The organism is Streptomyces sp. NPDC000404, from assembly GCF_040300365.1.
Taxonomy (GTDB): domain Bacteria; phylum Actinomycetota; class Actinomycetes; order Streptomycetales; family Streptomycetaceae; genus Streptomyces; species Streptomyces ramulosus.
Genome location: NZ_JBEPDN010000008.1, coordinates 341,543 through 398,325, shown reverse-complemented (window position 1 = coordinate 398,325; position 56,783 = coordinate 341,543). Strand labels below are relative to the sequence as shown.

Below are 56,783 nucleotides of genomic sequence, written 5' to 3'. Positions count from 1 at the left end.
AGCGGGACCTTGGCCCAGCCGATGTCGGCGGCGCCGGGCGCGGAGAGCAGCCCGGTCTTGAAGACCTTGGCGGCAAGTCCCAGGGAGGCGGCGCCGGCGGGGGCGTTGAGGGTGGCGACGCCGACGAGGTCCCACAGGGCCTCGACGGCGCGGGCCGACTGGCCGTGGCTCCGCAGCCAGCTGCCGAAGTCGACCGCGTCGAGCGCCGGGTCGTCGAGGTCGAGGCGGCCCAGCGCGAGGGTGGCGCGGACCACCGAGGCGCGGTCGGCGGCGGTCAGGTGCGGGTAGCGGGCGAGGCTGCCCGCGAGGTGCAGCGGGACGGGCAGCGCGGTGCGCCGCAGCCGGCCCAGCCGCATCCGGTCGGCGTCGAGGACGGGGACGTCCATCCGGTCCTGGAGCGGCACCAGGCCGGTGGCGCCGAGCCGCTCCAGGAAGGCGCCGTAGGCGGTGCAGCAGCGCAGGAAGACGTGCTGGCCGTTGTCGACGCTCAGCTCGCCGCCGCCGAACTCGCGGCGGAAGGAGAAGACCAGACCGCCCAGGCGCGGGCGGCCCTCGACGAGGGTGACGCGCGCGCCGGCGTCGGCGAGCGCCAGCGCGGCCGCCGTACCGGCCAGCCCGCCGCCGACCACCACCGCGCCGCCGGTGCGCCGTGCTCCGGCTGTCATGTGTCCTCCCCTGGTGCCGTCCTCAGGGACGCCATGATCACCGGGAGGGTTGCCCCGGGCGCCGCGGGGTGCGTCGGCCGGGCCCCCGGGTGGCCGGACCGTGCGGTGGTGCGGTCGTACATCAGCGCCTCCCGGTGGCACGGCGGCCCGCCGCGCGGGCGTCCAGACCGGACAGGCCGCGCACCGCGACGAACGCCTTCTCCCGGCCCGGCAGCGACACCCGGCCGCGGAGCACGGCCTCCGGGTTGTCGGCGATACGGGTCAGCAGCCGGTGGTAGATCCCCGCCATCGCCGCGACGCAGGCGCCGCTGCGGCGGTCGAGCATCGGCAGCAGCCGGAAGCCCTCGGCGAAGAGCGCGCGGGCGCGGGTGGCCTCGAAGTGCACCAGACCGGCGAAGTCCGCGCCGGGCGGCGGCACCGGCGCGTCGAACCCGGCCGAGCAGCCGAACTTCGCCAGGTCCTCGGAGGGCAGGTAGGTGCGGCCGTTGGCGGCGTCCTCGCGGACGTCGCGCAGGATGTTGGTGAGCTGCAGGGCGAGGCCGAGGGTGTCGGCGTACTCGGGGGCGCGCGCGGCGTCCGGCGCGCCGGGCACCGTGCCGAACACGCCGAGCGAGAGCCGGCCGATGGCCCCGGCCACACAGCGGCAGTAGAGCTTCAGCTCGTCCCAGGTGCGGTAGGTCTCGCCGCGGACGTCCATCAGGACGCCGTCGATCAGCTCGTCGAGCCCGACCAGGGGCAGCGGGAAGCGCCGGGCGGCGTCGGCGAGGGCGACGGCGACCGGGTCGGTGTCGTCCTCCTCGATCTCGCCGTCCTTGACGCGGCCCAGCAGCGCCCGGGTGTGCTCCAGCCGGGCGCGCTTGGCCGCCGGCTCCAGGGCGCCGTCGCCGATGTCGTCGACGCGGCGGGAGAAGGCGTACAGCGCCGACATGGCCCGCCGCTTCGCGACCGGCAGCAGCCGGATGCCGTAGGCGAAGTTCCGGGCCTGGTGCCCGGTGACGGCCTCGCAGTAGCGGTATGCGGCGAGCACCGGCGCGGATGGCTGTGCGGTTTCCTCCACGGTCCGACTCACCCCTCTCTTCGCAATGTCGCCCCCACCGCGCGCAGCAGGCTGAGCTTGGTCGGCTTGGGCGGTCCGGGGAGTACGTCGTGGTCGGCGTCGGCGATGGCCCGCAGGGCGGCGCGCCCGCCGCCGACGAAGCCGGCCAGCAGCAGCCGCAGCCGGCCGTGCACGCTGCCCAGCAGGGGCGCTCCGGCGTCCAGCAGCCGGGCGGCGCGGTCCGCCTCGTGGGCGATCAGCGCGCGCACGGCGGGCGAGGCGTGCGGGGCGGCGAGGTCGGTCTCGGTGACGCCGAAGCGCTTGCGGTTCTCCTCGGGGAGGTAGATCCGGTCGCGGGCCAGGTCCTCGGCGACGTCCTGGAGGTGTTCGACGATCTGCAGCGCGGTGCAGATCTCGTCGGAGCGCCGGACGCGTTCGGGGCTGGTGGTGCCGGTGATGCCGAGGACGAGGCGGCCGACGGGGTTGGCGGACAGCTCGCAGTACGCGTCCAGGTCCGCGGTGGTCGCATAGCGCGAGATCCGCTGGTCCTGGCGGTTCGCCTCGATCAGGCCGAGGAAGGGCTCGGGGGTCAGCCCGCAGCGGCGGACGGTCGGGCCCAGGCGGCGCAGGAGCGGGTGGCGGGGGCCGGGGGCGCGGTCGCTGAAGACGCGGTGCAGGTCGGCTTCGAGGGCGTCGAGCAGCGCGGGGCGGTCGTCGGCCCGTGCGCGCTCCAGCCCGAGGAGGACGGCGTCGCCGCCGCCGGGGGCGAGGTCGCCGTCGCCGATGTCGTCGACCAGCCGGGCGTAGCCGTAGACGGCCATGAGGTCGCCGCGCCAGGCGCGGGGCAGGAAGAAGGGCGCGACCGGGAAGTTCTCGTGAGCGGCCTGGTCGAGGACGGCGCGCGAGGGATCGTCCAGCGGCCGGCCTGCGGGGGCCTGGGCCGTTTCTCGGCTCACCGAAGTCTGCCCGGCGCGTTTCGGAGCCGGAGCGGTCCAGTAGCCATTGCCGTCACGTCTCCCGTTCTACACCGCCAAGCCAAAACATCCCATTTCGGACACGCTACGCCCGACAGGACCGTTCGAAGCTCGCAAATGGCGAGCATTGCCCGACTTATACCACTTATTCTGATCAGTACCTGTACAGCTTACGCGGTAGATCTTCGCGACGGATGACCGGGTCCCGCGCCCCCGGGGACCGTCAGGCCCGGCGCCGCACCGGCCCCGACTCCCCTCCGACCTGCCGGAGTTGACCGGCCCATGACGACCGCCGGGCCCCCGCGAGCGGTCTCGCGGGGGCCCGGGCCGGAGGCGGACTACTTGCCCGACTCCTTTTCGTACGCCTTGATGACCTCGTCGGTCGGGCCGTCCATCAGCAGCTCGCCCTTCTCCAGCCACAGCACCCGGTCGCAGGTGTCCCTGATCGACTTGTTGTTGTGGCTGACCAGGAAGACCGTACCGGCCTCCTTGCGCAGCTCACGGATGCGGGCCTCGGAACGCTTTTGGAACTTGCGGTCGCCGGTGGCCAGCGCCTCGTCGATCATCAGCACGTCGTGGTCCTTCGCCGCGGCGATGGAGAACCGCAGCCGGGCCGCCATGCCGGACGAGTAGGTGCGCATCGGCAGCGAGATGAAGTCGCCCTTCTCGTTGATCCCCGAGAAGTCGACGATGCCCTGGTAGCGCTCGCGGACCTGGTCACGGGACATGCCCATCGCCAGCCCGCCCAGCACCACGTTCTTCTCGCCGGTCAGGTCGTTCATCAGCGCGGCGTTCACGCCCAGCAGCGAGGGCTGGCCGTCGGTGTAGACCTTGCCGCGCTCGGCCGGCAGAAGACCGGCGATGGCCCGCAGCAGCGTCGACTTGCCCGAGCCGTTGGAGCCGATCAGCCCGATGGCCTCGCCGCGGTACGCGGTGAAGGTGACGCCCTTGACCGCGTGCACCTCGCGGACGCTGCCGCCCGGCTTGCGGCGGATGATCCGGTTGAGCGCCGCGGTGGCGCTGCCCTTGCCGCTGCTGCCGCCGTAGACGCGGTAGACGATGTGCAGATCGTCGGCGATCACGGTGGGGGTGGCCGGAGCCGCCTGCGCGGTGGCGCCGGTGTCCTGCTGCTGCTCAGCCACGGCCGTAACGCTCCTCAGCCTTCCAGAAGTACACAAAGCCCAAGACGCCGACGACCAGCGCCCAGCCGAGGGCCAGCGCCCAGACATGCGGCGGCAGATCGGCGCGGTTGAAACCGTGACCCAGCAGCGAGAAGCGCATCAGGTCGATGTAGACCGACGCCGGGTTCGAGGCCAGGAGGTTGATGACCCACTCGGCGGCGTGCTTGTTCCGCAGCTGCTCGGTCAGGTTGTACATGACGCCGGACGCGTACATCCACGTCCGCATGATGAACGGCAGCAGCTGCGCCAGGTCCGGGGTCTTCGCACCGGCGCGCGCCATGATCATGGCCAGACCGGTGTTGAAGACGTACTGGAGGACGAGCGTGGGGAACACCAGCAGCCACGCCGGCGACGGGTAGTGCCCGAACCCGAGCAGGACGATGACCAGCACGATCATCGAGAACAGCAGCTGCTGGAGCTGCTGGAGCGCGAACGAGATCGGCAGCGAGGCGCGCGGGAAGTGCAGCGCGCGCACCAGACCGAGGTTGCCGGAGATCGCCCGGACACCGGCCATCGCCGAGCTCTGGGTGAAGGTGAAGACGAAGACACCGGTCACCAGGAACGGGATGTAGACGTCGTTCGTCATGCTGCCCCGGCCGCCCATGAGCAGACCGAAGATGAAGTAGTACACCAGCGCGTTGAGCAGCGGCGTCGCCACCTGCCAGACCTGGCCCAGCTTCGCCTGGCTGTACTGCGCGGTCAGCTTGGCGCTGGAGAAGGCGGCGATGAAGTGGCGCCGGTCCCACAGCTGCCGGACGTATTCGAACAGGCCGGGCCGGGCACCGCTCTGCGACAGCCCGTACTTCTGGGCCAGCTGGGCAGGGGTGAGCCCGTCGTCGGGGGATGGCGGGGCACTCATGGCGACCGCACTGTCGTGCGTGGTCTCGCTCACAGTTGACACTTTCGTCCTCAAGGTGCGCTGCCGGGGCCACGCCCCGGCTCGCGCCTGATGCTCTCAGATATTGAGCTTGTCAGATGACGGGAGGGCGACCCAGCCGGGTCAGGCGCCACACGGTACGCCACTTCATCGGCCGCCTGGGGCCGCACGGGGTCGTCCAGCCCTCCTTGAAGCCCGCCAGCCAGACGCGCAGCGCCGGCAGGGAAGGGCGCCGGGCCAAGGTCAGCAGGAACCAGACACCGAGATAGACCGGAACCAGCAGGGCGGGCAGATTGCGGCGGGCCAGCCAGACGCGGTTGCGGGCCACCATCCGGTGGTAGACCGCGTGCCGGCTCGGCGCCATCGTCGGGTGGAGCAGCAGCATGTCCGCGCGGTAGTCGACCAGCCAGCCCGCGTCCAGCGCGCGCCAGGCCAGGTCGGTCTCCTCGTGCGCGTAGAAGAAGTCGTCGGGCAGCCCGCCGACCTGAGCGAACACCTTCGTGCGGGCCGCGTTGGCGCCGCCGAGGAAGGTGGTCACGCGCGAGGAGCGCATCGGGTCGGAGGCGCGCAGCCGCGGGACGTGGCGGCGCTGGGTCTCCCCGGTGTCCGGGTCGGCGATCCGGAAGCTGATGATGCCCAGCTTCTCGTCCGCGGCGAACGCCTGGCGGCACAGCTCGGCGGTGTCCGGCCGGGCCAGCAGGCCGTCGTCGTCGAGGAAGAGCAGGATGTCGACGTCGGTGCCGCCGGGGCCGAACGCCTCGATGCCGACGTTGCGGCCCGCCGGGATGCCGACGTTCTCCGGCAGCTCGACGGTGCGCACCGCGAGCCCGGGGACGTCCAGCTCGGGCAGGGGTGAGCCGTTGCCGACCACCACCACCTCGACCGGGTCGCCCTCCTGCTTGGCAACCGAGTCCAGCAGCGCGCGCAGTTCCTCGGGGCGGTTGCCCATGGTGAGGACCACCGCGCCGACCGTCATCTTCTGAGGGGTCTTCGTCACTTGAGCCTGCTGGAAGCGAGGATGGACACGAGGTGGAGCACGGTCTGGAGCAACGCGATACCGGCGAGCACCGCGACGCCGAGCCGCGAGAAGAAGAGATCGCCCCGGATCTGGTCCACGATCGCGAGGACCAGGATCAGCAGGGACGCCTCGACGCCGAGGACGAGCCGGTGGAACTTCAGGGCCGCGGCGGCCTTGCGGGCCAGCGCCATGCCGGAGGAGCGCGGTTCGGCCGCCGCCTCCTTGACCGGCGCCATCCCCTGCTGGTGCCGGGCCACGCCGACGAGGTCCGTCTCCGCCTTGATCAGGATCGCGCCGAGGGCGGCGAGGGTGCCGAGGAAGGCCCACAGCCAGTCGATGCGGCCCGTGCCCCACAGGTCGGCGGCGCGCAGGCCGAAGCCGACCAGGACCGCGGCGTCGCACAGATAGGCGGCGACGCGGTCCAGGTAGACCCCGGACATCGAGTACTGCTTCTTCCAGCGGGCGATCTCACCGTCGACGCAGTCGAACAGCAGATACAGCTGGACCATCACCACGCCGAGCACGGCGCCCCAGATCCCCGGCACCAGCAGTGCCGGGGCGGCGAGGGCGCCGGCGACGGTCATCACGTAGGTCAGCTGGTTGGGCGTGACCTTCGTGTTCACCAGGTGCCGGTCGATGCGGAGGGAGACCTCGCGCATGTAGAGCCGGCCGGCCCAGTGCTCGCCGCTCCGCCGGTCCTTCACGCCCGGAGGGTGAACGACCGGCCGGAGTTCAGCTACGGATGGTTTTGGCATAGTCGGCGTATGCGTCCCTGATCTCGTCGGTGGACAGGTCCAGGTGTTCCAGGATGGTGTACCGGCCCGGCCGGGTCTTCGGGGCGAACTCGACGACCTGGACGAACTCCTCGTCCGTGAAGCCGATCTCGCCCGGTGTGACCGGCAGGCCGTGCCGCTGGAGCGCCTCGACCATCAGCGCGGACGTCTCCGCGTCGCCGCGCAGGTGGGTGGCGAAGGCGGCGCCGAGGCCGCACTGTTCGCCGTGGCTCGCCGCCCGCTTGGGGAAGAGGATGTCGAAGCCGTGGTTGATCTCGTGGCAGGCCCCCGAGGCCGGCCGGCTGTCGCCCGCGACGGACATCGAGATGCCGGTGAGGACGAGGCCCTCGGCCAGCACCTGGAGGAAGTTGTCGTCGCCGACGCCGCCGGGGTGGCGCAGCACGGCCTCACCGGCCTGGCGCGCCATCGCGGCGGCCAGCCCGTCTATCGCCTCGCCGTTCTCCTGGTGGGCCAGCTCCCAGTCCGCGACCGCGGAGATGTTGGAGATGGCGTCACCGATGCCGGAGCGGACGAAGCGGACGGGCGCCTCGCGGATGATGTCGAGGTCGATGACGACGGCGATCGGGTTCGGCACCCCGTAGGAGCCGCGGCCCGCGTCGTTGTCGAGCGTGGCGACCGGCGAGCAGAGGCCGTCGTGCGACAGGTTCGTCGCGACGGCGACCAGCGGCAGGCCGATCCGCGCCGCGGCGTACTTGGCGCAGTCGATGATCTTGCCGCCGCCGAGGCCCACGACGGCGTCGTAGTGCCCCTTCTTCATGGCGTCGCCGAGCTTGATCGCGTCGTCGAGCGTGCCGCCGCCGACCTCGTACCAGTCCGCGCCGGGCAGCGCGGGGGACAGCCGCTCCCGCAGCCGGGCGCCCGAACCGCCGGAGATGGCGATCGCGAGCTTCCCGGATGCGGAGATGCGCTGATCGGCCAGGAGGCCCGCCAGGTCGTCCAGGGCGCCGGCGTTGATGTCGACGACGACCGGGGACGGGATGAGGCGGGTCAGTACTGGCATGCGATCTCACGGCCCTTCGCGAGGTCGTCGTGGTTGTCGATCTCGACCCACTTGACGTCGCCGATGGGCGCCACGTCGACCTGGAAGCCGCGGTTGACCAGCTCCTGGTAGCCGTCCTCGTAGTAGAGGTCGGGGTCGCGCGTGAAGGTGGCCTTGAGGGCGTCGGCCAGCTCGTCGGCGGCGGAGCCCTCGATGAGGGTGACGCCGATGTACTCGCCGGTCGCCTCGGCCGGGTCCATCAGCTTGGTGATCTTCTGGACGCCCTTGGCCGGGTCGACGACGACCTTCATCTCCTCGTCGGCCAGCTGCTTGACGGTGTCCAGCGCGAGGATGATCTTCTGGCCGTTGCCGCGGGCGGCGAGCAGCGTCTTCTCGACGGAGACCGGGTGCACGGTGTCGCCGTTGGCGAGGATCACGTCGTGCCGGATGGCGTCACGGCCGCACCACAGGGAGTAGGCGTTGTTCCACTCCTCGGCCTTGTCGTTGTCGATGAGCGTCAGCTTGAGGCCGTACTTGGCCTCCAGCGCGTCCTTGCGGTCGTAGACGGCTTCCTTCTTGTAGCCGACGATGATCGCGACCTCGGTCAGGCCGATCTCGGCGAAGTTGCCGAGCGTCAGGTCCAGGATGGTCGTGTCCCCGTCGACCGGCACCAGCGCCTTGGGCAGGGTGTCGGTGTAGGGGCGCAGACGCCGTCCGGCGCCGGCGGCCAGCACGAGGCCGATCATGCGGGTTCTCCTTCATCGTGTACGGCGGGTGCGCCGGTCTTCGCGGCACGCACCCAGAAGCGGATGCTCTCGACGAGCACCAGCAGGCCCAGCGCGCCGGCGAGGACCGCGAGCGCGAGGGGGAAATCGGAGGGGGACAGCGCGGCGGCGAGGACGGTGACCACGAGGATCCGCCCCTCGCTGCCACCGGCGGCCCGCACCAGCCACCGCGGCGGTGCGCCGCTGCCGCCGCGGATGCGGTAGACCGCGTCGTAGTGATGGTAGGCGACCGCCGCGACCAGCCCGAACGCCGCGGGCAGCGCGCCGTGCACCCCGCTGCGGGCGGCGAGCACGAGGATCGTGACGTACTCGGCGGCGCGCAGGAACGGCGGCACCAGCCAGTCCAGGGCGCCCTTGAGCGGGCGGGCCACGGCGGCGCCGGTGAGCAGTGCGGCGCAGCAGGCGAGGCCGACGGTGAGCCAGGAGGCCGGGCGGTCGGCGAAGACCACCGCGACGATCAGGACGGCGGCGGCGAGGAAGGCCATGGCCGGGGCGAGGAACGAGCCGGTGCGGCCGCGGCCGCGCATGGGGCGGGCGATCAGCTCGGCGAGCGCGCCGGTGTCGGCGAGGTCGGCCAGTGCGCGGGCGGCGCGGTCGGTGCGCCGGGCCCGGCGGGTCAGCGAGCGCAGCACGCGTCCGGCGGTGGTGTAGCAGGCGGCCAGCGCGCAGCCGATGAGCAGCACGTAGAAGACGATGCGGGGCGTGGTGCAGGCGGTGAGCACGGCGATCAGCGCCCAGCGCTCGCCGATCGGCAGCACGATCATCCGGCGCGCCCAGACGGTCCAGCCGACGCTGTCGAGCCGGTCGGAGAGGGCGGCGGTGGGGCTGGTGTTGGCCGTCGCGTCGTGATTCGCCTCGTTGAAGGAGAAGTCGACGACATGGCGGCAGGTCTGGAGGATCATCGCGCCGAGCGCCAGCGCCCAGACGTCGTCGCCGCCGCGGGCGGCGCCGAGCGCGAGACCGGCGTAGTAGGCGTACTCCTTGGCCCGGTCGAAGGTCGCGTCGAGCCAGGCGCCCATCGTCGAGTACTGCAGGGAGTAGCGGGCGAGCTGCCCGTCGGTGCAGTCGAGGACGAAGGAGAGGAGCAGCAGCACACCGGCGGCGACGAAACCGCCGCGGGTGCCGGTGGCCGCGCAGCCCGCCGCGATCAGCGCGGTGAGCAGCGAGGCGGTGGTGACCTGGTTCGGGGTCAGGCCGCGCCGGGCGCACCAGCGGGCGAGGTAGCGGGAGTACGGGCTGATGCAGTGCGTGGTGAAGAACCCGTCGCGGGACTTGACCGCGCTGCGCAGCCGGACCGCTTCCTCGTCGACCGCGGCGACGGCCTCCCGGGCCTCCTCGCGGGTTGCCGGGGTGAGCGGGACGGCGGCGACCAGGCTGCCGGGCTCGATGCGCTGCAGGCCGACGCCGGCGCGGTCCAGGGCGTCGGTCAGGGTGCCGGTGAGGACGTCGGTGAGGTGGGCGCTCCCGGCGCCGACCGGGATGCGGGCGGCCGCGCGGTCCAGTGCGGCGCGGGCCTCGGGCTGCGCGGTGAGCGCGCCCTCGACGGCGGCGGCCGGGAAGCGGGGGTCGGTGAGCGCGAGGCGCAGGGTGTGCCGGTGGCCGACGAAACGGGGGTCCACGACGGCGATCCGCTCATGGGCGGGGACCGCGGCGATCAGCTCGGCCGCGGACGCGGGGTCCTGAGCCGTACGGATGTCGAAGCCCAGCGCGCGCAGATCGCCTTCGAGCGGCGACCCGGCGACCGGCGGACCGGTGAGGATGGCGGTCGACAGACGAACTCACTCCTTGAATGCTGACAAGGCCGCGCCGGCCGGTCCGCATTCGGCACGAACTACCCGGGCAGTGGGCGCGGCACACCTCGCCCCGTGGGGCCGGTGGCACATCGGCAGAGGCTATCGGATGCGGGTTGAGGCCGTTCACCGCGGATTCACCGCACGATCGAGTGACCGACGGCTGCGCCTGCCGCGATCATCATGGTGGATCGGGTGGCGCCGGAACAACTGGCGCCCGGGGTGACGGCTCGTTTCGGCGCCGGTTATGCGGGGGCTGGTCACGGGTGGTGCGGGTTGATCCGTGACGCGTCCGGCACACTCCGGCGGCCGGGCAGGTGCGCTGGTCGCGGGCGTGCGCCGGGTCCCGGCAGGGGTGCGCGGGGTGTGGACCTTCTCACGGGCGCGGCGGGGAGCGGCCCGGGTGCCGCGCGCCGCGGCGCGGGCACACCACGGCGCGGCGCCTGAACCGTGCCGGGGGCCGCGGTGGGGCAGACTTGGCGGCGAAGACCGACGACAAGGATGGGCATGCCGATCACACCTGCCAACGGACAGACCGCCGAGCGCGCGGCGGTGAACGCGCCGGACGGTGCCGCCGGGCCGATCATGCTGGAGCTGGTCGACGAGGACGGCACGACGATCGGCACCGCGGAGAAGCTCGCCGCCCATCAGGACCCCGGGCAGCTGCACCGCGCGTTCTCGGTCTTCCTCTTCGACGAGCAGGGGCGGCTGCTGCTCCAGCGCCGGGCGCTGGGGAAGTACCACTCCCCCGGCGTGTGGTCCAACACCTGCTGCGGACATCCGTACCCGGGCGAGCAGCCGTTCGCGGCGGCCGCGCGCCGCACGGCGGAGGAGCTGGGGCTGGCGCCGTCGCTGCTGGCCGAGGCGGGCACGGTGCGCTACAACCACCCGGACCCGGCCTCCGGGCTGGTGGAGCAGGAGTACAACCACCTCTTCGTCGGCCTGGTGCGCCAGACGCCGGCGCCGGACCCGGCGGAGATCGGCGAGATCGCGTTCGTGACGCCGCAGGAGCTGGCGAAGCGGCACGCCGAGGGGCCGTTCTCCGCGTGGTTCATGACCGTGCTGGATGCGGCGCGTCCGGCGGTGCGGGAGCTCACGGGCGCCGCGGCGGGCTGGTAGGCGGCGCGGCGGCCGGCCGGGCCGCCAGCGGGAACTCCACCCAGATGATCTTGCCGCCGCCGGGGGCCGGCGCGACGCCGCAGGCGCCCCGGGCCTCGGCGGTGACGGTCTTGACCAGCCACAGCCCCCGGCCGCCGAGATCGCCCTCGCCGGCTTCGAGCGCCTTCGGGCAGTAGGGGTGCAGGTCCGCGACGGCCAGCCGCAGCCGTCCGGGGCCGAGGTCGAGGCATACCGCGATCTCCGGGGAGAAGCGGGCGGCGTGCCGGACGGCGTTGGTGACGAGTTCGGAGACGACCAGCAGCAGACCGTCGAGGACGGCGGGGGCGAGGGGCACCCGCCGTTCGGTGAGCAGGTCCCGGACGGCGTGCCGGGTCCGGGGTACCGATGCCGTATCGAGCGGTGCGGTCAGGCGCCAGCTGCCGTGGCAGGCGGGCGGCGCGGTCAGTTCCTCGGGGGATTCGGCGGGTGGTCCGGGAGGGGTCCTCACAGGTCGAGTGTGGGGACGGGGGCCGGTCCGGTCCGGCCCACTGAACGTAAGTCAGCGCCAATCGACGCTTCCCGACCGATTCGGCGCGTATTCCTTACTCGGATGGCCGGTCCTGGCGCCTCTGCTTCTTCGTCAGGGAACTCCAAGGCGCGGCGGACGAACGTTCCGCGCCATTCGTCACGCCGCGCTCCGCCTCGTCCGGCCCGTGGCGCCCCTCCTCGACCATGCCGACGATCCGGCGGCCGCCGAAGCCCATCGCGAAGAGGCCGAGCCCGTCGAAGAGCAGCGCGAGGGAGATGAAGATGCCGAGTACGTAGCGGCTGCTGTGCGGCCAGTTGCCGAGCACCAGGATGCCCAGCAGGAGGTCGAAGGCGCCCTGCACCAGCGTCCAGCCGAACTGCGGACCGCGCACCACCACGCCGCCGACCAGCCGGAAGACGCCGCCGGTCAGGAAGAGCAGCGCGGCGAACATGGTCAGCGCCGCCGCGGCCACATCGGGCCGGACGATCACCACGACACCGGCGGCGAGGTTCAGCGCCGCCACGATGACCGCCAGCCAGACGAAGTTCGTCCCCCGCGACTGGAGGGCGTGCAGCAGCCCCACCGCGCCGCCGACCAGCAGCAGCCAGCCGAAGAGCAGCATCGAGGTGAGGGTGGCGACCCCGGCGTACACCAGGCCCACCGCGCCCGCGACGACCAGGACGACGCCGAGCGCCATCAGCCGGCCGAAGCCGCGGCCCAACTCGTCGGTGTGCCGCTGCTCCGGCGTACGGTCACGAGCGGATCTGCCGGTCATCGCCGCCTCCTCGAAAACCCGATTCACTCCCGATTCAAACCCGATTCGTCCCGGTATACCGCGTTTCGGCGGGCGGGGCAGGGCGAGGAGGGGAGGAAACGGGAGAGGGAAACGCCGAAGGCCCGGTGCCTTGGGCACCGGGCCTTCGCCTGTGAGTAGCGGGGACAGGATTTGAACCTGCGACCTCTGGGTTATGAGCCCAGCGAGCTACCGAGCTGCTCCACCCCGCGTCGGTTCGCCCCACCATACGGGCCGCCCGGCGCAGGGCCAAATCGGTGACCGGGGCCGCCGCCTCACACCGCCCGGTCGGTGACCTTCCCGGCGTCGACCTCGATCCGGCGGGTGGTGTGCACCGCGTCCAGCATCCGCCGGTCGTGCGTGACCAGCAGCAGCGTGCCGCCGTACGAGGCGAGCGCGGACTCCAGCTGCTCGATGGCGGGCAGGTCGAGGTGGTTGGTCGGCTCGTCCAGGACGAGGAGGTTGACGCCGCGGCCCTGGAGGAGGGCGAGGGCGGCGCGGGTCCGCTCCCCCGGCGACAGGGTGTCCGCCGGGCGCAGCACATGCGCCGCCTTCAGCCCGAACTTCGCCAGCAGGGTCCGGACGTCGGCGGGGGCCATCTCCGGGACGGCGGCGCGGAAGGCGTCCATCAGCGGGGCGTCGCCGAGGAAGAGGCCGCGGGCCTGGTCGACCTCGCCGACCACCACGCCGGGGCCGAGCGCCGCCGCGCCCGCGGTCAGCGGCAGCCGGCCGAGGAGCGCGGCGAGCAGCGTCGACTTGCCGGAGCCGTTGGGCCCGGTGATCGCGACGCGGTCGCCCCAGTCGATCTGGAGGTCCACCGGGCCGAAGCGGAAGGTGCCGCGCCGCGCCTCGGCGCCGCGCAGGGTGGCGACGACGGCTCCGGCGCGGGGCGCGGCGGCGATCTCCATCCGCAGCTCCCACTCCTTGCGCGGCTCCTCGACGACGTCGAGCCGCTCGATCAGGCGCTGGGTCTGCTTCGCCTTGGCCGCCTGCTTCTCGGTGGCCTCCACCCGGCCCTTGCGGGCGATCTTGTCGTTGTCGGGGGCCTTGCGGCGGGCGTTGCGGACGCCCTTCGCCATCCAGTTGCGCTGGGTGTGCGCCCGGGCCTCCAGCGACGCCTTGGTCTCGGCGTACTCCTCGTACTCCTCACGGGCGTGGCGCCGGGCCCGCTCGCGCTCCTCCAGATACGAGGCGTAGCCGCCGCCGTAGGTGTTGACCTGCTGCTGGGCGAGGTCCAGCTCGACGACGGAGGTGACGGTGCGGGTCAGGAACTCGCGGTCGTGGCTGACCAGGACCGTGCCGGCGCGCAGACCGGAGACGAACTCCTCCAGGCGGCGCAGTCCGTCGAGATCGAGGTCGTTGGTCGGCTCGTCGAGGAGGAAGACGTCGTAGCGGGAGAGGAGGAGCGAGGCGAGGGAGGCGCGGGCGGCCTGGCCGCCGGAGAGGGCGGTCATCGGGTGGTCGAGGCCGGTGGTCAGGCCCAGCTGGGCGCAGGTCTCCTCGGCGCGTTCGTCGAGATCGGCGGCGCCGAGGGCGAGCCAGCGCTCCAGCGCGGTGGCGTAGGCGTCGTCGGCGCCGGGGCGTTCGTCGACCAGCGCCTGGGTGGTGGCGTCGAGGTCGGCCTGGGCGCGGGCGACGCCGGTGCGGCGGGCGAGGAAGGCGCGGACCGACTCGCCGGGGCGGCGGTCGGGCTCCTGCGGGAGGTGGCCGACGGTGGCGGTGGGCGGGCTGAGGGCGAGCGTGCCCTGCTCCGGGGTGTCCAGAGAGGCGAGCAGGCGCAGCAGCGTCGACTTGCCCGCGCCGTTGGCGCCCACGAGCCCGATCACCTCGCCGGGGGCGACGACCAGATCGAGGCCGGAGAAGAGGACGCGCTCACCGTGGCCGGCGGTGAGGTCTTTGGCGACGAGAGTGGCTGACATCAGACCGCCGATCGTAGCGGCCCGGCGCCCGGTGGTCGCTCTAATATCCGGGCATGGAACCGGGCCTGAACACGCATGTCAGCGACGGCACAGCGACCGTCGTCCTCAGCAATCCCGCCAAGCGCAACGCGATGACGCCGCGGATGTGGCGGGAGCTGCCCCCGCTGCTGGCGCGGCTGGCCGCGGACGGCGCGGTGCGGTCACTGGTACTGACCGGCGCGGGCGACACGTTCTGCGCCGGTGCGGACATCGCCTCGCTGCGCGCGGGCGCGGGCGAGGCGCAGCAGCTGGCGATCGCGGCGGAGGAGGCGGTGGCGGCCTTCCCCCGGCCGACGCTGGCGGCGATACGGGGGCACTGCGTGGGCGGCGGCGCGCAGTTGGCGGCCGCCTGCGATCTGCGGTTCGCCGAGGAGGGCGCGGTGTTCGGGGTGACGCCGGCCAAGCTGGGCGTGGTCTATCCGGCGTCGGCCACCCGGCGGCTGGTGCGGCTGGTGGGCCTGTCGGCCGCCAAGTACCTGCTGTTCTCCGGTGAGTTGATCGACTGCGCGCGGGCGCTGCGGACCGGTCTGGTGGACGAGGTGAGCGCGGCGGGCGCGCTTCAGGCGCGGGTCGCGGAGTTCACCGCGGTGCTGGCGAGCCGGTCGTCGATGACGCAGACGGCGGCGAAGGAGCTGGCCGACGGCGTGTGGGACGTGCCGCCGGAGGAGGCCGCGGGCCGGGCCGCGCACTGGGCGGCGCGGGCGCATGCGAGCGGCGACACCGCGGAGGGCGCCGCGGCGTTCCTGGAGCGGCGGGCGCCGCGGTTCGGGCCGGCGGACTGAGCGGCGGGGGGCGGGGTCGGGCCTTGGCGGTTCCGCCCCGCCCAGGACTCCGGGTCCGCCCCGCCCGGGCGGGCACCGGCCCGTCCCCACCGCCCTTCCGGCCATACCAACGGGTCGGTAACCTGCCGGGCATGACCTCTGCGACCTCCCTGGCGCCGCGCGCCGGACGGCACTGCCACTCCGTCGTCAACCCGTTCCACTCGACGCACTACTTCTCCCCCGACCTCAACGACGAGCTGGCGAAGCTCGGGGTCGAGGACCGCAGCGCCGGGTACTTCGCCGTCCGCGCCGCCGCCATGGGTGCGGTCGGCCCCGGCACCGTCACCGCGACGTTCTACAACTTCAGCCACGCCCTGGTCGCCCGGCACGTCCCCGCCGTCTGGGACCTCGTCACGCCCGAGGCCGCCCTGGCGGCGCGGCTGCGGGCGGCCGACCGCACGCTGCGGCGGCTGCTCGGCGAGGAGGCGCTGGCGTCGCCGGAGATGGCCGAGGCCGCGAAGCTGGCGCTGCGCGCCGCCGAGGCGGGCAGCCGCAGCGCCCGGCCGCTGTTCGCCGCGCACGCCGATCTGCCGGTGCCCGACGCCCCGCACCTGGCGTACTGGCACGCCGCGACGCTGCTGCGCGAACACCGCGGCGACGCCCATCTGGCCGCGCTGCTCCACGCCGGACTGGACGGCCTGGAGGCGCTGGTCACCCACACCGCCAGCGGCCGCGGCATGAGCTATCTCGGCGTCATGCGCACCCGCGGCTGGAGCGAGGAGGAGTGGGCCGCCGCGCAGGAGCGACTGCGCGGGCGCGGACTGCTGGACGCCGACGGCGAGTTGACCGAGGCCGGGATACGGCTGCGCGAGGAGCTGGAGGACACCACCGACCGGCTGGACCGGGCGCCCTACGAGCACCTCGGCGCCGAGGGCGTGGCGCGGCTCACCGAGATCGGCGGGGCGTTCACGCAGGCGGCGATGGCGGCGGGCGCGTTCCCCGCGGAGCTGTTCGGCCGGTAGACCGCCGCCCCGCACCCCACGCCCGTCCGCCGTTCCCGTCCGGGGACGCCGGGCGGGCGTGCGCCTTCTCACAACCCGGCGTCCCCGGCCGGGCGGTGCGACAGCGCGAGCGGTGAACCTGCACAATGCAGGCTCAAGCGAGCGCTGGAAGGCGGGTCTGGTTCAACGTGACGGCATCCACCGAGGTCATGGTGTCCATCGAAGCGAGGATCGCCGGGGAGCTCGGCGTCAAGGAGCGGCAGGTGAGCGCCGCGGTCGCGCTGCTGGACGGCGGCTCGACGGTCCCGTTCATCGCGCGCTACCGCAAGGAAGCCACCGAGATGCTCGACGACGCGCAGCTGCGCGCGCTGGAGGAGCGGCTGCGGTATCTGCGGGAGCTGGAGGAGCGGCGCACCGCGGTCCTGGAGTCCGTACGGTCCCAGGGCAAGCTGGACGAGGCGCTGGAGGCGCGGATCCGGGGCGCGGAGTCCAAGGCGCGCCTGGAGGACATCTACCTTCCGTACAAGCCGAAGCGGCGGACGAAGGCGCAGATCGCCCGGGAGGGGGGGCTGGAGCCGCTCGCCGACGGGCTGCTGACGGACCCGTCCATCGCGCCGCAGACGGCCGCGGCGGCGTTCGTCTCCGCCGACAAGGGCGTCGCCGATCCCGCCGCGGCGCTGGAGGGCGCGCGGGCGATCCTCACCGAGCGGTTCGGGGAGGACGCGGACCTCATCGGTGAGCTGCGCGAGCGGATGTGGTCGCGCGGCCGGGTCGGCGCGAAGGTGCGCGAGGGCAAGGAGGAGGCGGGCGCGAAGTTCGCCGACTACTTCGACTTCGCGGAGCCGTTCACCGAGCTGCCCTCGCACCGGGTGCTGGCGATGCTCCGCGGCGAGAAGGAGGAGATCCTCGACCTCACGCTGGAGCCGGACGCGGAGCCCGTCGAGGGCCGTACCTCGTACGAGCGGTCCATCGCCGCGAAGTTCGGCATCGCCGACCGCGGGCGGCCGGCCGACGGCTGGCTGCTGGACACCGTCCGCTGGGCCTGGCGCACCCGCGTCCTGGTCCACCTCGGCATCGATCTGCGGCTGCGGCTGCGGCAGGCGGCCGAGGACGAGGCGGTCCGGGTGTTCGCCTCCAACCTGCGCGATCTGCTGCTGGCGGCGCCCGCCGGGACGCGCGCGACGATGGGCCTGGACCCCGGTTTCCGTACCGGTGTGAAGGTGGCCGTGGTGGACGCGACCGGCAAGGTCGCCGCGACGGAGACGATCTACCCGCACGTGCCGCAGCAGAAGTGGGACGCGTCGCTGGCCACGCTGGCCCGGCTGGCGAAGGAGCACGGGGTCGAGCTGATCGCGATCGGCAACGGCACCGCCTCCCGCGAGACGGACAAGCTGGCCGCCGATCTGATCGCCGCGCAGCCGGAGCTGAAGCTGACGAAGGTGATGGTCTCCGAGGCGGGCGCGTCGGTGTACTCCGCCTCGGCGTTCGCCTCGCAGGAGCTGCCGGGGATGGATGTGTCGCTGCGCGGCGCGGTCTCGATCGCCCGGCGCCTGCAGGACCCGCTGGCCGAACTCGTCAAGATCGACCCGAAGTCGATCGGCGTCGGCCAGTACCAGCACGACCTGTCCGAGGTGAAGCTGTCGCGCTCGCTGGACGCGGTGGTCGAGGACTGTGTGAACGGCGTCGGCGTGGACGTCAACACCGCCTCCGCGCCGCTGCTCTCGCGGGTCTCCGGCATCAGCTCGGGCCTGGCCGAGAACATCGTCGCGCACCGCGACACCAACGGCCCGTTCCGCTCCCGCAAGGCCCTCAAGGACGTCTCGCGGCTCGGCCCGAAGGCGTACGAGCAGTGCGCCGGCTTCCTGCGGATCCGCGGCGGCGACGACCCGCTGGACGCCTCCAGCGTGCACCCGGAGGCGTATCCGGTGGTGCGCCGGATGGCCTCCGCGGCGGGCGGCGCGGTGGGCACGCTGATCGGCAACACCGCGGTGCTGAGGTCGCTGCGCCCGGCCGACTTCGTCGACGACTCGTTCGGCCTGCCGACCGTCGGCGACATCCTCCAGGAGCTGGAGAAGCCGGGCCGCGACCCGCGTCCGGAGTTCCGGACCGCGACGTTCAAGGACGGCGTGGAGAAGATCGGCGACCTCACGCCGGGGATGGTCCTGGAGGGCGTGGTGACCAACGTCGCCGCGTTCGGCGCGTTCGTGGACGTCGGTGTGCACCAGGACGGTCTGGTGCATGTCTCGGCGATGTCGAAGACGTTCGTCAAGGACCCGCGCGAGGTGGTCAAGCCCGGCGACATCGTGCGGGTCAAGGTCCTCGACGTCGACATCCCCCGCAAGCGGATCTCGCTGACGCTGCGGCTGGACGACGAGCCCGGACGCGACGGCAAGACCGCCAAGGCCGCAGGTGAGCGGCGCGGTGGCGGTGAGCGGCGGGACGGGCAGCGGCCGGGCGGACAGCGCTCCGGCGGCCGCGGCGGCGCGCCCCGGCCGGGCGGCGGACGCGGCGGCGACCGCCGGGGCGGCCAGGGTCCCGCGCCCGCCAACGACGCGATGGCCGACGCGCTGCGCCGCGCCGGTCTGCTCGACGGCGGCCAGGGCGGCGGCAAGCGGCGCTGAGCCGGGAGCGGGGCCACGGCCCCGGCATACGGAAGCGGGGCCTCGCGGGATTTCCCGCGGGGCCCCGCGCGGCGGGGAACCGGCCGGGGCGCAGTCACCGGCCGGCACGCACATCCGCCCAGGTCAAGGCCATCTCCCCACGTTCAGAGCGCGCCCGTGTGTCCCCGCATCCGTTCCAGTTCGGCCGCCACGTCGGTGAGCGTGGCGCAGTCCGGGACGGGCGCGAGCGGGCGGTCGTGGCGGTGCGGCAGCCGGTGGCCGGGCTCGGCCAGCGCGCCGGCCATCGCGGACAGCGCCTCACCGAGCCGGGCCGCCTCCTCGGGGCTGGGCCGCCGCGCACCGTGGTCGATCCGGATCGCGGCGGCCGTCGCGGCGTCGACGATGCGTTCGGCGGCGGCGAGGATCGCGGGCCAGTCGGGGTTGCGGTCGCGGGCGGCGAGGAGTTCGGCGGCGGCGGTCTCGGCCGCCGTCCGGGCCTGGCCCAGCGCGTGGTAGGCGGTGCGGCGCAGCGCCAGCCGCTCGGCGGTGGTCCCGGCGCCGGGACCGGCCGCGAGGACGTGCCGCAGATACGCCTCCGTGGCGTGCAGCGCCGTCACCGCGCGCTGCGCGATGCGCCGCCGCGGGCTGGCCAGCCGCGGCAGATGCCCGACGACGAGGACGATGCCGCAGGCGATGGCGGTGTCCGCGATCCGCTCCCCCGTCGCCTGCGGGTCGCCGCCCACCCAGACGAAGGCCAGCACCATGAAGGTGATCGCCGAGGTCTGCAGGGCGAAGTGGCGGGTGGCGAACGGCAGCACCGCGCCGCCGATCCCCGCGGCCAGCGCCGGCCACCAGGAGCCGGGCAACGCCGCGCTGCCCAGCGCGAAGACCAGGACTCCGGCGACGGTCCCGGCGAAGCGGTTGACGGTCCGCGAGAACAGCGGCCCCAGATCGGGCTTGACCAGGAAGGTGGCGGTGGCCGGGAGCCAGTACCAGTGCACGGGGTGGAGCAGCAGCGCGACCGCCGTGCTGGCGCCGATGCAGACGGCGACGCGCAGCCCGTAGTCGCGGGCGGCGGGCCCCAGCAGATCGCGGCCGCGCCGGGTACGCCGGTCCAGGAAGCCGCGGATCCGTCCGGGCAGCGCGCGCCATCGCCCCGCCGCGGACGGGGACACCGGGGCGGGCGGCCCGTCCGGCATGGCGGGCCCGGGCGGCACGGGCGCCGCACCCGGCTCCGTCGCCCCGTACGCCGCCGACGGCTCGGACCGTGCGAAGACGACGGCCGCGGCCAGCAGCGCGCGGTCGAAGGCGTCGCGGGCGGCCGAGCTGTTCGCTGGTGCGGACAGGCGGCCGGGGGCCGCTCCGGTGCGCAGCGCGGCGGCGAACCGGCGGGGGCTCTCCGCGACCGCGGCGGGCAGCGGCCGGCCCTCCCACAGGAGCGCCACGCTCGCCTCGCAGAGCGCGGCCGCCGCGGCGAACCGCTCGGCCAGCAGCGCCTCTTCGGTACGGACCGCGCGGCGCAGCAGCCGGTCGGTGAGGCGGCGCAGCCGCAGCGCCTCGTCGGCCCGGTCAAGCGCCGAGGTCAGCCGGCGCCGGGCCGGTTCGGCGCCCTCGCCGCCGACCGCGGTGAGCGCGTCGGCCAGCGCGTCGAAGACGGCGGCGACGGCGGCCCGCTCCCCGCCGAGCGGGCCACCGGGCGGCCGCGGGGAGCGCAGCACCAGCCGCAACAGCAGCAGCCAGGCGCATCCGGCGAGGACGTACAGGCTCTTCGCCCAGGGCGAGCCGGGCAGCGGCATGCCGGCGCCGAGGACGGCGGTGGCCAGCATCTGCACCCCGGCGGTCGAGCGGACCGGTCCGGCCACGCTCGCGGCGCCGGAGACGAAGGCGACGGCGCAGAGCGCGGGCACCGTCCACCACCCGGCGTGCGCGGACTGCAACGAGGCGCCGATCAGGGTGCCGAGGCCGCAGGCGAGGGCGGGCAGCCCGATGTGCACCATGCCGGTGCGCCGGGTGCCGGGCCGGTCGTTGACCCCGGCCATCATGGAGCCGAGCCCGGTCAGGACGCCGGGCACCGGGTGGCCGGTGGCGATCCCGGCGCCGAGCAGCGGGCCCGCGCAGAGCGCGCCGCGGACGACGGCGGGCCACGGCACGGGCAGGCGCTGCCAGCGGAACGGGTGGGCGAGCCAGGCGGGGACGGCCCGCGGGGCGCGGGGCATGTGCCTCCTCAGTCGACGGATGACGAACACGATCCGAGGGGCGACATCGGCCGACGGTGCTGGTCACCAGCGTACGCGGCAGGGTCAGGAGGCGTCGGAGGCCGCCGCGCCGGGGCGCGCTCCCCGCGTCCGCGAAACCCGCGGTCACCCGGTCGCGTACGCCGTCCGTGGGCGGGCCCGCTCTCGCCCGTTCGAACGGCAGCCGATAGCGTCCAGGCATGACGAGCGAGGCGAACGACATTCTGGTGATCGGTGGCGGTGTCATCGGTCTGACCTCGGCCATCACGCTGGCCGAGGAGGGGCACCGGGTGCGGCTGGTGAGCCGGGACCCGGCCGCCGATTCCACCTCGGCGGTGGCCGGCGGGCTGTGCTGGCCCTACCGCATCCGGCCGCACGCCCCGGCGGTGCGCTGGTCGCTGCGCGGCTTCGAGGTCCTGGCGCGGTTCGCCGAGCGTCCGCAGGAGACCGGGGCGCGGATGGTGGCCGGGACGATGACGGAGCCCGCGGCCACCGGCGGGCCGGACGCCGACGGCGATCCGCTCGCCGCCTGGTACTCCGCGGTGCCCGGTCTGCGGCGGGCCCGCCCCGACGAGGTGCCCGAGGGCCACACCGGCTGGCGGGCGCTGACCCCGCTCGTCGACATGCCGACGCATCTGCACTACCTGGAGCAGCGGCTGCGCGCCGCGGGCGGTGTGGTGGAGCGCGCCACGTTCACCTCGCTCGCCGAGGCGGGGCAGGAGGCCGCGGTGGTGGTGAACTGCTCCGGCCTCGGCGCCCGTGAGCTGGTGCCGGACCCGCAGGTCCACCCGGTGCAGGGCCAGTTGGTCGTGGTGGCCGACCCGGGCATCGAGGAGTGGTACGTCTCCGCCGCCCCGGGCGCGACCGACACCACGTATGTCCTGCCGCAGCCCTACGGCGTGGTGGTCGGCGGCACCGCACACGAGCACGCGTGGTCGACGGAGCCGGACCCGGCGGTGGCCGAGGCGATCGTGGCGCGCGCCGCCCGGCGGTTCCCCGCGCTGGCCGGGGCGGAGGTCCTGGCGCACCGGGTGGGGCTGCGGCCCGCCCGGGAAGCGGTCCGTCTGGAGGGCGAGCGGCTGCCCGGCGGCGCCTGGTGCGTGCACAACTACGGCCACGGCGGCGCGGGCGTCACCGTCGCCTGGGGCTGCGCCGACGAGGTCGGGCGGCTGGTCCGGGAGGCGCCGGCGGCCTGAGGCGAGCCGCGGGCGCCGGGCCGGACCCGGCGCCCGCGCGGCGCACCGGGTCCGAAAGCCGTGCGACACCCCCGCGCACCGCGTCCCGTATGTCGTTCATGTGTCAGCTGAGGCCATGGACATGACGAGGGGCGGGGGCGTACATAGGGTCGGAACGGTTCCACCACCCCTACGAGTTGGAGGACTCGGTGCGTCACAGACTCCTCGTCCCGGGCGCGGCCGCGCTCAGTCTGCTGCTGGCGATCCCGGCATCGGCGGCGAGCTTCACCCCCGGCGCGCCCGGTGCGGGCGACTCCTACTACCCGGAGAGCGGGAACGGCGGCTACGACGTCTCCCACTACGACCTGCGCCTGAAGTACCAGCCGAAGACGGACCTCCTGGAGGGCACCGCGACGCTGCTGGCCAAGACCACCCAGGACCTGTCCCGCTTCAACCTCGACTTCGGGCTGAAGGTCAGCGAGGTCCGCGTCGACGGCGCGAAGGCGAAGTTCGCCGCCACCGGCGCCCATGAGCTGGAGATCACCCCGGCGGCGCCGCTGGAGCGCGGCAAGCAGATCAGCGTCGTGGTGCGGTACGCGGGCAAGCCCTCCGAGGTGAAGATCGGCGGGTACACCGCGTGGGCCCGTACGCCCGACGGCGGTGTGGCGGCCCAGGAGCCGGATTCGGCCGTGTGGTGGTACCCGAGCAACGACCACCCCACCGACAAGGCGACGTACGACATCTCGGTCTCGGTGCCCGACGGCACCCAGGCGATCAGCAACGGCGTGCTGGCCTCGCAGACCTCCAAGCTCGGCTGGACGCGCTTCAACTGGCGCTCCGACAAGCCGCAGGCCACGTATCTGACGACGCTCGCCATCGGCAAGTTCGACGTCACCACGGGCACCACCGAGAACGGCACCCCCGTCCTCAACGCCGTCAGCAAGGACCTCGGCGCGAACGAGGGCGCCGCCCGCGCCAGCATCGAGCGCACCGCCGAGGTCACCGGCTGGCTGGAGTCGGTCTACGGCCGCTACCCCTTCAACGCCGTCGGCGGCTACGTCCCGAACGTCCCCGCCGGGTACGCGCTGGAGACCCAGACCCGCCCGTTCTACGGGAAGAAGGCGTTCGACCGCGGCGCCAACGTCTCCGTCGTCGTCCACGAGCTGGCCCACCAGTGGTACGGCGACAGCGTCTCGCTGAAGGACTGGAAGGACATCTGGATCAACGAGGGCTTCGCGGCGTACGCGCAGTGGCTCTGGTCCGAGAAGGAGGGCGAGGGCACCGCGCAGGAGCTGGCCGACTACGTCTTCGACCAGCACCCGGCCGACGACCCGTTCTGGACCGTGAAGCCCGGCGACCCGGGCCCGGACAACCAGTTCGACGGCGCCGTCTACGACCGCGGTGCGGTGGCCCTCCAGGCGCTGCGCAACAAGCTCGGCGACAAGGTCTTCTTCGGGCTGCTCAAGTCCTGGCCGCAGGAGCACGCCTACGGCAACGCCTCCGTCGCCGACTTCGTGAAGTTCGCCGAGAAGAAGTCCGGCAAGCCGCTCGCGGACTTCTTCGACACCTGGCTGTTCCAGCCGTCCAAGCCGTCGGCGGGCGCGGCCCGGCAGGCCCTCGGCGCCCGCGGCACGGCCCCGGCGCCGCGCCCCGCCTCGTGGCCGAAGATCGCGGCCACCCACACGATCCACCAGGGCTGAGCACGGACGAGATGCACCGGACCGGGGGCGCGGCTGCCGCGCCCCCGGTTCCTTCTCCCGCGCCGGGCCGGTCCGTCACCGCCGGGGAATCCCGCGCACACCCAATGGTTACCAAGAGGTAACCGCGGCTGGTTGGATGGGCGGCTCCGGGTCAAGTCCCCATCCCCCCAGGGAGATTCCGTGTCGCACCTCTCGCCGCGCGTTCGCCGGTCCGCCGTGATCACCGCGGCGCTCACCGCCACCGCCCTCGCCGCCACGGCGCCCGGCGCCTTCGCCACGACGCCGCCCCCGCACCTGAAGGTCCTCACGTACAACGCGTTCCTGATGAGCAAGACGCTCTACCCCAACTGGGGCCAGGACCACCGCGCCCAGGCGATACCCGACGCGGACTTCTTCCGGGGCAACGACGTCGTGGTCCTGCAGGAGGCGTTCGACAACTCCTCCTCGGACGCGCTGAAGTCGCGGGCCGCCGCGCAGTATCCGTACCAGACCCCGGTGGTCGGCCGCACCAAGGACGGCTGGGACGCCACCGGCGGCGCCTACTCCGCGACGACCCCGGAGGACGGCGGGGTGACGCTGCTGAGCAAGTGGCCGGTACTCCGCAAGGAGCAGTACGTCTACAAGGACGCCTGCGGCTCGGACGCCCTCTCCAACAAGGGCTTCGTCTACGCGGTCCTGAATGTGAACGGCGCGAAGGTGCACGTCGTGGGCACTCACACCCAGTCGACGGACTCCGGCTGCAAGGCGGGCGAGGCGGCCGCCGACCGCGCCTCGCAGCTGACGGAGATGGACGCGTTCCTGGACGCCAAGAAGATCCCCGCGGACGAGGAGGTGATGGTCGCCGGGGACTTCAACATCGACTCCCGCGGCCCGGAGTACCAGGCGCTCCTCGCCAACGCGGACCTGGCCCCCGCCGACAGCCGCACGGGCCACCCGTACTCCTTCGACACCCAGGAGAACTCGATCGCCAAGGACCGCTACCCGAACGATCCGCGCGAGGACCTGGACTACGTCCTGCACCGCAACGGCCACGCGCGGCCGAGCGGCTGGGGCAACACGGTCGTCAAGGAGGAGTCGGCCCCCTGGACGGTCTCCAGCTGGGGCAAGCAGTACACGTACACCAACCTGTCCGACCACTACCCGCTGATCGGCGGCTGAGCCGGGACGCGTACGGACGGCCGGGCGCGCGACGGATCGCCCGTGGCCCCGCCAGATTCCCGCCGGCGGGGCCACACGCGGGCGAGCCGCGCTACGTCGTCGCCTCGGCGTCCCGCTCCGCGGCGAGGCGGCCGACCCGGCGGCGGACCACGAACCAGCCGCCGGTCAGCGCCAGCGCGAGGACCGGGATCAGCATCACGGTCTGCCGGCCGACGCCGTCGTCGAACCACATCAGCACGATGACGCCGAGCAGGAACGCGATGGTCACCAGGTCCGTGACGGGCGTGCCGGGGAGCCGGAAGCGGGGCCGCTGGACCACGCCCTCCTTGGCCCGGCGCACGAAGACCATGTGACAGACCATGATCGTGCACCAGGTGCTGATGATGCCGAGCGCCGCGATGTTCAGCACGATCTCGAACGCCTTGCCCGGCACGACGTAGTTGAGCACCACGCCGAGCACGCAGACGGCGGAGGTGAGCATGATGCCGCCGTACGGCACCTGGTTGCGGTTCATGAGCCCGGCGAACTTCGGCGCGGAGCCCGCCATGGACATGGAGCGCAGGATGCGGCCGGTCGAGTAGAGGCCGGAGTTGAGGCTCGACATCGCGGCGGTGAGCACGACGAGGTTCATCACGTCGCCGGCCGCCGGGACGCCGACGTTGGACAGCACGGTCACGAACGGGCTCTCCCCGCCGACGTACTTGTTCCACGGCAGCAGCAGCGTCAGCAGCAGCACCGAGCCGACGTAGAAGACGCCCACCCGCCACATGATCGAGTTGACCGCCTTGGGGACGACCTTCTCGGGCTCGGCGGTCTCGCCCGCGGTGACGCCGACCAGCTCGACGGCGGAGTACGCGAAGACGACGCCCTGCAGCACGATCACCACGGGCAGCAGCCCGGTCGGGAAGAAGCCGCCGTTGTCGGAGAGGAGGTGCAGGCCCGGGGTGTGGCCGCCCACCGGGTGCTGGGTGGCCAGCAGGAAGATGCCGATGAACATGAACACGACCAGCGCGGCGACCTTGATGATCGCGAACCAGAATTCCAGCTCACCGAAAATCTTGACCGAGATCAGATTGACAGTGAGCACCACGGCGAGTGCGATCAACGCCATCACCCACTGCGGAATGTCGGTGAACATACTCCAGTAGTGGGTGTAAAGGGCGATCGCGGTGATGTCGGCGATACCGGTCGTGGACCAGTTCACGACATACATCCAGCCGGCGACGTAGGCGCCCTTCTCGCCGAGGAATTCCCGGGCGTACGAGACGAACGAGCCGGACGACGGGCGGTGCACGACCAGCTCGCCGAGGGCGCGGACGACGAAGAAGGCGAACAGGCCACAGACCGCGTAGGCGATGGCCAGCGCAGGCCCGGCGGAGTGAAGCCGACCGCCCGCCCCCAGGAAGAGGCCGGTCCCGATGGCCCCGCCGATGGCGATCATGTTGATGTGGCGGCTCTTGAGGCCCTTGCTGTACCCGGCGTCCCCTGCGTCCTGCCGTCCGCCGCCGCCCCCACCCGGCGGCTGCGGTGATTCTTCCGTGACGGTCTCTGTGCTCACTGGTGGTTCAACTCACTTTCAGGCAGGCACTGGGAACCATGGCCGAATCCCACGGTTCGCACGCATGGCCGACGGCACACCTTCCCCGAACCCGAGCCCCTCGTCTGTGGCACGGATCACAAGAGTTATCGGCCAATCCGAAGTTCGGGCCGTTTGCCCAGTGTTGCCCGGGGTGGAACATTTTGAAATCGCCGATCCGTACGCGCCCGGATGAATTCCCGGCGATCTTCGGGGGAAATTACGGCGGACGGGCGCATCGTTCTCCTCGTCACACCGAAACGGCCGGACGCGGCGCCGCACGGAATCCGGGGAGGCGTTCGCGAGGTTTCACACCGTTGGTGAGACAGCAATACTGTTCCGCATGAAAGAGTCCGCCACGGAGACCGGAACCGGGCCCGGCACCGCACTGACCGTCGACGAACTGGCCGCCCGCGCCGGCGTCACCGTCCGTACGATCCGCTTCTACGGGACCCGGGGCCTGCTGCCGCCACCGGAGATCGGCCCCCGCCGCGTGGGCCGCTACGGCCCCGACCACCTCTCACGGCTGGCGCTGATCGAGGAGCTGCAGCACCAGGGCATGACACTGTCCGCGATCGAGCGCTACCTGGAGCAGCTGCCGCCCGATCTGAGCGCCCAGGACCTGGCCATTCACCGGGCGCTGGTGGCGAGCTGGATCCCGGACAAGGCGGAGGACGCCACCCGCGAACAGCTGGAGCGCCGGGTCGGCCGGGAGCTGACCGAGGACGATGTGGACCGGCTGGCGGCGATGAGCGTCCTGGTGCGCACCGACGACGCCGACGTCTTCCAGGTCGACCCCGGGCTGCTGCATCTGGGTGCCCGGCTGCTGGACGTGCCGATCGCGCTGGAGACGATCCTGGCGGCGCGCACCGTCGTGCTGGAGCACTCCCGGTCGGCGGCGCGGGAGCTGAGCCGGCTCTTCAAGGACGAGGTCTGGGAGCCGTACCGCGAGGGCGGCCCCGACGCCGAGGACGTCGCCCGGATCAAGTCCCTCTCCGCCCATATGCAGCCGATGGTGGTACAGGCGCTGGTCACCGCCTTCCAGCGCTCGATGAAGGAGGAGCTGCGGGAGGCGTTCGGGGAGGGGTAGGAGCGAAGGTGGGCCGGCGTGGCGGTAGGGCCGGGGCCGCCGAGGGCCGGCCGTGGCGGTCTGGGCCCGGGCGCGTGGTGGCGGGCAGGGCCCGGGCCGCCGAGGGCTAGTCGTGGTGGGCTGGGCTGGGTGCGTGGCGGCGGGCCCGAGCCGCACCGCCGAGGGCCGGCCGTGGCTGCCAGGGCTGGGTGCGTGGCAGCCACTGCCGGCCCTTGCGTGACGGCACCAGGCCAGGCCGGGCGGGGCCGGGCGGCCAGGGCCAAGCGTGGCGGCGGCCGGGGCCGGGGGCGGCCAGGAATCTTCCCCGCCGCGCCCGGTCCCGTCGCCGCCCGCCCGGCCCGGGCGATCAGGCGTCGCGGAAGGTCTCTCCCTTCGCCGCCTTCTCGATCAGCAGCGCGGGCGGCGCGAAGCGCTCGCCGTACGCCGCGGCCAGCTCCCTGGCGCGGGCCACGAAACCGGGCAGGCCGCCCTCGTAGCCGTTGATGTACTGGAGCACGCCGCCGGTCCAGCCGGGGAAGCCGATGCCGAGGAGGGAGCCGATGTTGGCGTCGGCCACCGAGGTCAGCACGCCTTCCTCCAGGCAGCGGACGGTGTCCAGCGCCTCGGCGAACAGCATCCGCTCCTGCATGTCACGGAACGGTACGGCGGCGTCCGGCCGGGTGAAGTGCTCGCGCAGGCCCGGCCACAGGCTGCTGCGGGTGCCGTCCTCTGCGTAGTCGTAGAATCCGGCGCCGCCGCTGCGCCCGGTGCGGCCGAACTCGTCGACCATCCGGTCGACGACCGCGTCGGAGGGGTGCGGCGCCCAGCTGCCGCCGGCCGCCTCCACGGCGCGCTGCGTCTCCCGGCGGATCTTGCGCGGCAGCGTCAGCGTCAGCTCGTCCATGAGGGAGAGCACCTTGGCCGGGTACCCGGCCTGGGCGGCGGCCTGCTCGACGGAGGCCGGATCGAGGCCCTCGCCGACCATCGCCACGCCCTCGTTGATGAACTGGCCGATGACCCGCGAGGTGAAGAAGCCCCGCGAGTCGTTGACCACGATCGGGGTCTTGCGGATCTTGCGGACCAGGTCGAAGGCACGGGCCAGCGCCTCGTCGCCGGTGCGCTCCCCCTTGATGATCTCCACCAGCGGCATCTTGTCGACCGGCGAGAAGAAGTGCAGGCCGATGAAGTCGGTGTCGCGCTGCACGCCCTCGGCCAGCTGCGAGATCGGCAGCGTCGAGGTGTTGGAGCAGAGCAGCGCGTCGGGCGCCACGATGTGCTCGATCTCCTGGAAGACCTTGTGCTTGAGCGCGGCGTCCTCGAAGACCGCCTCGATCACGACATCGCAGCCGGCGAGGTCCTGCGGGTCGGCGGTGGGGGTGATGCGGGCGAGGAGTTCGTCCCGCTTGCGCTCGGTGGTGCGGCCCCGGGCCAGCGCCTTGGCGAGCAGCCCCTCGGAGTACGCCTTGCCCTTGGCGGCGGCCTCCGGCGACACGTCCTTGAGCACGACCTCGATACCCGCCCGGGCGCAGCTGTAGGCGATGCCCGCGCCCATCATTCCGGCACCGAGGACGGCGACCTTCCGGGCGGTGCGCGGCTCGATGCCCTTCGGGCGGCTGGCGCCGGAGTTGACGGCCTGGAGGTCGAAGAAGAACGCCTGGATCATGTTCTTCGAGGTCTGGCCGGTGACCAGCTCGGTGAAGTACCGCGCCTCGATGGTCTGGGCGGTCTCGAAGTCGACCTGGGAACCCTCGACCGCGGCGGCGAGGATGTTGCGGGGCGCCGGGTAGGGCGCGCCGTTGAGCTGCTTCTTGAGGTTGGCGGGAAACGCCGGGAGGTTGGCGGCGAATTTGGGCTGCGCGGGGGTGCCGCCCGGGATGCGGTACCCCTTGACGTCCCAGGGCTGCTGGGATGCGGGGTGTTCGTCGATGAACGCGCGGGCCTTGGTGAGGAGTTCCTCGGGCGTGGCGGCGACGTCGTGGATCAGCCCGGCGTCCTTGGCCTGTTCGGCGTTGTACTGCGTGCCCTGGAGCAGGACCTTCAGCAGGGCGTCGGCGATGCCGAGGAGGCGGACGGTGCGGGTGACGCCGCCGCCCGCGGGCAGCAGGCCGAGGGTGACCTCCGGCAGGCCGATCTTGGTGCCGGGGGTGTCGAGGGCGATGCGGTGGTGGCAGGCGAGCGCGATCTCGTAGCCGCCGCCGAGGGCCGCGCCGTTGAGGGCGGCGACGACGGGCTTGCCGAGGGTTTCGATGCCGCGCAGATCGCGCTTGATGCGCATGCCGGCGTCGAACGCCTGCTGGGCGCCCTCGGGGGTGACGGCGATCAGTTCGCGCAGGTCACCGCCTGCGAAGAAGGTCTTCTTGGCGGAGGTGACGATGATGCCGCGGACGGTGTCCGCCTCGGCCTCCAGGCGGTCGGCGACCGCGGTGAGGGAGGTCTTGAAGGCGTCGTTCATGGTGTTGGCGGACTGGCCGGGATCGTCCAGGACCAGGGTGACCACGCCGGTCTCGTCCTGCTCCCAGCGGATGGTCGACATCGCAGAGGTCTCGCTCACTGTGGCTTCTCCGTAAGGGGTGGGACGGGCGGTCAGAGGCGCTCGATGACGGTGGCGATGCCCATGCCGCCGCCGACGCAGAGGGTGGCCAGGCCGTACCGCTTGTCCTGGCGCTCCAGTTCGTCGACGAGGGTGCCGACGATCATTGCGCCGGTGGCGCCCAGCGGGTGGCCCATGGCGATGGCGCCGCCGTTGACGTTGATCTTGTCGAGGGAGAGCCCCATGTCCTGGGCGAACCGCAGGACGACGGCGGCGAAGGCTTCGTTGATCTCGACGAGGTCGATGTCGTCGATGGTCAGACCGGCCTTGGCGAGCGCCTTGCGGGCCGCGGGCGCGGGGCCGGTCAGCATGATCGTCGGGTCGGCGCCGGAGACCGCGGCGGCGGCGATGCGCGCACGGGGCGTCAGGCCGTGGCGCTCGCCGACGGCGGCGTTGCCGATGGCGACCAGGGCGGAGCCGTCGACGATGCCGGAGGAGTTGCCCGCGTGGTGGACGTGGTCGATCTTCTCGACCCAGTGGTACTTCTGCAGCGCGACGGCGTCGAAGCCGCCGGCGTCGCCGATCGTCGCGAAGGACGGCTTGAGGCCGGCCAGCGATTCGGCGGTGGTGCCGGGGCGGATGTGTTCGTCGCGGTCGAGGACGACCAGGCCGTTGCGGTCGCGCACCGGGACGACGGAGCGGTCGAAGCGGCCTTCCTTCCACGCCTGGGCGGCGCGTTCCTGGGAGAGCGCGGCGAAGGTGTCGACGTCGTGCCGCGTGAAGCCGCCGAGGGTGGCGATGAGGTCGGCGCCGACGCCCTGCGGGATGAAGTTGGTCTCGAAGTTGGTCATCGGGTCCAGGTGCCAGGCGCCGCCGTCGGAGGCCATCGGCACCCGGGACATGGACTCGACGCCGCCGGCCAGGATCAGGTCCTCCCAGCCGGAGCGGACCTTGGCGGCGGCGAGGTTGACGGCTTCCAGGCCGGAGGCACAGAAGCGGTTCTCCTGGACTCCGGCCACGGTGTCGGGCAGCCCGGCGGCGATGGCCGCGATCTTGGCGATGTCGGCTCCCTGGTCGCCGATCGGGCTGACCACGCCGAGGACGATGTCGTCGATGGCGGCCGGATCCAGACCGGGGAAGCGACGGCGCAGTTCGTGGATGAGGCCGACGACGAGGTCGACGGGCTTGGTGCCGTGCAGGGCGCCGTTGGCCTTGCCGCGGCCGCGCGGGGTGCGGATCGCGTCGTACACATACGCTTCGGTGCTCACGTCAGGCAGCCTTTCGGATGAGGGAGAAGTCACGGCGGAGCGGGCCGGGCGGCGCCGGGTCAGCCGAGCAGGGAGCGGCCGATGATCTCTTTCATGATCTCCGTCGTCCCTCCGTAGATGGTCTGGATGCGGCCGTCGGTGTACGCCTTGGCCACCGGGAACTCGGCCATGTAGCCGTATCCGCCGTGGAGTTGCAAACAGCGGTCGGCGACGCGTTTGTGCAGCTCGGTGGCCCACCACTTGGCCATCGAGGCATGTACGGCGTCCAACTCGCCGGCGGAGTGGTCGGCTATGCAGCGGTCCAGGAAGGCGCGGGTGACGGCGCATTCGGTGGCCATCTCGGCGATCTCGAAGCGGATGTGCTGGAGCCGGGCGAGCGGCCGGCCGAACGCCTCGCGTTCCTTGACGTACCGGGTGGTGATCTCCAGCAGATGCTCGGCGCCCGCGATCCCGGCGACGGCGATGCCCATCCGCTCCTGTGCGAGGTGGGTCATCAGGTGGATGAAGGCGCCGTTCAGCTCGCCGAGGAGGTTCTCCTTGGGCACCCGGACGTCGTGGAAGAAGAGTTCCGCGGTGTCCTGGGCCTTCTGGCCGATCTTGTCGAGGTTGCGGCCGCGTTCGAAGCCGTCCATGCCGCGCTCGACGACGAGGAGGCTCAGGCCGTGGGCCCCGCCCTCGGGGGTGGTGCGGGCGACGACGATGACGAGGTCGGCGAGGATGCCGTTGGAGATGAAGGTCTTGGAGCCGTTGAGGATCCAGTGGTCGCCGTGGTCGGTGGCGGTGGTGCGGATGCCCTGGAGGTCGGAGCCGGCGCCGGGCTCGGTCATCGCGATGGCGGTGATGATCTCTCCGCTGCAGAAGCCAGGCAGCCACCGGCGCTTCTGCTCGTCGGTGGCGAGGGTGGTGAGGTAGGGGCCGATGATGTCGTTGTGCAGCCCGATGGCGAGGCCCGGGGCGCCGGCGCGGGTGAACTCCTCGGCCAGCACGGCGCTGTAGCGGAAGTCGGCGTTGCCTCCGCCGCCGTACTCCTCGGGGACGGCCAGGCCCAGCAGGCCCTGGCGGCCGGCGGCCCGCCAGGCGTCCCGGCTGACGATGCCGTCCTGCTCCCACCCGGCGTAGTACGGAGTGACCTCCTTGGCGAGGAAGGTGCGTACCGTCTCGCGGAAGGCTTCGTGGTCCGCGGTGAAGATCTGGCGCTTCATGGTGTCCTGGCCCTCCTGGGAGCCGAGTTGCGGTGGGCGGCGAAGGGGCGCGCGTCCGTCAGCGGGTCTCCGGGGCGGGGTCCGTCGCGGTCGGTTCCGGGGCGGGCGGTGGTGCGTCCGGCGGGTCGGGGAGCAGTCCGGGGACGGCCCAGTCGCGGGCGATCTCCTCGGTGTCGGCGCCCGGTGGGGCGGGCGGGCGGCGGACGGCTCCGGGGGTGCGCGAGAAACGGGGTGCGGGGGCGGGCTGGGTGAGCCCTCCGTGGTCGAGGAAGGTGCCGCGGGCGGCCAGATGCGGATGGTGCGGAGCCTCGCGCAGCGACAGCACCGGGGCGACGCAGGCGTCGGTGCCCTCGAAGACGGCGGTCCATTCGGCGCGCGTGCGGGTCCGGAAGCGGGCGGCGATGGCGGAGCGCAGCGCGTCCCAGGAGGCGAGGTCGTCGCGTGCGGGCGCCGTGCCCTCGATGCCGAGCAGGCGGATGAACTCGGCGTAGAACTGCGGCTCCAGTGCGCCGACCGCCATGTGGCCGCCGTCCGCCGTCTCGTAGGTGCCGTAGAAGGGGGCGCCGCCGTCGAGGAGGTTGCTGCCGCGCCGGTCCTGCCAGCCACCGGCGGCGAGCATGCCGTGGATCATCGAGGAGAGGTGGGCGGTGCCGTCGACGATGGCGGCGTCGACGACCTGTCCGCTGCCGCCGGGCGCGGTGGCGTGCCGGAGCGCGGCCAGGAGACCGATGACGAGGTAGAGCGAGCCGCCCGCGTAATCGCCGAGGAGGTTGGCGGGGACGGCGGGCGGGGCGTCGGGTGCGCCGATCATGCCCAGGGCGCCGGTGATCGCGAGGTAGGAGACGTCGTGTCCGGCGGTGTCGGCGAGCGGGCCCTGCTGGCCCCAGCCGGTCATCCGGCCGTAGACGAGCCGTTCGTTGCGCGCCAGGCAGGCGTCCGGGCCGACGCCCAGGCGTTCGGCGACGCCGGGGCGGTACCCCTCGACAAGGATGTCGGCGCGCTCGGCCAGCTCCAGGACGCGCTCCGCGCCCCGGGGTGTCTTGAGGTCGATGACGACCGAGCGTTTGTTGCGGTTGGTGAGGTCGTACGCCGGGTCGATGCCCAGTGCGGCGCCGCCCGGGCGGTCGACGCGTACGACGTCGGCGCCGAGGTCGGCGAGGGTCATGGCGGCGAAGGGGCAGGGGCCGATGCCCGCCAGCTCCACCACGCGTACCCCGCTGAGCGGGCCGTGGCCTGACTCCGTCATCACACTCCTCGCGCACTGTGACACTTCTGATGTAACACCCGTGATGTTAAGAACGTGTTCCACTTTCCACAAGCCCCCTGGGCATCGCTTCCGTACCCCTGGAACGACAACGGCGGCGAGGCTCAACCGCCCTCGCCGCCACGGGTCTTGCGCGCCGCACCGCGCGCCGCTATTTCCCGTCGAACCCGGCGATGGACCAGGACGGGGCTATACCGCGCCGCGGCCCCGCCGCCCGGCCGCGCATCGCCGCTCCGCGTGCTGTCGCCATACCGCCCTCCCCTTCCGTTCCGCCCGTCTCCGCCGGACGGGCCCGCCTCGTAGCGTTCCGGTCGTTGAGGCGCCCTTCCCGGCCGCATCCGTCCGGCGCCGGGACCGCGTCGGCGCGCTCGTCCGACCTCGTCACCCACGCTAACGGCGACCACTGGCAACGGCCCGCGAAGCGGCCGTTCGGCGGCTTTCAGGAGGACAATGCGGGCATGTCACTTCTTCCTCTCGCCACCCCGCTGTTCGGCCTTCATCCAGGTCAGGGGCCGCGGCAGTTCGCGGAGTTGGCGCTCGCGCTGCTGTTGTCGTCGCTGGTCGGGATGGAACGGGAGGCCCGGCAGAAGAGCGCCGGGATGCGCACCCACACGCTCGTCGGGGTCGGCAGCGCGCTCTTCATGGAGGTGTCGATACACGGTTTCGGCGCGATGCTGGGCGCGGACGGCGTGGCGCTGGACCCCTCGCGCGTCGCCGCGCAGGTCGTCTCCGGCATCGGCTTCATCGGCGGCGGGCTGATCTTCGTGAAGAAGGATGCGGTCCGGGGCCTGACGACCGCCGCCACGATCTGGCTGACCTGCGCCATCGGCATGGCGTGCGGCGGCGGGCTGCCGTTGCTGGCCTTCGGGGCGACGGCGGTGCACTTCCTGGTCGTGCGCGGATTCTCGAAGGTGTCGGAGCGGATCGGCGCCACGCCGTCACCGGAGCAGTTCGAGCTGCGGCTGACCTACCGCTCCCAACGGGGCCTGCTGGGGCGGATGCTGGAGCTGTGCACCGGTAGCGGTTTCCTCGTGTCGGACGTCCAGGTGGAGACCGGGCCTCCGGAGGGCGCCGTCTCCGCGGAGGTCCTGCTCCGGTTGGAGGGCACGGGGTCGGCGCATGCCCTGGTGGAGGCGCTCGCCGACCTCGACGGGGTGCGTGGGGTGCATCTGGGGCGGCACGCGGACGCGACCGAGTGACGGCCGCGCACCCTCAGAGCAGGTCCGCCTCCTCCAGCAGGCGGCGCACCGCGTCGCGCGCGGTGCCGTCCAGCGGGATCTGCGGCGGCGCGGTGTCGGGGCAGCCGATGACGCCCAGGAGGTGCAGCGCCGCTTTGAGCGCTCCCAGGGCGGACGACCCGCGGCCCATCGCCGCCGCGTCACCGGCGTCGGTGAGTGCGAACAGTGCGGCGAGCCGGTCCTGTTCCGTGGCGGCCGCGCGCCACTCCCCCGCGCGGGCGTGCTCGTAGAGCCGTACGTAGGCCGCCGGGTCGACGTTGCCGAGCCCCGGGACGACGCCGTGCGCCCCGGCCAGCAGGGCTCCGTCGACGGAGAGTTCGCAGCCGGTGAGCACCGAGAACGGCCGGCCGAGGGCGGGCAGCCGCACCAGGAGGCGGCGCAGTGCGCCGATGTCGCCGCTGCAGTCCTCGATCCCGTCCAGCACGCCGTCCGCCGCCAGGCCGAGCACGGTGTCCGCGGGCAGTTCGGCGGGGACCGACGCGGGGGCGTTGCAGGCGAAGAGCGGCAGGTCCACGGCGGCGCGGATGCGGCGGTAGTGGTCGGCGATCTCGGCCGGGTGGGTGCGGGTGCAGAGGGGCGGGGCGGCCACGATGGCGTCCGCGCCCAGGGCCTGGGCGGTGCGGGCGTGGTCGAGGACGCGGCTGGTCGACATGTCGATGGCGCCGGCCAGTACGGGAAGCCGTCCACCGGCCGCCGCGACGACCGTTTCGATGACGGTGCTGCGTCTGCCGTCCGACAGGCAGGCCGCCTCCCCGGTGGAGCCGAGTACGAACAGGGCGTTGACTCCGGCGTCGATGAGGCGCTCGGTGAGGGCGGCGAGCGAGTCCACGTCGACGCGACCGGACGCGGTGAGGGGTGTGCACACGGGCGGCACGACGCCCGTGAGTGGTGCAGGGAGGGGCATGCAGGTCCAGCCTTCTGCCGTACGGGGCCGGTGGTGCGGGTGCGCTGCGGGGCACACAGGGCGGTGGGGGCCCGTACCCGTGCCGCCGTCCGGACGTGGGACGTCCCATGTCATCGGTGAATGTGGACCAGGCCAGGCGGGGTGTCAAGAGCACCGGCCTCGGAGGCACTTCCCCAACGGACGGGAAACAACGGCCGGACTCCATGAGTACGGCACCTCGGAAGGCCACCCGAAAGGGGCAGCCACGCCCACGAGTTCGGGGCCGGCCGCTCTTTCCTCAGGCTCGGCCGGGAGGGTTTTCCGGGCATGCCGAACGCCTCGCGACGCCCGCCGCCCGGTCCGGTGGAGGGCCGGAATACGCCCCGGCGAGGCCGAGGCGCGGTCCGGCATGCAGCGCGGCGGTGCCTCAGCCGGCGGCCAGCACCCGGCGGCAGAGCGCGTCGGCCGCGCGGGTCGTCTCCGGGAGCCGGTACGTCGGCGCCAGCCGGAGGGTGTGCGCGCAGGCGCCGTCGAGGCCGGTGCGGTGGCCGACGGAGACGAAGACGGGTTTGACGCCCTGTTGGGTGCGGAGCGCCCGGCCCACCTCTTCCGTGGTGCCGTCGAGGTCGTCCAGGAGCGGCGCGGTCGCCCCGCGTCCGTCGCCGGGGGCGTCGTAGCGGAAGGTGAAGGGGTTCTTGGCGACACCGATCGTCGGGAGGCCGGTCAGGACCCCGAGGTGGCTGGCGAGCCCGAAGCGCCTCGGATGCGCCCGGCCGTAGCCGTCGCACACCACCAGGCCGGGTGTCTGCGCCAGCTTGGCCAGCGCGTCGACGACCGTCGGGATCTCTCTGAAGGCCAGCAGCCCCGGTACATAGGGGAAGGAGATCCGGCCGACCGCGGTGGCCTCGTCCACGATCTCCAGGGTGCGGGCGTCCAGCGCCACGGCTGCGGCCGCGACCACGTCCCGCGCATCGTCGTACGCCACATCGACGCCGACGACGGTGCCCTCGAAGTCCGGCGGCGGGCCGGGCTCGTCGAGGCGCACATGGCGTCGCAGCCGGTCCTGGACCGCGCGCGCCTCGGCCTCATCGGCCGGCCAGTTCCGCAGTTCGTCGTCGAGGGAGACGGGGCTGGTGTTGTCCATGGTGACGCCACGGTATCGAACGGGCGAGCCCGCGCCTCCGCCGCCGGCCGAAACCGGCGGGCAGGCACGGCGGCCACGGGTCAGCGCACCACCTCCGGGGCGGCGGGGGCAGGGGCGGAGGTGGGGGTCGGCCAGCGCCCTCCGTTGCTCCAGTAGCTCTGGATCTCCTCCAGATGGCGTCCCTTGGTCTCGGGTGCGGTGAAGGAGGCGAAGACCAGCGCACCCAGCGCCAGCAGGCCCAGCCCGGCGAATGTCCAGGAGGCCCCGACCCAGGCCATCAGGGACGGGAAGAACTGCGCGATGAGGAGGTTGGCGACGAGGTCGGCGGTGAGCATCACCGATGCGCCGGTCGACCGCAGCTGCGCGGGGAACGCCTCGCTCGCGTAGACCCATATCAGCGAGCCGAACCCGAAGTTGAAGGCCGCGGTGAACAGCAGGATCGCGCCGAAGCCGATCCAGGTCACGGTGCCGTGCAGATCTCCCACGGCGAAGACGGCCGTGAGCACGGCGAGCATGACGACCATCGTGCCGATGCCGGTCAGCAGGACGACGCGGCGGCCCAGCCGGTCGATGATGAGTATCGCCACGATGGTGGCGGCCAGCGAGGCGAGTTGGACGAACGCGGGCAGCAGGAAGTTCAGTCCGTCGCCGGTGAAGCCCATCCGCGTGAAGATCTGCGGGCTGTAGTAGGTGACGGCGTTGATGCCGGTGATCTGGCAGAAGAAGCCGAGGCCGATGACGAAGACCGTGGCCCGGACATAGGGCTTGTGCAGCAGGGAACGGGCGGAGCCGCCGCTCTCCGCGGCCAGCGCCGCACCGACCGCCGCCACCTCGGTGCGGGCGTCGACCTCGGGATCCGTCATCGCCATGACCTCGATCGCCCGCTCCGTCCGCCCCTTGAGGACGTACCACCGGGGCGTGTCCGGCAGCCGGAAGAGCGGGATCATGACCAGCGCCGCGGGGACCGCCGACGCGCCCAGCATCCAGCGCCAGTGACCGCCGTCCGACAGGCCCCAGTTGACGAAGTACGTGATGACGATGCCGGTGACGGTCGCGACCTGGTAGGCGGCGACGGAGGCGCCGCGGATACGCGCGGGCGTCGATTCCGCGATGTACAGCGGCGCGGCGACGATCGATATGCCGATCGCCACCCCGAGCAGGAAGCGCACCGTGTCGAGCACGACGACATTGGGAGCGAGCGCGGAGAGCGTGACGAAGAGGGCGTACGAGCCGGCGACGACCAGCATCGCGGTCTTGCGGCCGAAGGCGTCCGCGAGCTTGCCACCGAGCAGCGCGCCAACGATGCAGCCGCCCACGAGGATGCTGTTGACCAGGCCCTTTTCCGCTTCGGTGAGCTGGAAGTCCTGGCTGAGGAACACCAGCGCGCCGGAGATGCTGCCGGAGTCGTAGCCGTAGATGACGCCGACGAAGGCCCCCGTCAGCGCGAAGAGCCGCCCCGTGCGGCGGGCCTTCCCGGGCGGTGGCGGCTGGGGCGTCCCGGAGAGCGTTGCAGTGGACATGGCGGGTCCTTCGCGCAGCGTGCCGACCTACTCATGACTGATCATGCAAGTATCGAAGTCCTTTCGCGCAACTGTCAACACTCTCCAGTGAACCTCGCTCACCCGACATTCACCGCCCAAAGGGGCCAGTCGAGCGACCTGCCCGCACCACACCATTCGAACACTTCACTCGCACGAGGGATGGCCCGACCCTCGCGCCATGCGTAGAGTTGCTCACAACAGCCGAGAAGAATGCACTTTCACTCACTTTCCCGGCAGGCGCGAAGTCGAGCAGTCCCATCCACCGTTCACGAAGGGTGTGCCATGAGCGAGACGTCCTACATGGAGCAGGAGCTGCGCAGTCAGCCGGAGACCTGGGCCGAGGCCGCCGGGATCGGCGCGGCGGGCGGTCCGCTGCCGGAGCCGGGCCGGCGGGTGGCCGTCGTCGGCTGCGGAACCTCCTGGTTCATGGCGCAGTCGTACGCGGCGCTCCGCGAGAGCGCCGGAGCCGGGGTCACCGACCCCTTCGCCGCCTCGGAGGCTTTTCTCGGTGCCGCGCGCGACTACGACGCGGTGGTGGCGATCACCCGCTCCGGCACCACGACCGAGGTGCTGCGCGTCCTGGAAGCAGTCCGGGGACGCATCCCGACGGTGACGATCCTGGGAGACCCGGACACCCCGGCGAAGGAACTCTCGGACGAAACCGTCACCCTGCCCTTCGCCGACGAACGCTCCGTGGTCCAGACCCGCTTCGCCACCACCGCCCTCACCCTGCTCCGCGCCCACCTGGGCGAGGACCTGACCGAGGCGATCCAGGACACACGCGGTGCCCTCACCGCCCCGGTCGCACCGGAGTGGGTGGAGGCCGAGCAGTTCACCTTCCTGGGCACGGGATGGACCTACGGCCTGGCCAACGAAGCGGCCCTCAAGATGCGGGAGGCGTCCCAGAGCTGGACGGAGTCCTACCCGGCGATGGAGTACCGCCACGGCCCGATCGCCATAGCCGCCCCCAACCGCGTGACCTGGCTTTTCGGCGCCGCCCCGGCGGGCCTGGAGGCGGAGGTGACCCGCACCGGCGCCCGCTTCGTCCGCCACGACCGCGACCCGCTGGCAGACCTGGTGCTGGTGCAGCGGGTGGCCCTGGAACGGGCCCGCGCCCGGGGCCTCGACCCCGACAGTCCCCGCAGCCTCACCCGGTCCGTGATGCTCACCGTTCCGGCCGCCCGATAGGCAGCGACCCGACCTGCGCACAAGGGAGTCAGCGCCCCATGCCTCTCGTTTCCACCTCCTCACTCATCGACGCCGCGCGGGTGAACGGCGTCGGCGCCGCGGCCTTCAACGTCATCCATCTGGAGACCGCCGAGGCGCTGGTCACCGCCGCCGAGCGGGCCGAAGCGCCACTCATCCTGCAGATCAGCGAGAACTGCATCCGATACCACGGCGGTCTGCGCCCGATCACTCTGGCCACCCTCGCGCTCGCGGAGGATTCGACCGCCCCCATCGCCGTCCATCTGGACCACCTCACCGATCCGGAGCTGGTCCATGAGGGCGCGGCGGCCGGGGTGCGTTCCTTCATGGTGGACGCCTCGGCGCTCCCCTACGAGCAGAACGTCGCCACCACCGCCGCGCTCACCGCCTGGTGCCATGAGCGTGATGCCTTCGTCGAGGCGGAACTCGGCGAGGTCGGCGGGAAGGACGGTGTCCACGCACCCGGCGCGCGGACCGATCCGGCCGAGGCGCTGGCGTTCGTCGATGCGACAGGCGTCGACGCACTGGCGGTCGCCGTCGGTTCCTCGCATGCGATGCGGGAACGGACAACGGTGCTGGACAAGGAGTTGATCTCCCGCCTGCGGGAGACGCTGCCGGTGCCGCTGGTGCTGCACGGATCGTCCGGTGTGCCGGACGACGAACTGCAGCGCGCCATCGCCGCCGGAATGACGAAGATCAACATCTCCACGCATCTGGTGTCGGTGTTCACCCGCTCCATACGGGAGACGCTGGGAGCCGATGCCCAGCTCATCGACTCCCGTAAGTATCTGAAGCCGGCCAGGGAGGAGGTGGCCAGGGAAGCCGCCAGGTTGCTGGGGGTGGTGAACACGGCGCCCGACCTGCCCGGGCAGTACGCCGCGCAGGCGCCGGCGGCGCGGGGGTGAGCGGCGGGAAGGCCCTCACAGCGCGGCTAGGCTCGCCGCATGAAGCGCCATGAACGGATGAACGCACTGCTTGAGCTGCTCGGCGAACGGGGCCGGGTGGACGTCGAGGAGGCGGCGACCGCGCTGGAGGTCTCCGCCGCCACGATGCGGCGCGACATGGACGCACTGGCCGAGCAGCAGTTGCTGACCCGCACCCGGGGCGGGGCGGTGCTCAGCTCGGTGGCGTACGACCTGCCGATCCGCTACAAGCATGCGCATCGGTCCGAGGAGAAGGAGGCAGTGGCTCAGGCAGCGGCGCGGTTGGTCGAGCGCGGCGATGTGGTCGGTCTCAGCGGAGGCACCACCACCACCGCCATCGCCCGGGCGCTGGCCGTCCGTCCGGACTTCTCCGAAGCCGGACCGCAACCCCATCTGACGATCGTCACCAACTCCCTCAACATCGCCAACGAGCTGGCGGTACGCCCCCAGATCAAGATCGTGCTGACCGGTGGCGTGGCACACTCCCGCTCCTTCGAGCTGGTGGGCCCGTTCAGCGAGTTGGTACTCCAGCAGATCTCGGTGGACATCGCGTTCATCGGCGCCAACGGGATGGACCCGGTGATGGGGGCGACGGTTCACGACGAAGCGGAGGCCCGGATCAACCACCTGATGGCCGAGCGGGCGCGGCGAGCGGTCGTCGTCGCCGACTCGTCGAAGATCGGCGCGCGCTGCTTCGCCAGGATCGGCGGTGCGGACGTGTTCGACACCTTCATCACGGATGGCAGTGCGCCCGAACAGGCGCTGCGCGAGTTCACCGACCGCGGCCTGAAGGTGGTGACGGCGGGGACCGTCGACGCGGGGTGACCTGCGGGGGAGGCGGCGGCCTGGGGGGGCGGCGGCTGGACTGGGGCGAGGTGGCGGGGGGAGGGAGGGGCCCCGCCCCACTCGCCAGTCGGCCCCTCAGCATTCGAGCCGGCTCAGACGCCCGGCGAGGGGCCGGAAGCTGGGGTCGGATGAGGCGGTGGCGCGTGGTTGCCGGTGGGTTGGGTCGCCGGGCGGGGCGCGGCCGGAATGGGGCGCCGGGTGGCTGGAGCTGATGCCCGTCGCCGCGTATGGAGAATGGAGAATGAATGGACGAAGCCAGCTGAGCCCCGTTGGCGGGAGAAGTATCGGGGGCCTGATCCGGGGGAGAGTGTAGTGAAGCGGAAATTGCTGGTCACAGCGTTGGCCGCGGTGCTGTGCGGGGGAACGCTGAGTCTGACGGCGGCGTCCGAGGCGGCGGCTGCCGGGCAGCCCGTGCAGTGCGTGAAGGTGCGGAAGTTCTACACGAAGGGCCATCAGCGATACGTGCGGCTGACGAATCTGTGCAGTCGGCGTCCGGCGTGTTACGTCATCGTGGTCCCGCATCACGCCGATCCACGTGGACGGCTCTCCAAGGGCACGACGAAGAACGTGCGGTACGCCCCGACGAGTTCGGCACGGGCCCTGTATGTGAAGAACACGCGTTGTTGATCCGGGGAGCGGGCGCCTGGATGGGGCTCGGTCGATAGGGCTGCTCACCTGTGCGGCGCGGAACTTCGGGCCGTCCAGCCGGAGGGGAAGCGGAGCGAGAGGGAAGCGGGGTCACGGCAGGAGCCAGCCCCTGGGACCTTGAGGGTCTGGGTGGGTCGGGCCTGGGATGGTGACCGGCCACTGCGGATCCGAATGTCCGAATAGTCCGAAGAGATACCTCCAGCGCCTTGGCTCTCGGCTGGCGCTTGATCCCCGCATGCGCGAGCCGGGGCCGGTGGCGCGGGAGTCAAGCCTCCACGACTCGGTCGTGGCCCGATGCACGGTGCGTCGTTGCTGGTATGCCGCGTGCCCCGGGCCCGAGGGGCGGTAGGCATCCGCGCGCCCCGCCGCCTACGGAAGTCGTCCCACTTCAGGTCAGGGCGCCCGCCCGACACTGCCGGTGATCGCTCAGTGATCGGCGAGCGCTGAAGGCCGAGACACCGAGCACCGAGCACCGAGCACCGAGCACCGAGCGGGACGATGCCGAGCGGAAGGGCGTCGGAAGCTGGGCGGCCAAAGGCACCCGCCGGACCTCGCGCCGCTGCTGCTCCTGGTCCTTGCACTGGTCCGGCCGAAGGCCCCGCGCCCGCCCCTGGCCTCGGCCTTGGCCCCGCCCCTGCCGCCCTCGGCAGGCCCGCCCGTCGCTCGCCCGTCGACCGGTCGCCGCACTGGTTCCGCCACAAGCCCTGCGCCCGATGCGCTCGCCCGCATTCCTCAGTATCCGGCGGTAGCTCGCCCCCCTCCCCCGAGCCCCACCACTCCCCAGTACGTGACGGCCGACATATCTTTTACTAGTAAAACACCTGTTAATCTTTCTCTATGGGTAAGCACGTCAAGGCGGCCGGGAAGCGTGGGGGCGGGGCTCTGTTGGGTGGGGTGCGGCCGTTGCCGGTGCGGAGTTCCGTGCGGTTGCGGCGGCCGGTGGACATCTGGCACAAGCCGGCGTTGAGCGCGGTGGTGGCGCTGGCCATCCCGGATTTCACGCTCTTTGCGCTGGGCCGCATGGATCTGGTGCTGTACACGTCTGCCGGGGCGATGTGCGCCCTCTACGGGCACGGACTCCCGTATGCGGCGCGGGCCAGGGCCTTGCCGTGGGTGGTGATCGGCATGGTGGCGAGTCTGGCGGTGGCGCTGACGGCGGCGTCGTTGGTCTCGTCCGCCGTGGTGCTGGTGGCGTTGGCCTCGGTGCTTGCCGCGGTGCACAAGGTGGTCTGTGATGCGACGCGGATCGGGCCGCCGGGAAATTTGATCTTCACCTTCATCGCGGCATCGGCGTTCTTCGTCCCGCAGCGGATCTCGCAGGTGCCGCTGCATCTGGTGCTGGCGCTGGCCGCCGGAGCGGTGGCGTGGCTGGTGGGGATGGCGCCCGCCTTGGTACGGCCGCGAGGGCCGGAGCGGATCGCCACCGCTCGGGCGCTGGAAGCCGCGGCGACGCTGTTGCGCGCCGAGGCGGCGGCCCGCGACGCGGCGCCCGGGGAGGCCGAGGGTGCGGTGGTGCGGGCCCGGCAGGCGACGGCGACCGCGGTGAATGCCGCCTGGCACACGGTCTTCCTGGTCCCCGCGCGTACGCCCGCGAAGGCCGAGGCGCGGGCCGGGCTGGAGCGGCTGCTCATCAGGGCCGAGGCGGTACTGGGCGGCGCGGCGGACGGACACAACGGCCGGGACGAAGCGGACGGGCACATCGGCCGGGACGAAAGCTGGCCACGCCACACGGGCGGGAGCCGCCTCATGGAGACGGCGTCGGCGCTCCCCTCTGGCACCGCACCGTCGGCTCCCTCCGCCCCAGCCACCTCTCCCTACCCCTTCCCCTCCACCCACACGGACGCGGACGCGGCGCCGTCAGGCTCCACGCCGCCCTCCCCCTCACCCGAACCCTCACCCCGTCCGGCGATTCCGACGCCCTTCCCCATAGCGATACCGGCGCCTTCGGCGTCCGCGGTCATGCTTGCCGAGGCGGAGATGTTCGGCGGGTGGGCGCGTGAGGTCCGGGGTGGCGGGCCGCTTCCCGTGGTGGTGCTCACGTCGTCGCAGCGGGCGGAGCTGGTCGGCGTCGAGGTGGATCGCCGGCAGGTCGAGGAGCGTGCCGAGGACCGCGGTGAAGGGTACCGCGGTGACCAGCGCATCGTGTCGGGCACCGGCCGGGGCATCGGCGTCGACCGGTGCGTCGACCTCAACCGGACTCGGGTCGACGTCAACCGGGCTCGGGCGGGCGAGCCCGGGACGGGGCGGCTCCCCGAGGGCCTCGGCGAGGCCGCGGCCGAGGAGGCTGCCGTCGGGTCCGCCTGCCGTGTGGGCGGTACCACCCACAATATGGCTGCCGATCCGCGGGATGCCGCCGTGGCCTGCGCGTCCTCCAGGTATGGGACGCGGTGCCCGGCGCCCGGGCGGGTGCGGGGCTGGCGGGTGGTGGGGAGCGCGTTCCGGGCCGGTTCGCCGCTGTTGCCGGTCGGGCTCCGGACCGCTGTGGGGTGTGCGCTGGCCGGGTGGGCGTCGATGCTCCTCGGTGTCGGGCATCCGTACTGGGCCGTCGTCACGGCGGCGTCGGTGTTCCAGGCGAACACGACGCTGTCCTGGCAGCGGGCGTTGCAGCGTTCGGTGGGGAATCTGCTGGGGCTGGTGGTGTTCACCGCCCTGCTGCCGTTGATCCACACCGGCCATCTGGCGATGATCGCGCTCGCGCTGTTCTTCCAGTTCGGTGCGGAGGCGTGGATCACCCGGAACTACTGGCTCGGGTCGGTGTGCGTCACGCCCATGGCGTTGCTGCTGACGGAGTTCGGCAACCCGCTGCCGGCCCGGGTGCTCGTCGCCGACCGGTGGATCGACACGGTGGTGGGGGCCGCGTTGGGCCTGGTCTGCTGTGTGCTGGTCACCAATCGGCGGGCCGGTGACCGTATCGGGGCGGCGCTGGAGCGGACCGCTGCGGCGCAGGTCGCGGCCGGGCGGTTGCTCGCGGCGGACGCGGTCCCCGGCGCGGTGCACGCGCGGGAGACCGGCTGGGCGCGGGACCGGCTGGCGGGGGCGCTGGCCGAGCTGCGGGAGGCCGTCGACGTGGCGTCGGGTGAGTGGTGGCAGCGGGCGTTGCCGGAGGAACGGGTGGCCCGGGCCGAACAGCACGGTCACCGCACCCTGGCGCTGCTCGCACGGCGTCTGGCCGGGGCGGCGCCGGCCGTCCGCCCCGTGCCGGAACCGGTGGCCGCGGCAGGCACAATTGACGGCGTACGACGGTGACACGACGGTGAGCTGAGCCGGGCCGACGCCGTACGCGGGCGAGAGGAGAGCCGGGTGGCCGAGGACATCGTCGCGGGAGTGCTGCGCCAGTGGCAGCAGGTGCACCCGGGTCTTGACACCGGTCCGATGGCGTTGATCGGGCGGCTCAACCGCTGTTCGGCGCTGTTGCAGCAGGCCGCCGACGCGCCGCTGCGGCGGGCCGGGCTGTCCCGCGCGGAATTCGACGTCCTGGGCACGCTGCGGCGGATGGACCGGGAGCTGACGCCGGGCCGGGTGGCGCGGGAGACGTTCGCGTCGGGCGCCGCGGTCACCAAGCGGCTGCGGCAGTTGGAGGCGCGCGGGCTGATCAGCCGGCGCGTGGACGACCGCGACCGCCGGGTCGCCCACCTCTCCCTGACCGACGAGGGACGCGATCTGATCGACCGGATCCTGCCGGAACAGCTGGCGTACGAGGCCACGTTGCTCGACGGTGTCGGTGAGCGCCGCCGCGACGAACTCTCCGAGGGACTGGGCGAACTCCTCGTCGTCCTGGAAGGCCGCCTGGGCAGTCTGCTGGACTGAGGGTCGTCCCGGGGTCCTGTGAGCCCTGGCGATCTGCTGGACCGAGGGCGAGAGCCGGTGGCCTGCGGGGGCGCTACGGTCGGCTGTACGGAGCGGTCCGGTGGAGCCGACGGCTGAACCGCCCGACGGCCCCATGGAGCCGACGACCGAACGCACCGCCCACCGTGCCCCGCCCAGCGACTCATCCGCACAACAAGGGCAAGGGCAGAGTGACAACAGCCGCTGCCACCGCCACAACCCGGCCTCCCCCAGCCGACCGTCGCGCCGCACCCTCACCGCAGCCGAAGCCACAGGGGCAGGCCCCCCCCGCAGCGCCCCGAACGCCCTAACTCCCCGAGCAGTTCCAGACCCACTTCGAGCCCATCCAGTGCCAGCCGCAGCTGGAGGTCGGCGACGGGCTGGGCGAGGCGGTGGGAGGTGTGTACGTGGGCGTCGGAGTCGGGGTGGGCGTGGGGGTCGGCGTCGGCGTTCCCGTCGGAGTCGGGGTCGGCGTCGGGGTCGGCGTGGGGGTCGGGCTCGGCGTCGGTGAGGCCGTCGGGGTCGGCGTCGGGCCGGGTGTCGTGGGGGTGGGGGACGGAGTCGTGGGCTCAGGTGTGGGCGAGGCGGTGGTGGGCGACGCGGACGGGGACGGGGAGGGTGACGGTGCGGCCGGAGCGCCGGGGGCGGGCGGTTCCGCGGGCGGTGCCGGGGGCGGCGGCTGCGGGCTGCGCGGCGGGGCGTCGGAAGTGGCCGGGGCACCCGGGGCGGCGGGCATCTGCGGTGCGGCGGCCGTGGCCTGGGACCGGTGCTTCGGGGCGGGGGTGTCGTCGGTGAGGACGTATCCGGCCGCCATCGCCGCTCCGGCGACGGCGACGACCGCGACGCCGGCGGCCGTTGCGGCGGCCGGGCCGGAGCGGATCCGCAGCAGCCGGCGCAGCGCACCGAGGACGCTGCCGGGCGCCGGGGTGGCGCCGGACGAGGCCGCGGCGGCCGCGCCCGCGCCGGCTCCGGCGCCGAGCAGCGGGAGCAGGAACTTCGCCGAGCCGCCGGCCAGGAACACCAGCAGTGCGGGGCCGGTGAGCGCGGGAAGGCGGTGGTTGGCGCGGGTGAGCAGGGCGAGCCGGTCGCGGCAGTCGGCGCAGTCCGGGAGGTGTTGGGCGATGCCGTCGGCCTGCCGGGCGGTGGCCTCGCCGCGCAGGTAGGCGGGCATCCGTTCCCAGTGGATGCCGCAGGCGGCCGCCTCGGGGCTGCCGGGCAGTCCGCGCAGGAACGCCTGGCGCATGCCTTCCCGGGCGCGGTGGAGGAGGACGGCGGTGGCGCCCTTGCCCGCGCCGATGGCCTTGCCGACGGCCTCCAGCGGCTGGCCCTCGGCCTCGGCGAGCCAGAGGGCCTTCACCCAGCGGTGCGGGAGTTGGTCGAGGACGCGGGCGAGTTGGTCGACGTAGGCGACGCGTTGGGCCGGGTCCTCCGGTGGGGTGGCGCCGCCGACGGTGACGGTCTCGGGCCAGGTCCGGCCGTCCTCGGGGTCGCGGGGGACCTCGCGGGCGGCGTCCGATCCGGCGCCGGCGGCGAGGTGGCGGATGGTGGTCCGCAGATAGGCCGGGACGTTGTCGATGTGGTGGCCGCCGTGGATGCGGCGCCACACCCGGAAGTGCGCCTCGGCGACGACGTCCTCGGCGAGCCAGGCGTTGGCGATCAGGGAGCGGGCGTAGCCGACCAGGCGCGGATGTTCCTGGGCGTACAGCTCGGTGTAGACGTCGACGGCGGAGGCGCCGGGTTCCTCGGGGGCGCCGGCCTGTGCGGGGACCGACGCCGTGGGGGTGAGCCGGTCCGCGGGCCACGCGGAGTCCGCGGGGGCTTCAGACATGGGGGGCAACCTTCGGTGTTCGCCCCGGGGCGGAGCGGCGGTGGCCGCGCGTTCCGGGGAGGGTCGGTCCGGGAGCTGGCCCGGAGGAGTTCGTCCGCCTAGGAGCGTTGATTCTCCCATCTGTCGGGCCATGACCGGCACGTGGCATTGGTGAAAGGCGTCACGGCGCGCTCCCGTGCGCCCCGTGTGATGCGCGGGCGCACGGGACGGAAACGGTAGCTATGGGCGGCCCTGGACAGACAAGGGCAGGTGGGGGCAATCGGCTTGAAACGCGCTCAGCGTGGGCGGCAGCATGCGCCCAAGGAGCAACTTGACGCGCCATCAGGTCGGGTCGGCCCCGGACGGCCGTTCGCCAACGGTCGCCCGTCACTCCCCCGCCGTATCCCCGAAGAGCTGCCCCAGATGGAGGTCGAGCAGGCGCAGCGCCTGTTCCGGGGTGTGGACCTCCAGGAGGAGGTAGGTGGAGAGGCCGTCGGCGAGGCTGATGAGGAGCATCGCCTCGTCGTCCGTGGCGCGGGCGGGCGGGAGTTCGCCGCGGTCGGCGGCGCGGCGGAGCTGTCCGGTGAAGAAGTCGCGGAGGAGCGGGATGCCGTTCCTGGCCTCGGCGCGCAGGTCCGCGTCGTGGACGGCGCGGACGAAGTAGGCGGCGCCGACGAGGGCGCCGGTGCGGCTGCGGTCGTCGAGCGGCAGCATCCCGGTCAGGCAGGTCCGGAGCACGTCGCGGGGGGTCGGTTCCCCGTCCAGGGCCTCGATGCGGTCGCGGATGCGGCGGTCGGCGAGTGCGTTGATGTGGCGGAGGGCGAAGGTGAGCATGGCGTCCTTGGTGCGGAAGTAGTGCTGCAGCCGCCCGAGGGAGATGCCGGCTTCGGCGGCGACGTCGCGCAGTCCGGCGCCGTCCAGGCCCCGGGTGCTCGCGATCCGCCAGAGCGCCTCCGCGATCTCCCGCCGTCTGGCCTCGTGATCGACCTTCTTGGGCACGCCCGGCCTCCCGTCGTCGGGCCGGTTCCGCGCGGCCCGTTTTTACAAGTCACTCGTACGGTATAACGTACCCACGTCCAATACAGTTGACTTGCAAACGGGGGATCGTCATGCCCGGATCCAAAGCCGCACCGCCCGCCCTGCGGCCGCCACGGCACCGCGTCGATCCGCGGGCGCGCCGCTGGTGGACGGTGCGGGCGCTGCTGACGGTGAGCGGCCCGGTGCTGCTGACCGCGGTGGCGCTCGCGGTCTGCGCCCTGCTCTTCTTCCCCGGGGCGCTGCCCTGGCTGGGCCCGCTGCTGGCGGCGCTCGTCGTCCCGGCGCTCGTCCCGCTCATACTGATGCCGCGGGTGCGGTACGCGGTGCACGCCTGGGAGTTGGGCGAGCGGGCGGTGTACGCGTCCGACGGCTGGTACCGGCAGCGGCGGCGGATCGCGCCGCTGTCGCGGGTGCAGACGGTCGACACCACCCGGGGCCCGCTGGAGCGCCGGTTCGGGCTGGCGACGGTCACCGTGACCACCGCCTCGACCGCGGGTGACATCCAGATCCGCGGGCTGTCCGACGCAGGGGCGGACGAGCTGTCCCGGCGGATCGGCGCGGCGGCACAGCTGGTTCCGGGGGATGCGGCATGACGCACACGGCTCCCCCGGTCCCGGGCGGCGGCTGGCGCCGGACCCATCCACGCACGCTCCTGGTGCACGCCACCTGGCCGCTGCCGCCGCTGGCCTCCCTGGTGGCGGCGGCCGCGGTCACCGGTGGGCGGATCCCGCCCGGCACCTGGATCACGCTGGCCGCGCTCACCGTGTCGTTCGCGGTGATCACCGCGGTCGGCGCGGTGCGCTGGGCGCGTACGGAGTTCCGGGTCACCGGCGCGTCGCTGGAGGTGCGGACGGGGGTGTGGACGCGGCGGCTGCGCACCGTGCCGCTGGACCGGATCCGTACCGTCGATCTCACCGCGACACCGCTCCACCGGGTGCTGCGGCTCGCGGCGCTGCGGGCCGGGACCGCGGGCGACGGGGACGGGATGCTGACGCTGGACGCGCTGCCGGCCGCCGAGGCCGGGCGGTTGCGGGGCGCGTTGCTCGCCCGGGCGGCGTCCGGTGCGGCGGCGGACGATCCGGTGCTGGCGCGCTTCTCGCCGCGCTGGCTGCGGTATGCGCCGCTGACGTTCTGGGTGGCCGGCGGGGTGCTGATCGCGGCCGGTACGGTCCATCGGGTGCTGCACGGCATGGGCGTCGACTTCTGGGAACTGGACGTCGTCCGGCGGGCGTTCGCGGCGTTCGGCACGGTGTCGCCGTGGCTGACGGTCCCGGTGGCGCTGCTCGTGCTGCTGCTCGCCGGGGCCGCCGGCGCGGTGGCGCTGTACGCGGAGAACTGGTGGGGCCACCGCCTGGAGTGGGCCGACGGCTCGACCCTGCGGGTGCGGCGCGGCCTGTTCACCACCCGTACGGTCACGATCGACCGGGCCCGGCTGCGCGGGGTGCTGCTCCGGGAGCCGCTGCTGCTGCGGGCGGGCGGCGGGGCGTCGGTGCGGGCGGTGGCCGGCGGGCTCGGCGACCGGGACGAGAACCGTGCGCGCAGCTGGCTGCTGCCGCCCGCGCCGCGGGCGCTGGCGGTGCGGGTGGCCGGCGGGGCGCTGGGGGCGCCGTTCCCCGATCCGCCGCTCCCGGGCCGGGGCGTCCCGGAGGTGCTGGTGCGCCATCCCCGGGCGGCGCTGCGCAGGCGGCGGCTGCGGGGGCTGCTGTGGGTGACGCTGCCGGGCACGGCGCTCCTGGCCGGTTGCGGGGTGGCGTTCGCGCCGGGGTTGCTGCCGTGGGCGGGAGCGTACGCAGTGGTGTCGGCGGCGGTGGCATGGTGGGCGGCGCGGGCGGCGTACCGGGCGCTCGGGCACGGGGTGTGCGGCGGCCTTCTCGTGGTGCGGTCGGGGGTGTTCGGCCGGGACACGCTGGCGCTGGAGCGGTCGGCGGTCGCGGCGTGGACGTTCTCCAGCACTCCGTTCGGCCGCCGGGCCGGGCTGACCACGCTGACCGCCGCGTTCGCCGCGGGCGAGGGGCGCCACCGGATCCCGGACCTGGCCGCGGCGCGGGCGCCGGGCTTCGCCGCGGCCGCCGCGCCCGGCATCGTCGAGGAGTTCCTGGTGGGGGCGGAGGAAAAGGGGCCGCGCTGAGGGGCCGGGCGGGGCCGGGGCCGGTGCGGCCGACCCCGGCGGCTACCCGCTTCTCCCCCGCCGATGCGCACCATGACGCAGATCACACCCCCTGGGCGTGCACGACCGGGGCCCGTCGTTCGTCCTTAGGGGTGAGTGATCCCGTGAACCGACCGTTGTGAGGAGCCGCCGCGATGCCCGCCACCATCGACCACGCCGTCCAGGTCCGCCTCCTCGCGACGACCCCCGGGCCGCACACGGTCCCCGCCGTGCTGCGGTACCACCCGTGCGATCCGCTGGCGGTGCGGATGTCGTTCCCGCCGGAGATCTCCCTCGACGGGGCCGCGGTGGACTGGGCGTTCGCACGGGAACTGCTGGCCGAGGGCGTGCACTCGCCCGTGGGCCGGGGCGATGTGCGGGTGCGGCCGGCCGGTCCGGAGCGCACGGTCATGGAGTTCCACGCCGACGAGGGCGTGGCGATGGTGCAGCTGCGGACGGTGGACGTGCGGCGCTTCCTCGCCCGCTCGTACGCGGCGGTTCCGGCCGGTCAGGAGCCGGCTCTCCTCGATGTCGACCGTGGTCTGGCCGCGCTGTTCGGCGCGGCGTGAGCGACCGGCGCCCGCCGTCCCACGCGTCCCCGGCGGGCCGTGCTCCGCGCCCGCCGGGGACGCGGTCTCAGTGCTGCGGGAAGCCGAAGCCGTAGCCCTGCTGCCGCAGCGACGGCAGCAGGCGGTCCAGCGCCTCGACGGTGCGGGAGCGGTCGCCGCCGCCGTCGTGGAAGAGGACGGTGGGGCCGTTCGTCAGCTCGCCGCGGACGGTTGCCTCGATGGTGGCGACGGAGCCGCCCTCGAAGTCCTTGCTGTCGATGTTCCAGCCCAGCGGCCGCATTCCGTGCCGGGCCGCGAGGGTGCGGCTGTAGGGCGTGAACGCACCGCCCGGCGCCCGGTAGTAGCGCACCGGCGCGCCCCCGGCCTTCTCGATCATCCGCTGGGCGGGGAGGATCTGGTCCGACTGGTAGCGCTCCGGCCGGTGGTCCATGCCGGTGTCGTGGGCGATCGTGTGGTCGCAGAGCCGGTGGCCGGCGGCGACGACCCGGCGGACGAGGTCGGGACGGGCCGCGGCCTGCGGGCCGATCATGCAGAACACCGCCTTGACGTGGTGGCGTTCGAGCACGTCGAGGACCTTCGGGGTCCACACCGGGTCCGGGCCGTCGTCGATGGTGATGTTGAGGCTGCGTCCGGGGCGGTCCGAGGCGTGCACGATCGACGGGTCCACGGGGCGTTCGGTCGGTCGGGGGGTGGCCGGGGCCTGCGCGGCGGGGGTGTCCGCCTCCGCGCTGGTGGGGCCGCCGGGCCAGGCCAGGGCCAGCGCCCCGGCGGCGCCGAGCGCCACCGCCGTCGCGGCGACCGTCTTGAGAATGCCGCGCCCGTTCCCGAAGCGCCCCGCCGTGTTCATGCCGTCCCTCGCACCGTGTTGTGGGTCTGTCCCGTCGCGTACGGGCCGGGCGAACCCGACATCCGCCCGCACCCTCACAGATGCGAAGGAAACCGATCAGGATGCCTCTGTTACCGATCCATCATGAAAGTTCTTGATACTGAAGCCATGCCACGTGTACTTCTGATCGAGGACGACGCCGCCGTACGGGACGGGGTGTCCCTCGCCCTGCGGCGGCGCGGCCACGACGTCGCGGCGGCGGGCAGCGGCGAGGAGGGGCTCGCTCTGCTGCCCGGCTTCCGGCCGGACATCGTGCTGCTCGACCTCATGCTGCCGGGCAAGGACGGCTTCGAGGTCTGCCGCCTGATCCGCGCCGAGCGGCAACTGCCGATCATCATGCTCACCGCGCGCGGCGACGATCTCGACGTGGTCCTCGGCCTGGAGGCGGGCGCCGACGACTACATCGTCAAACCGGCCCGCGGCGAGGTGCTGGAGGCCCGCATACGCGCGGTACTGCGGCGGACCGCGCCGCCCGCCGACGGCGCCGCCGACGACGGGCCCGGCCCCGCGCCGGTCGAGTCGTACGGCGCGCTCGCCATAGACCGCGCCGGACTCGTCGTCGCCAAGGACGGCCGGGACCTCGCGCTCGCGCCCTCCGAGATGAAGCTGCTGCTGTTCCTGTCGGCCACCCCCGGCCAGGTCTTCAGCCGCCAGCAACTGCTGGAACACGTCTGGGAGCACAGCTACCACGGCGACGCCCGGCTGGTGGACGCCTGTGTGATGCGGCTGCGGACGAAGATAGAGGACACCCCGCGCAGCCCCCGCTTCGTCCAGACGGTGCGCGGCTTCGGCTACCGCTTCGGCCCTCTGTGAGCCGGCGCCGCCTGCTGCCCCCGGGACGGCTGCGGGGCCTGCGGGTCCGGCTGGTCGTGGCGTTCTTGCTGGTCGCCGCGGTCAGCGCGCTCACCACCGCCGGACTGACGTACCGCGAGGCGCGCAACGCCATCCTCCAGCGTTCCCAGGACATGGCCGTCAACGACCTGCGCTCCCAGATCAATTCGCTCGCCCCGGAGCTGGCCGTGCCGCCCACCCACACCGATCTGGAGTCCCTCCGCCTCCAGCTGGAGCGCTCCGGCACCTCCCGCGACTGGGACGTGCGGGTCCGCTACCGCGGCGTGCCCGGCGGCGACGACGCCCCGCCCGGCAGCCCGGTCCGCCTCCCCGCCGCACTGGAGAAGTCCGTCGAACAGCGCCATGTCCCGGCGTTCCAGCGGGTGGTGCGCGACGGCGACCCGTGGCTGCTGATCGGGATGCCGGTACGCCGGTCCGACGGCGAGCCGTCCGCGCTCTTCGTCTACGCCCAACTCCCGCTGAACGCCGAGGAGGCCAACGTCGAGGCGCTGGTCAGCGCGGCGCAGCGGGGGGCGCTGCCGGTGCTGGCGCTGTCGGTGCTGCCGGCGCTGCTCGCCGCGCGGGGCGTGCTGCGGCCGGTGCGGCGGCTGCGGCAGGCGGCCGGGCGGCTGGCCGAGGGGAAGCTCGACACCCGGCTGGAGGTCAAGGGCACCGACGAACTCGCCGGCCTCTCCCGGTCGTTCAACGACATGGCGGAGGAGCTGGAGGCCAGCGTGGCGGAGCTGCGGCGCCTGGAGGCCAACGCCCGCCGGTTCGCCGCGGACGTCTCGCACGAGCTGCGCACCCCGCTCGCCGCGATGACCGCGGTCACCGATGTGCTCGACGAGGACGCCGCGGCGCTCGACCCGGACACCGCCTCCGCGGTCCGGCTGATCAGCCAGGAGACCGGGAAGCTGACGCGCATGGTGGAGGACCTGATGGAGGTCTCGCGGTTCGACGCGGGCGCCGCCGCGCTCCACCTCGACGAGGTGGACGTCGCCGAGACCGTCCGCAAGACGCTCCAGGCCCGCGCCTGGCAGGACGAGGTCGGCGCGGAGCTGCCCGACGGCGTCCGCGCCCGCGTCGACCCGCGCCGGCTGGACGTCGTCGTCGCCAACCTCGTCGGCAACGCCCTGCACCACGGCGGCAGCCCCGTCCACGTCCGGCTGCACGCCCCCCGGCCCGGCGCGGACCGGCTGCTGCTGGAGGTCCGCGACAGCGGCCCCGGCATAGATCCGCAGGTCCTGCCGCACGTCTTCGACCGCTTCTACAAGGCGGACTCGGCGCGCGCCCGCTCCGAGGGCAGCGGTCTGGGCCTGGCCATCGCCCGGGAGAACGTCCGGCTGCACGGCGGCACCGTCCGCGCCGCCAACGCGCCGGGCGGCGGCGCGGTGTTCACCGTGGAACTGCCGGTCCGCCCGCCCGGCGGGACGCCTCCGGGGACGGCCGGCGACGACGGCCCGAAGCCGGACGGCACCACCGCACCGGCCCCCGGCCGCCCCGCCGACCCCGCCCCGGACACCCCCGGCAAGGAGGCCGCCGGATGAGCGCGACCCGCCCCCGTACCACCCGGGTCCTGGCCACGACCGCGCTGGCCTGCGCCGCCGTGACCGGCCCGGCCGGCTGCGGCATCGAGCCCAGCGATGTGATCGACGCCGGCGCCCCGGCCACCGGCGTGCAGGCCCCGGGCCGCCCGGAGACCGGCGTCCAGCTGTTCTTCTACGGCCCGGCCGGACTGCGCTCCGCGACCCGCCCGGCCAAGGAACCGGCCGATCCGCAGTTCGCCCTCGACCTGCTGCGCGGCGGCCCCGACCACGCCGAACGGCAGCGCGGGCTCTCCAGTGCGCTGCCCGAGCTGTCCGGCCCGCTGCGGGCGCACGCGGGTGAGGGCCGGGTCGACATCGGGCTGCCCGTCCCGCCGCGGAAGCTGGACACCGCCGCCCTGAGCCAGCTGGTCTGCACGGCGGCCAACGCCGCGGTTCCCGGCGGCCGGCCGCCGTCCTCGGTACGGGTCACCCTGACCGGCTCCGGCTCCCGCGTCGGCCCGATGATCTGCGGCGGCGACACCGCGCTGCCGGTGGTCCAGCCGTCCGCGGTGCCGACGTCGCCCTGAGTCCGCCGCGGCCCGCGCCGGGCGGGCTACCGTGGAAAGGCGCCCCGCGCCCCGGCTCGTGCGCGGTCGGCGCGGTCTTGCAGGCCGGCATTCCGCGAGAGGCATCCGATGACCGAGCGCAAACCCCCTGGCGTCGACTTCGAGTCCTGGATCGACAGGCAGATCCGCGAGGCACAGGAGCGGGGTGACTTCGCCGGGCTGCCCGGCGCCGGCAAACCGCTGCCCGGCCTGGACAAGCCGTACGACGAACTGTGGTGGGTCAAGGACAAGATGGCCCGCGAGGACCTCTCCTACCTGCCGCCGTCGCTCGCCCTGCGCAAGGAGGCCGAGGAGGCGGCGCAGGCGGCGGCCGGCGCGCCGAGCGAGGCGGCGCTGCGCCGCATCCTGACCGCCGTCAACGAGAAGATCCGCGCGGCCCTGCGCACCCCGCCCGAGGGGCCGCCGCTGGGCCTGGCCCCGTTCGACATCGAGGAACGGGCCCGGCGATGGCGCCGGGAGCACGCCCGCTGAGGCGGGCCGGCGGGCGACCGGACGCGCCCCGTGGTGCTCCGGCCGCCCCGAAGGCCGGCCCGAGGGCGGGTCCGGGAGCGGGTCCGGGAAGCCCCGCCCGGCGGACGACGGGACGTCCCGGGCCCGCCCTTGCACCCGCACGGATCAAAGAGTTCAAGGTCACAGCGAGAGCCCCTGCTCCAGCTAACGGTCGTTCGCCTAGCCTGCTGCCATGACCGCCGAGTCCCCCGAACTCCCCCTGGCCGCCGCGTTCCCGGACGCCGATCGCGCGCAGTGGCAGCACCTCGTCGCGGGTGTGCTGCGCAAGTCGGGCGCCACCCCGGCGGCGGACGCCCCCGAGGACGCGCTCGCCACCGATCTGCCCGACGGCATCCGCGTCCGTCCCCTCTACACCGCCGACGACGCACCGGCCGGCGCCGGCGCCGCCGGGCTCCCCGGCTTCCCGCCGTTCGTCCGGGGCAGCCGCCCCGAGGGCGCCACCGTCGCCGGCTGGGACGTCCGCCAGCTCCAGGCCCACACCGACCCGGCCGTCGTCAACGAGGCGGCCCTCACCGACCTGGAGAACGGCGTCACCTCGCTGTGGCTGCGCGTGGGCGAGGGCGGGGTGCCGCTCG

47 protein-coding genes and 1 tRNA gene (2 of these 48 running past the window's edge) are annotated in these 56,783 nt (G+C 73.3%); 22 read left to right on the top strand and 26 right to left on the bottom strand.

All coding sequences use genetic code 11. From position 1 onward, the window contains the following. From hpnE to ABT345_RS18325, 10 genes are all read right to left on the bottom strand, one after another. A protein-coding gene (gene hpnE / locus ABT345_RS18370) for a hydroxysqualene dehydroxylase HpnE (RefSeq protein WP_345076548.1) crosses the window boundary here: on the bottom strand, positions 1 to 665 show its 5' end (the start). Its footprint begins 754 nt before the window's first position; only the first 665 of its 1,419 coding nucleotides appear in the window; the start codon lies at positions 663 to 665; its stop codon lies off the left edge, out of view. Positions 666 to 786: 121 nt separating this feature from the next. After that, positions 787 to 1,734, bottom strand: a complete 948-nt coding sequence (gene hpnD / locus ABT345_RS18365; protein WP_345076550.1) for a presqualene diphosphate synthase HpnD — start codon at positions 1,732 to 1,734, stop codon at positions 787 to 789. Continuing rightward, a complete protein-coding gene (gene hpnC / locus ABT345_RS18360) occupies positions 1,731 to 2,657 on the bottom strand; it encodes a squalene synthase HpnC (RefSeq protein WP_345076552.1) in 927 nt (308 codons plus the stop codon). The genes hpnD and hpnC overlap by 4 nt, the downstream gene beginning before the upstream one ends. A gap of 356 nt (positions 2,658 to 3,013) precedes the next feature. Then, positions 3,014 to 3,817, bottom strand: a complete 804-nt coding sequence (locus ABT345_RS18355; protein WP_345076554.1) for an ABC transporter ATP-binding protein — start codon at positions 3,815 to 3,817, stop codon at positions 3,014 to 3,016. Further along, positions 3,810 to 4,748, bottom strand: coding sequence for an ABC transporter permease (locus ABT345_RS18350; RefSeq protein WP_345076556.1), 939 nt, complete (start codon positions 4,746 to 4,748; stop codon positions 3,810 to 3,812). Before ABT345_RS18350 ends, ABT345_RS18355 begins: the two co-directional genes overlap by 8 nt. A 79-nt stretch (positions 4,749 to 4,827) precedes the next feature. Beyond that, positions 4,828 to 5,709, bottom strand: coding sequence for a glycosyltransferase family 2 protein (locus ABT345_RS18345; protein ID WP_345077218.1), 882 nt, complete (start codon positions 5,707 to 5,709; stop codon positions 4,828 to 4,830). 17 nt (positions 5,710 to 5,726) lie between these two features. Then, positions 5,727 to 6,506 carry a CDP-alcohol phosphatidyltransferase family protein gene (locus tag ABT345_RS18340; protein ID WP_345076558.1) on the bottom strand — a complete coding sequence of 260 codons (780 nt, stop codon included), beginning with the start codon at positions 6,504 to 6,506 and terminating at the stop codon, positions 5,727 to 5,729. Continuing rightward, positions 6,484 to 7,545, bottom strand: coding sequence for an iron-containing alcohol dehydrogenase family protein (locus ABT345_RS18335; protein WP_030287802.1), 1,062 nt, complete (start codon positions 7,543 to 7,545; stop codon positions 6,484 to 6,486). Before ABT345_RS18335 ends, ABT345_RS18340 begins: the two co-directional genes overlap by 23 nt. Beyond that, entirely contained in the window at positions 7,533 to 8,270 is a 738-nt protein-coding gene (locus ABT345_RS18330; protein ID WP_345076561.1) for a phosphocholine cytidylyltransferase family protein, read from the bottom strand. The genes ABT345_RS18335 and ABT345_RS18330 overlap by 13 nt, the downstream gene beginning before the upstream one ends. Next, on the bottom strand, positions 8,267 to 10,081 hold the full coding sequence (locus tag ABT345_RS18325; protein ID WP_345077221.1) for a DUF5941 domain-containing protein: 1,815 nt from the start codon (positions 10,079 to 10,081) through the stop codon (positions 8,267 to 8,269). The genes ABT345_RS18330 and ABT345_RS18325 overlap by 4 nt, the downstream gene beginning before the upstream one ends. Before the next feature lie 525 nt (positions 10,082 to 10,606). Between ABT345_RS18325 and idi the strand changes: the two genes are divergently transcribed. Then, on the top strand, positions 10,607 to 11,218 hold the full coding sequence (idi, locus tag ABT345_RS18320) for an isopentenyl-diphosphate Delta-isomerase (RefSeq protein ID WP_345076563.1): 612 nt from the start codon (positions 10,607 to 10,609) through the stop codon (positions 11,216 to 11,218). On the opposite strand, the gene ABT345_RS18315 is transcribed toward idi, so the two are convergent. The 4 genes from ABT345_RS18315 to ABT345_RS18300 form a co-directional block, all read right to left on the bottom strand. Further along, on the bottom strand, positions 11,193 to 11,705 hold the full coding sequence (locus tag ABT345_RS18315) for an ATP-binding protein (RefSeq protein ID WP_345076565.1): 513 nt from the start codon (positions 11,703 to 11,705) through the stop codon (positions 11,193 to 11,195). The genes idi and ABT345_RS18315 overlap by 26 nt on opposite strands. A gap of 94 nt (positions 11,706 to 11,799) precedes the next feature. Further along, the gene (locus tag ABT345_RS18310) at positions 11,800 to 12,501 is read right to left on the bottom strand and encodes an HdeD family acid-resistance protein (RefSeq protein WP_345076567.1); all 702 of its coding nucleotides are present in this window, start codon (positions 12,499 to 12,501) and stop codon (positions 11,800 to 11,802) included. Between the two features lie 156 nt (positions 12,502 to 12,657). After that, a tRNA-Met gene (locus ABT345_RS18305) sits at positions 12,658 to 12,731 on the bottom strand. A 63-nt stretch (positions 12,732 to 12,794) separates the two neighbouring features. Further along, entirely contained in the window at positions 12,795 to 14,438 is a 1,644-nt protein-coding gene (locus ABT345_RS18300) for an ABC-F family ATP-binding cassette domain-containing protein (RefSeq protein WP_345076569.1), read from the bottom strand. A 53-nt stretch (positions 14,439 to 14,491) separates the two neighbouring features. Between ABT345_RS18300 and ABT345_RS18295 the strand changes: the two genes are divergently transcribed. From ABT345_RS18295 to ABT345_RS18285, 3 genes are all read left to right on the top strand, one after another. Then, positions 14,492 to 15,259 (top strand): enoyl-CoA hydratase/isomerase family protein, encoded by a 768-nt coding sequence (locus tag ABT345_RS18295; RefSeq protein ID WP_345076571.1) that lies wholly within the window; start codon positions 14,492 to 14,494, stop codon positions 15,257 to 15,259. Positions 15,260 to 15,390: 131 nt separating this feature from the next. Continuing rightward, positions 15,391 to 16,260, top strand: a complete 870-nt coding sequence (locus ABT345_RS18290) for an SCO6745 family protein (protein WP_345076573.1) — start codon at positions 15,391 to 15,393, stop codon at positions 16,258 to 16,260. 188 nt (positions 16,261 to 16,448) lie between these two features. Beyond that, positions 16,449 to 18,860: a Tex family protein gene (locus ABT345_RS18285; RefSeq protein WP_345077224.1), complete on the top strand. Its 2,412-nt coding sequence runs from the start codon at positions 16,449 to 16,451 to the stop codon at positions 18,858 to 18,860. Between the two features lie 143 nt (positions 18,861 to 19,003). Here the strand turns inward: ABT345_RS18285 and ABT345_RS18280 are convergent, their stop codons facing one another. Continuing rightward, entirely contained in the window at positions 19,004 to 21,055 is a 2,052-nt protein-coding gene (locus ABT345_RS18280; protein WP_345076575.1) for an FUSC family protein, read from the bottom strand. Between the two features lie 218 nt (positions 21,056 to 21,273). Between ABT345_RS18280 and ABT345_RS18275 the strand changes: the two genes are divergently transcribed. From ABT345_RS18275 to sph, 3 genes are all read left to right on the top strand, one after another. Beyond that, the gene (locus ABT345_RS18275) at positions 21,274 to 22,269 is read left to right on the top strand and encodes an FAD-dependent oxidoreductase (protein ID WP_345076577.1); all 996 of its coding nucleotides are present in this window, start codon (positions 21,274 to 21,276) and stop codon (positions 22,267 to 22,269) included. Positions 22,270 to 22,457: 188 nt separating this feature from the next. After that, a complete protein-coding gene (locus tag ABT345_RS18270; protein WP_345076580.1) occupies positions 22,458 to 23,948 on the top strand; it encodes a M1 family metallopeptidase in 1,491 nt (496 codons plus the stop codon). Between the two features lie 180 nt (positions 23,949 to 24,128). After that, entirely contained in the window at positions 24,129 to 25,106 is a 978-nt protein-coding gene (gene sph, locus ABT345_RS18265; RefSeq protein ID WP_345076583.1) for a sphingomyelin phosphodiesterase, read from the top strand. A gap of 91 nt (positions 25,107 to 25,197) precedes the next feature. On the opposite strand, the gene ABT345_RS18260 is transcribed toward sph, so the two are convergent. Then, positions 25,198 to 26,664 (bottom strand): amino acid permease, encoded by a 1,467-nt coding sequence (locus ABT345_RS18260; protein WP_345076585.1) that lies wholly within the window; start codon positions 26,662 to 26,664, stop codon positions 25,198 to 25,200. Between the two features lie 361 nt (positions 26,665 to 27,025). Here ABT345_RS18260 and ABT345_RS18255 point away from each other — a divergent pair, with 361 nt between their 5' ends. Beyond that, positions 27,026 to 27,772, top strand: a complete 747-nt coding sequence (locus ABT345_RS18255; RefSeq protein WP_345076588.1) for a MerR family transcriptional regulator — start codon at positions 27,026 to 27,028, stop codon at positions 27,770 to 27,772. Between the two features lie 346 nt (positions 27,773 to 28,118). Here ABT345_RS18255 and ABT345_RS18250 read toward each other — a convergent pair whose 3' ends face one another. The 4 genes from ABT345_RS18250 to ABT345_RS18235 are packed head-to-tail and all read right to left on the bottom strand — an operon-like array spanning position 28,119 to position 33,997. Then, the gene (locus ABT345_RS18250) at positions 28,119 to 30,284 is read right to left on the bottom strand and encodes a 3-hydroxyacyl-CoA dehydrogenase NAD-binding domain-containing protein (RefSeq protein ID WP_345077227.1); all 2,166 of its coding nucleotides are present in this window, start codon (positions 30,282 to 30,284) and stop codon (positions 28,119 to 28,121) included. Positions 30,285 to 30,334: 50 nt separating this feature from the next. Further along, positions 30,335 to 31,549: an acetyl-CoA C-acetyltransferase gene (locus tag ABT345_RS18245; protein ID WP_345076591.1), complete on the bottom strand. Its 1,215-nt coding sequence runs from the start codon at positions 31,547 to 31,549 to the stop codon at positions 30,335 to 30,337. Between the two features lie 59 nt (positions 31,550 to 31,608). Further along, positions 31,609 to 32,751 (bottom strand): acyl-CoA dehydrogenase family protein, encoded by a 1,143-nt coding sequence (locus tag ABT345_RS18240; RefSeq protein ID WP_345076594.1) that lies wholly within the window; start codon positions 32,749 to 32,751, stop codon positions 31,609 to 31,611. Between the two features lie 58 nt (positions 32,752 to 32,809). Then, on the bottom strand, positions 32,810 to 33,997 hold the full coding sequence (locus ABT345_RS18235; protein WP_345076597.1) for a CaiB/BaiF CoA transferase family protein: 1,188 nt from the start codon (positions 33,995 to 33,997) through the stop codon (positions 32,810 to 32,812). A 476-nt stretch (positions 33,998 to 34,473) separates the two neighbouring features. Here ABT345_RS18235 and ABT345_RS18230 point away from each other — a divergent pair, with 476 nt between their 5' ends. Next, entirely contained in the window at positions 34,474 to 35,214 is a 741-nt protein-coding gene (locus ABT345_RS18230; RefSeq protein ID WP_345076600.1) for an MgtC/SapB family protein, read from the top strand. A 13-nt stretch (positions 35,215 to 35,227) separates the two neighbouring features. Here the strand turns inward: ABT345_RS18230 and ABT345_RS18225 are convergent, their stop codons facing one another. The 3 genes from ABT345_RS18225 to ABT345_RS18215 all read right to left on the bottom strand — a co-directional run bounded on the left by ABT345_RS18225 (position 35,228) and on the right by ABT345_RS18215 (position 38,800). Further along, positions 35,228 to 36,157 (bottom strand): dihydrodipicolinate synthase family protein, encoded by a 930-nt coding sequence (locus ABT345_RS18225; protein WP_345076603.1) that lies wholly within the window; start codon positions 36,155 to 36,157, stop codon positions 35,228 to 35,230. 406 nt (positions 36,158 to 36,563) lie between these two features. After that, complete coding sequence (locus tag ABT345_RS18220) at positions 36,564 to 37,280, bottom strand: endonuclease V (protein ID WP_345076606.1); 717 nt, start codon at positions 37,278 to 37,280, stop codon at positions 36,564 to 36,566. Positions 37,281 to 37,360: 80 nt separating this feature from the next. After that, positions 37,361 to 38,800 carry a sugar porter family MFS transporter gene (locus ABT345_RS18215; protein ID WP_345076609.1) on the bottom strand — a complete coding sequence of 480 codons (1,440 nt, stop codon included), beginning with the start codon at positions 38,798 to 38,800 and terminating at the stop codon, positions 37,361 to 37,363. A gap of 303 nt (positions 38,801 to 39,103) precedes the next feature. On the opposite strand from ABT345_RS18215, the gene ABT345_RS18210 reads away from it, so the two are divergent. The 5 genes from ABT345_RS18210 to ABT345_RS18190 all read left to right on the top strand — a co-directional run bounded on the left by ABT345_RS18210 (position 39,104) and on the right by ABT345_RS18190 (position 46,251). Beyond that, positions 39,104 to 40,009 carry an SIS domain-containing protein gene (locus tag ABT345_RS18210; RefSeq protein WP_345076612.1) on the top strand — a complete coding sequence of 302 codons (906 nt, stop codon included), beginning with the start codon at positions 39,104 to 39,106 and terminating at the stop codon, positions 40,007 to 40,009. A 38-nt stretch (positions 40,010 to 40,047) separates the two neighbouring features. After that, positions 40,048 to 40,932, top strand: a complete 885-nt coding sequence (locus ABT345_RS18205; RefSeq protein WP_345076615.1) for a class II fructose-bisphosphate aldolase — start codon at positions 40,048 to 40,050, stop codon at positions 40,930 to 40,932. A 39-nt stretch (positions 40,933 to 40,971) separates the two neighbouring features. Then, positions 40,972 to 41,775 (top strand): DeoR/GlpR family DNA-binding transcription regulator, encoded by an 804-nt coding sequence (locus ABT345_RS18200; RefSeq protein ID WP_345076618.1) that lies wholly within the window; start codon positions 40,972 to 40,974, stop codon positions 41,773 to 41,775. A 1,506-nt stretch (positions 41,776 to 43,281) separates the two neighbouring features. Then, complete coding sequence (locus ABT345_RS18195; protein WP_345076621.1) at positions 43,282 to 45,690, top strand: FUSC family protein; 2,409 nt, start codon at positions 43,282 to 43,284, stop codon at positions 45,688 to 45,690. Positions 45,691 to 45,744: 54 nt separating this feature from the next. Further along, positions 45,745 to 46,251: a MarR family winged helix-turn-helix transcriptional regulator gene (locus tag ABT345_RS18190; RefSeq protein ID WP_345076624.1), complete on the top strand. Its 507-nt coding sequence runs from the start codon at positions 45,745 to 45,747 to the stop codon at positions 46,249 to 46,251. 325 nt (positions 46,252 to 46,576) lie between these two features. Here ABT345_RS18190 and ABT345_RS18185 read toward each other — a convergent pair whose 3' ends face one another. Continuing rightward, on the bottom strand, positions 46,577 to 48,097 hold the full coding sequence (locus tag ABT345_RS18185) for a sigma factor (RefSeq protein WP_345076627.1): 1,521 nt from the start codon (positions 48,095 to 48,097) through the stop codon (positions 46,577 to 46,579). 366 nt (positions 48,098 to 48,463) lie between these two features. Next, complete coding sequence (locus ABT345_RS18180) at positions 48,464 to 49,075, bottom strand: TetR/AcrR family transcriptional regulator (protein WP_345076630.1); 612 nt, start codon at positions 49,073 to 49,075, stop codon at positions 48,464 to 48,466. Positions 49,076 to 49,185: 110 nt separating this feature from the next. On the opposite strand from ABT345_RS18180, the gene ABT345_RS18175 reads away from it, so the two are divergent. From ABT345_RS18175 to ssgD, 3 genes are all read left to right on the top strand, one after another. After that, entirely contained in the window at positions 49,186 to 49,707 is a 522-nt protein-coding gene (locus tag ABT345_RS18175) for a PH domain-containing protein (protein WP_345076633.1), read from the top strand. After that, positions 49,704 to 51,242, top strand: a complete 1,539-nt coding sequence (locus ABT345_RS18170) for a PH domain-containing protein (protein ID WP_345076636.1) — start codon at positions 49,704 to 49,706, stop codon at positions 51,240 to 51,242. Before ABT345_RS18175 ends, ABT345_RS18170 begins: the two co-directional genes overlap by 4 nt. A 173-nt stretch (positions 51,243 to 51,415) precedes the next feature. Continuing rightward, entirely contained in the window at positions 51,416 to 51,829 is a 414-nt protein-coding gene (ssgD, locus tag ABT345_RS18165; protein WP_345076640.1) for a spore wall synthesis regulator SsgD, read from the top strand. Positions 51,830 to 51,896: 67 nt separating this feature from the next. On the opposite strand, the gene ABT345_RS18160 is transcribed toward ssgD, so the two are convergent. Beyond that, on the bottom strand, positions 51,897 to 52,676 hold the full coding sequence (locus ABT345_RS18160) for a polysaccharide deacetylase family protein (protein WP_345076643.1): 780 nt from the start codon (positions 52,674 to 52,676) through the stop codon (positions 51,897 to 51,899). A 147-nt stretch (positions 52,677 to 52,823) separates the two neighbouring features. Between ABT345_RS18160 and ABT345_RS18155 the strand changes: the two genes are divergently transcribed. From ABT345_RS18155 to ABT345_RS18135, 5 genes are all read left to right on the top strand, one after another. Then, positions 52,824 to 53,528, top strand: a complete 705-nt coding sequence (locus ABT345_RS18155; RefSeq protein WP_345076646.1) for a response regulator — start codon at positions 52,824 to 52,826, stop codon at positions 53,526 to 53,528. Further along, on the top strand, positions 53,525 to 55,093 hold the full coding sequence (locus ABT345_RS18150; protein ID WP_345076649.1) for an ATP-binding protein: 1,569 nt from the start codon (positions 53,525 to 53,527) through the stop codon (positions 55,091 to 55,093). The genes ABT345_RS18155 and ABT345_RS18150 overlap by 4 nt, the downstream gene beginning before the upstream one ends. Beyond that, entirely contained in the window at positions 55,090 to 55,659 is a 570-nt protein-coding gene (locus ABT345_RS18145) for a hypothetical protein (RefSeq protein WP_345076652.1), read from the top strand. Before ABT345_RS18150 ends, ABT345_RS18145 begins: the two co-directional genes overlap by 4 nt. 108 nt (positions 55,660 to 55,767) lie before the next feature. After that, positions 55,768 to 56,169 carry a DnaJ family domain-containing protein gene (locus ABT345_RS18140; RefSeq protein WP_345076655.1) on the top strand — a complete coding sequence of 134 codons (402 nt, stop codon included), beginning with the start codon at positions 55,768 to 55,770 and terminating at the stop codon, positions 56,167 to 56,169. 211 nt (positions 56,170 to 56,380) lie between these two features. Beyond that, positions 56,381 to 56,783, top strand: the beginning of a protein-coding gene (locus ABT345_RS18135; protein ID WP_345076658.1) for a methylmalonyl-CoA mutase family protein. 1,487 nt of this gene lie beyond the right edge of the window; the window shows 403 of its 1,890 coding nt (coding positions 1-403); the start codon lies at positions 56,381 to 56,383; its stop codon lies beyond the right edge, outside the window.

What these genes read in the sequence shown, in the direction of transcription:
- ABT345_RS18290 (WP_345076573.1), top strand. Translation starts at nt 15,391, where the DNA reads ATGACCTCTGCGACCTCCCTGGCGCCGCGCGCCGGACGGCACTGCCAC.
- ABT345_RS18155 (WP_345076646.1), top strand. Translation starts at nt 52,824, where the DNA reads ATGCCACGTGTACTTCTGATCGAGGACGACGCCGCCGTACGGGACGGG.
- ABT345_RS18250 (WP_345077227.1), bottom strand. Translation starts at nt 30,284, where the DNA reads ATGTCGACCATCCGCTGGGAGCAGGACGAGACCGGCGTGGTCACCCTG.
- idi (WP_345076563.1), top strand. Translation starts at nt 10,607, where the DNA reads ATGCCGATCACACCTGCCAACGGACAGACCGCCGAGCGCGCGGCGGTG.
- ABT345_RS18200 (WP_345076618.1), top strand. Translation starts at nt 40,972, where the DNA reads ATGAAGCGCCATGAACGGATGAACGCACTGCTTGAGCTGCTCGGCGAA.
- ABT345_RS18335 (WP_030287802.1), bottom strand. Translation starts at nt 7,545, where the DNA reads ATGCCAGTACTGACCCGCCTCATCCCGTCCCCGGTCGTCGTCGACATC.
- ssgD (WP_345076640.1), top strand. Translation starts at nt 51,416, where the DNA reads ATGCCCGCCACCATCGACCACGCCGTCCAGGTCCGCCTCCTCGCGACG.
- ABT345_RS18280 (WP_345076575.1), bottom strand. Translation starts at nt 21,055, where the DNA reads ATGCCCCGCGCCCCGCGGGCCGTCCCCGCCTGGCTCGCCCACCCGTTC.
- ABT345_RS18235 (WP_345076597.1), bottom strand. Translation starts at nt 33,997, where the DNA reads ATGACGGAGTCAGGCCACGGCCCGCTCAGCGGGGTACGCGTGGTGGAG.
- ABT345_RS18215 (WP_345076609.1), bottom strand. Translation starts at nt 38,800, where the DNA reads ATGTCCACTGCAACGCTCTCCGGGACGCCCCAGCCGCCACCGCCCGGG.
- ABT345_RS18205 (WP_345076615.1), top strand. Translation starts at nt 40,048, where the DNA reads ATGCCTCTCGTTTCCACCTCCTCACTCATCGACGCCGCGCGGGTGAAC.
- ABT345_RS18310 (WP_345076567.1), bottom strand. Translation starts at nt 12,501, where the DNA reads ATGACCGGCAGATCCGCTCGTGACCGTACGCCGGAGCAGCGGCACACC.
- ABT345_RS18210 (WP_345076612.1), top strand. Translation starts at nt 39,104, where the DNA reads ATGAGCGAGACGTCCTACATGGAGCAGGAGCTGCGCAGTCAGCCGGAG.
- ABT345_RS18140 (WP_345076655.1), top strand. Translation starts at nt 55,768, where the DNA reads ATGACCGAGCGCAAACCCCCTGGCGTCGACTTCGAGTCCTGGATCGAC.
- ABT345_RS18300 (WP_345076569.1), bottom strand. Translation starts at nt 14,438, where the DNA reads ATGTCAGCCACTCTCGTCGCCAAAGACCTCACCGCCGGCCACGGTGAG.
- ABT345_RS18185 (WP_345076627.1), bottom strand. Translation starts at nt 48,097, where the DNA reads ATGTCTGAAGCCCCCGCGGACTCCGCGTGGCCCGCGGACCGGCTCACC.
- ABT345_RS18230 (WP_345076600.1), top strand. Translation starts at nt 34,474, where the DNA reads ATGTCACTTCTTCCTCTCGCCACCCCGCTGTTCGGCCTTCATCCAGGT.
- ABT345_RS18240 (WP_345076594.1), bottom strand. Translation starts at nt 32,751, where the DNA reads ATGAAGCGCCAGATCTTCACCGCGGACCACGAAGCCTTCCGCGAGACG.
- ABT345_RS18170 (WP_345076636.1), top strand. Translation starts at nt 49,704, where the DNA reads ATGACGCACACGGCTCCCCCGGTCCCGGGCGGCGGCTGGCGCCGGACC.
- ABT345_RS18295 (WP_345076571.1), top strand. Translation starts at nt 14,492, where the DNA reads ATGGAACCGGGCCTGAACACGCATGTCAGCGACGGCACAGCGACCGTC.
- ABT345_RS18285 (WP_345077224.1), top strand. Translation starts at nt 16,449, where the DNA reads ATGGTGTCCATCGAAGCGAGGATCGCCGGGGAGCTCGGCGTCAAGGAG.
- ABT345_RS18145 (WP_345076652.1), top strand. Translation starts at nt 55,090, where the DNA reads ATGAGCGCGACCCGCCCCCGTACCACCCGGGTCCTGGCCACGACCGCG.
- ABT345_RS18340 (WP_345076558.1), bottom strand. Translation starts at nt 6,506, where the DNA reads ATGCCAAAACCATCCGTAGCTGAACTCCGGCCGGTCGTTCACCCTCCG.
- ABT345_RS18220 (WP_345076606.1), bottom strand. Translation starts at nt 37,280, where the DNA reads ATGGACAACACCAGCCCCGTCTCCCTCGACGACGAACTGCGGAACTGG.
- ABT345_RS18330 (WP_345076561.1), bottom strand. Translation starts at nt 8,270, where the DNA reads ATGATCGGCCTCGTGCTGGCCGCCGGCGCCGGACGGCGTCTGCGCCCC.
- ABT345_RS18255 (WP_345076588.1), top strand. Translation starts at nt 27,026, where the DNA reads ATGAAAGAGTCCGCCACGGAGACCGGAACCGGGCCCGGCACCGCACTG.
- ABT345_RS18175 (WP_345076633.1), top strand. Translation starts at nt 49,186, where the DNA reads ATGCCCGGATCCAAAGCCGCACCGCCCGCCCTGCGGCCGCCACGGCAC.
- ABT345_RS18195 (WP_345076621.1), top strand. Translation starts at nt 43,282, where the DNA reads ATGGGTAAGCACGTCAAGGCGGCCGGGAAGCGTGGGGGCGGGGCTCTG.
- ABT345_RS18275 (WP_345076577.1), top strand. Translation starts at nt 21,274, where the DNA reads ATGACGAGCGAGGCGAACGACATTCTGGTGATCGGTGGCGGTGTCATC.
- ABT345_RS18160 (WP_345076643.1), bottom strand. Translation starts at nt 52,676, where the DNA reads ATGAACACGGCGGGGCGCTTCGGGAACGGGCGCGGCATTCTCAAGACG.
- ABT345_RS18345 (WP_345077218.1), bottom strand. Translation starts at nt 5,709, where the DNA reads ATGACGGTCGGCGCGGTGGTCCTCACCATGGGCAACCGCCCCGAGGAA.
- ABT345_RS18225 (WP_345076603.1), bottom strand. Translation starts at nt 36,157, where the DNA reads ATGCCCCTCCCTGCACCACTCACGGGCGTCGTGCCGCCCGTGTGCACA.